The sequence below is a fragment of the Halomonas mongoliensis genome (assembly GCF_052496345.1).
In genome coordinates this window covers 3,415,891-3,470,028 of sequence record NZ_CP199288.1, presented here as the reverse complement: position 1 = coordinate 3,470,028, position 54,138 = coordinate 3,415,891, and the positions used below count along the sequence as shown (strand labels likewise).

Sequence of the window (54,138 nt, the reverse complement as noted above, 5' to 3'; positions counted from 1 at the left end):
CAGGTGCTCCAGCTCGTCGGCCAGCACCTCCACGAAGCCCTCGGTGGCGAACTTGGAGACGGCGTAGGCCCCCCAGTAGGCCCGCCCCTTGCGCCCCACGCCGGACGAAGTGAAGACCACCGAGGCATCCTCGGCGCTCTTGAGCAGCGGCAGCAGCGCCTGGGTCATCCAGATCGGCCCGTTGATATTGACCTGCATCACCTGGTCCCACAGCTCCGGATTGTACTGCTCGAAGGGGGTGATGCGCCCGAGCAGGCCGGCGTTGTGCAGGATGCCATCGAGGCGCCCGAACTCCTTGTCCAGGGTCTCGGCCATGTCGTGGTAGTCCTTGAGCACGGCCCCCTCGAAGTTGAGCGGGAAGATCGCCGGCTGGGGGCCACCGGCGGCCTCGATCTCGTCATAGACCTTCTCGAGCTTGGCGATGGTGCGTCCCAGCAGGATCACCGTGGCCCCGTGACGGGCAAAGGTCCGGGCCGCCGCCCGGCCGATCCCATCGCCCGCCCCCGTCACCAGGATGATGCGGTCCTTGAGCAGGTCGCCAGGGGCCTGATAGTCGATCTTGCAGCTCGTCATGGGGTCTCCTTGGTGATCAGTTGCCGGACTGGCGGAGGAAGTCGTTGGCCAGTCCCGCGGCAGTGCTCTCCGGGTAGTCATCGCGCACGCGCTCGAGCAGCTCGCGACTGGCCTCGGGCTCGCCCTGGCGCGCCTTGAGCAGCCCCAGCTTGTAGAGGGAGTCGGGCACCTTGTTGCTCTGGGGGAAGCCGTCGAGCACCGTGCGGAACTCGCGCTCGGCGTCATCCAGGCTCCCTTCGGCAGCATGCAGCTCACCCAGCCAGTAGTGGGCGTTGGCGGTCAGGGTGGTGTCAGGGTAGTCGACCACGAAGCGCTCGAAGGCACTGATCGCCTCGCTGAATTCGCGTGACTGAACCCGTGCAAAGGCCTGCTGGTAGGCCTGCTGGGCATCGGCACCGGCTCCGCTGGGCGACGGCGCCTGAGCCACCTGGCGAGCGGCCTGCTCGTCGACCTGGACGGGTGCATCGACACCCACGCCGGCGGGCGCCGAGGCGAGCCGGTCCTCGAGGTCCATGTACTGGTCCCGGGTCTGGCGGCGCAGCTGCTCGAGCTGGTGCCGGAGCTCCTCGACCTGGCCACGCAGCTGACGAATCTCCTCTTCGTGCTGCTGGACCTGGTTGAAGATCACCAGGCTGCCACCCGCCGCCTCGCGGGTCTCCGTCTGCTCATAGAAGGTGCGCGGCTGGGCGGTGAGATCCTCCACCACCGGCTGCGCCATTGCGGGGGCCCATACGGACAGCGGGAGCACCAGGGCTCCCGCGCCGCACAGTCCTTTCAGACCGTGTTTCATGCGTGTCTCCATCGACGCGGGTGCCGACCACTCAGTAGGCGAAGACGACCCGACGGTTCTGGGCGTGGGCTTCCTCGTTCTGGCCGCGGGCGGCCGGACGCTCCTCGCCATAGCTCACCACTTCCATCTGGGAGGGGGACACGCCCTGCACGGAGAGGAAGCGCTCCACGGAGCGGGCACGACGCTCGCCGAGTGCCATGTTGTATTCGCGAGTGCCGCGCTCGTCGGTGTGGCCCTGAAGGACGACGCGGGCACCACCATTCTCGCGCAGGTAGCGGGCGTGGGACGCCAGCACGGATTCGAACTCGCTGCGGATACGGTCGCTATCGAACTCGAAGTAGATGGTGCGCTGCTGCGGGATGCGGCCGTCGGCCTGCTGACCTGCGCCGCCGGTACCGATACCGGTACCGCCTACCTGGCTGCCAGAGACGCCGCTACCGGCCACGCCGCTGCCGGCGCCGCCGCGGGTGCCGTCCATGGACCCGTCCTGGGTCCCGCCACTGCTGGAACAACCTGCCACGAAGGCCAGGGAAAGAGCGACCGCCAGGGTCCTGGCATAGGGCTTGAGACCGCGCTTGCGTTGCATCGTGTTACTCCTTGCTGAATCGAAGAGCACCAACATCACTGTGGTCAGTTGAGAAAGGGCGACCATGCGGGTTCACGCACGTCCCCCGACGCGGAGGGCAGCCGGAAGGACGCGCGTCCATCGGCGGTGACTGCCCCCAGCACCCCGCTGTTTCCCTGCTGGGTGGCGAAGATTACCATGGTCCCGTTGGGGGCAACACTGGGAGATTCATCGAAACGCGAGTCGCTGAGCACCACCAGTCGCCCGCTGTCGAGATCCTGTCGCGCCACCTGGAAACCGTTGCTGGAACGGTGAATCAGGAAGATCGCTTCGCCATCCGGCGAGAAGCGCCCGCGGGCGTTGTAGTTGCCGGTGAAGGTGAGCCGCTTCTGCTCGCCGCTGGAGAAGTCGTGGCGGTAGAGCTGCGGCCCGCCGCTGCGATCCGAGGTAAAGAGCAGGCTGCGGCCGTCCGGCGCCCAGGCGGGCTCGGTATCGATGCTCGCGCTGTTGGTGATGCGCTGGAAGTCCCGGCTGGCGATATCCATCACGTAGATCTCCGGCCGCCCATCCTTGGAGAGCGACATGGCCAGCCGACGGCCGTCCGGCGACCAGGCCGGCGCGCCGTTGATCCCCTCGAAGGAGGTGGCGCGCACCCGCTGGCCTGACGCGAGATCCTGGATATAGATGGCCGGACGCTCGGTCTCGAAGGAGACATAGGCCAGCCGGCGACCGTCCGGCGACCAGGCCGGTGAGAGGATCGGTTCCGGCGAACTCAGTACCTGCTGGCTGTTGCGGCCGTCGGCGTCGGCGACGTAGAGAGTGAACTGCATGTTGTCGCCCACGCCCTGGGCCGTGACGTAGGCGATGCGGGTCTGGAAGGCGCCGCGGATGCCGGTGATCGCCTCGAAGATCTGGTCGCTGATGTAGTGGGCGGCGCCGCGCAGCTCGCCCCGATCAGCGGTGACCAGCTCGCCCAGCATACGCCGCTCGCCGCTGACGTCCATCAGCTCGTAGCGCAGGCGAAAACCGTCGCCCTCTCGGCTGGCGCTGCCCACCACCAGATAGCGCACGTCAAGTCCCCGCCAGTTGCCGTAGCGGACCTCGCTGCTGTCGCTGGGGCGGTCGAGCATCTGGCGCCTCGGTAGCGGCGCAAAGTAGCCGCTACGCTCCAGGTTGTCATGGATCACCTGGGCGACATCCTCGGGGAAGTCATCGCCGCCGGCGAAGGGCACCACCGCGATGGGCGTCGCGCGATCGCTGCCGCGGGTGATCTCGATGGTCAGGTTGGCCTGGGCCAGGCTGCTGGCGAGCAGCAGCACGGCGGCAAGCCAGGATGTCATCAGGGCTTTCATCAGCGTACGTCTCCCGGTGTGAAACGCAGATTGAATTGACGGTAGTCCCGTTGCAGGTTGGCTGGCAACTGTCGCAGTTCGGCGAAGGGTGCCGCCTGCTCCACCGCCTGGATCGCCGAGCGATCGAAGGCGCCGTCGCCGCTGCTGCGGGTAATCGAGGCGGTAAAGAGCTCGCCGGAGGGCCCCAGGCGCACCGCCACCTCGGCGCTGGCGCCGCCGGGGACGTTGGGGGGGATCACCCAGGCTTGCTCCACCGCCCGGCGCACCAGGTTGATGAAGCTGTTGGCGGCCTCCTGCCCCTGTCGCGCATTGGCGACAGCGTCGCTCTCTCCCTCGATGGCGCGATCCAGCCCCTGGCTGGCCGCCTCGGCGGCGCGGCGAGCGGCCTCCTCGGCCTCCCGCTGCCGGGCGGCTTCCTGCTCCCGGCGACGCTGCTCCTCCGCTTCGCGCTGGCGACGGGCCTCCTCCTCGGCCTGACGCTGGCGTTCGGCCTCCTCCTCGCGGCGGCGCTGCTCCTCCGCTTCGCGCTGGCGGCGGGCCTCCTCCTCGGCCTGACGCTGGCGCTCGGCTTCCGCTTCGGCCTGACGCTGGCGTTCGGCCTCCTCCTCGCGGCGGCGCTGCTCCTCCGCTTCGCGCTGGCGGCGGGCCTCCTCCTCGGCCTGACGCTGGCGCTCGGCCTCCGCTTCGGCCTGACGCTGGCGTTCGGCCTCCTCCTCGCGGCGGCGCTGCTCCTCCGCTTCGCGCTGGCGGCGGGCCTCCTCCTCAGCCTGACGCTGACGTTCGGCTTCCGCTTCGGCCTGGCGCTGACGTTCGGCTTCCACTTCGGCCTGGCGCTGACGTTCGGCTTCCGCTTCGGCCTGGCGGGCCTGCTCCTGCTCCTCGCGCTGGCGAGCCTGGCGCTCGGCCTCCTCGGCGCGCCTGGCCGCTTCCGCCTCGGCGGCGTCGGCAGCCTGGCGGGCCTCCTCGCGCGCCTGCTCCTCCGCCTGGCGCTGGGCCTCGCGCTCGGCCTCCCGGGCGGCGGCGTCGGCAGCGGCGGCCTCCTCGGCCTGACGCTGCTCCTCCGCTTCCCGCGCCAGGGCACGTGAGCGCGCCGCCTCGGCGCGCTGCGCCTGGTCGGTCACCGTCTCGGTGCTCACCAGAGTCGCCTGGACGATGGAGGATGAGGTCGGTTCCGGCTCGCGGCTGGGCAGGCTGATCACGCTGAACAGCACCACCACCAGGTGCAGCGCCACCGCCAGGACCGTCGGCAGGCCGTACCCTACCCGCTGGTCATCTCTGGCCATCACGACTCCTCAGCCTTCCCCGGAGGGCGGTTCGGAGATCAGCCCGACATTGGCCACGCCGGCCACCTGCAGGGTGCTCATCAGGGTGACCACCTGGCCGTAGGAGACGCTGCGATCCCCGCGCACCATTACCGGCGTGCCGGGGCGGCGCTCGAGCAGGATGATCACCCGGTCGGCCAGCTCATCGAGATCCACGGCGCTCTCCTCGCCACCGATGGAGAGGTAGTAGCCGCCGTCGCGATCCACCGAGACGATGATGGGGTCGCTCTCATCGGCGTTCTCGATAGGCTCGGAGGTCACCTGGGGCAGGTCGACCTGCACGCCCTGGGTCATCATGGGGGCGGTGATCATGAAGATCACCAGCAGCACCAGCATGACGTCGATGAAGGGCACGACGTTGATCTCGCCCATGGGCTTGCGCCCGCTGCGATTGAAAGGTCCATGCATGGCCAGACTCCCTCAGGCGGCGCCGGATTCGGCCCGGCCCTGCAGGTTGCGGTGCAGGATGGAGTGGAACTCCTCGGCGAAGTCCTCGTACTTGCCCAGCAGCCGCGCGGACTCGGAGGACAGGCGGTTGTAGAAGATCACCGCCGGGATGGCGGCGAAGAGCCCCATGGCGGTGGCGATCAGCGCCTCGGCGATCCAGGGGGCCACGGTAGCGAGCGTCGCCTGCTGGGTCATGGAGAGCGCCTGGAAGGAGCCCATGATGCCCCAGACGGTGCCGAACAGGCCGATATAGGGGCTGGCCGAGGCCACAGTGGCCAGGAACACCAGGTGCAGGCTGAGGCGCTCCTCCTCCCGGGACCAGGCCACTCGCATGCTGCGCTGGACGCCGTCGAGGATCGCCTGGGGGCTCCTGGTCTTGGGCAGCAGGCGGTTGAATTCGCGGAAGCCGGCACGGAAGACATGCTCGGCGCCCTGGGTCTCCTGCTCCGCCGGGGTCTCACGGTAGAGCTCGTTGAGGTCGACGCCGGACCAGAAGCGCTCCTCGAAGGCCTGGTGGGCCTGGCGGGCGCGGCGCATCACGAAGGTGCGCTGGAAGATCACGACCCAGGAGAGGATCGAGCCCACCGTGAGCAGCAGCATGACCAGCTGCACCACGGTACTGGCGCTCATGATCAGGTGGGGTATGGACATGGAGTCGTTCACGGGCATCCTCGTCAGTCTTGCGGTTGGGCAGAGGGTTGGGCCAAGGCCGCGGCCAGGGCCGGCGGCCAGGGTACGGGCTTGAGGCGCGTCGCATCGATGCAGGCGATGTCGACCCGCGCCTCGCACAAGGGTTCCCCGCGACGGCTCACGACCTGGGCAAACTGCAGCCGGACGCGGCCGTGGGACCGGATCTCGGCGCTCACTTCGAGCGCGTCGTCCAGCCGGGCGGGCTTGGCATAGCGGCATTCCAGCTTGTGCACCACCAGCTGGATGCCGGCCGCGAAGAGCTCGCGCTGGGTAATCCCCTGCGCGCGCAGCCATTCGCTGCGTGCCCGCTCCATGTACTTGAGGTAGTTGACGTAATAGACGATGCCGCCGGCATCGGTGTCCTCGATATAGACCCGCACCGGCAGCCGGAACTCGCTCACGGCCGGCTCTCCCCCGCCGCATCGGCGGCGTTCTCGGCGGGTGCCAGGCCGAAGTGCAGCCAGGCCTGACGGGTCACCACCCGCCCGCGGGCGGTGCGCATCATCAGCCCCTGCTGGATCAGGTAGGGCTCGATGACGTCCTCGATGGTGTCGCGCTCCTCGCCGATGGCGGCGGCCAGGGAGTCCACCCCCACCGGGCCACCGTCGAACTTCTCGATCATCGCCAGCAGCAGGCGTCGATCCATGTGGTCCAGGCCGTGGTGGTCGACGTGGAGCATATCCAGGGCCCGGTCGGCGATGGCAGCGTCGATTCGCCCGGTGCCGCGCACCTCGGCGAAGTCGCGCACGCGCCGCAGCAGGCGGTTGGCGATGCGCGGGGTGCCCCGGGAGCGGCGCGCCACCTCCAGGGCCCCATCGCGATCGGCCTCGACCCCCATCAGCCGCGCGGAGCGGGCAACGATCTCGGTGAGCTCCTCGATGGCATAGAACTCCAGGCGCTGGACGATGCCGAAGCGGTCGCGCAGCGGCGAGGTCAGAAGCCCCGCCCGGGTCGTAGCTCCCACCAGGGTGAAGGGCGGCAGGTCGAGCTTGATGGAGCGCGCCGCCGGCCCCTCGCCGATCACGATATCGAGCTGGAAGTCCTCCATGGCGGGATAGAGGATCTCCTCCACCACCGGCGAGAGACGATGGATCTCGTCGATGAAGAGCACATCGCCGGCCTCGAGGTTGGTCAGCATGGCGGCCAGGTCGCCGGCCCGCTCCAGTACCGGGCCGGAGGTGGACTTGAGCCCCACCCCCATCTCCGCCGCAATGATGTTGGCCAGGGTCGTCTTACCGAGCCCCGGCGGGCCGAACACCAGGGTGTGGTCGAGGCTCTCGTCGCGGCCGCGGGCGGCGCCGATGAAGATCTCCAGCTGCTCGCGGACCCGGGGCTGGCCGATGTAGTCGACCAGCCGCTTCGGCCGGATGGCGCGATCCACGGGCTCCTCGCCCGGGCGGGTATCGGCGCTGATCAGGCGGTCGTTCTCGATCATCGCCCTACCCCGCCATGCGGCGACTCAGCGCCGCCTTGATGATCGCCTCGGTGCTGCCCTCGCCCTCCAGGCCCACCAGCATCTTCGCCGCCTCGGCGGGCTTGTAGCCCAGGCTGACCAGGGCCGCCTCGGCGTCGGCCAGGGGGTCGTGGCCCGCATCCGCGGACTGGGCGCCGCCGGCCAGGTCCGCGAGGGCGTCGTCACCGGGCTCCCAGTGGGGGAAGCGGTCGCGCATCTCGATGATCAGCCGCTCGGCGGTCTTCTTGCCGATCCCGGGCAGGCGCGTCAGCGACTTGACGTCGTCGTCGAGCACGCAGCGCCGGAAGGCGGCCTCGTCCATGCCGGAAAGGATGCCCAGGGCGAGCTTGGGGCCCACGCCGTTGACCCGGATCAGCGCTCGGAACAGCGCCCGCTCCTGCTCCCGGGCGAAGCCGTAGAGCAGGTGGGCGTCATCGCGCACGATCAGGTGGGTGTGCAGGGAGACCGACTCGCCGGGGGCCGGTAGGGCCACCAGGGTGGTCATGGAGGCCTCGAGCTCGTAGCCCACCCCGGCCACATCCACCACCAGCCAGGGAGGCTGCTTCTCGAGCAGGGTGCCGCGCAGGCGTCCAATCATGGAAAATCCGTATCCTTCACTTGCAGGAAAGGCGGCCGGGAGGCCGCCGATGTGGCCACTATACTGGTCGCCCGTGCGGCTGGCCAGTCTCCGTAGAACGGCGTTCGAGAACTCGCGGTCCGTCGCCAGGCGGCGACGCCATCAGGGCCGAAAGTCGCGCCAGGCGCCGCCCCGGCGCGCCGGGCGGTGGCCGCCGTAGCTGCCGCTCTGGAGCAGGCCGCGCCGGGCATAGGCGTGGGTCAGGGCGATGGCCAGGGCGTCGGCGGCATCGGCCTGGGGCGTGCCGGAGAGGCCGAGGATCGCCGTCACCATATGCTGCACCTGAGCCTTGTCGGCGCTGCCGGTACCGGTCACCGCCTGCTTGATCTGACGAGGCCCATACTCGCTCACCGGCAGGCCGTGGTTGGCGGCACAGACGATGGCGGTGCCCCGGGCCTGGCCGAGCTTGAGCGCCGAGTCGGCGTTCTTCGACATGAACACCTGCTCGATGGCGAACTCCGCCGGCGCGTGCACGGCGATCAGCTCGCTCACCCCCGCATAGACCTGGGCCAGCTTCTGGGCGAGCTCCGCGGCCCGGATGCGAATGCAACCGCTGGCCACATAGCGGGGCCTGGCCTCGGTCACATCCAGCACCCCGTAGCCGGTGATCCTTGATCCGGGGTCGATGCCGAGAATCAGCATGACGGCCTCCTTGGGCCCGATGGGCGGCCATTATACGACACCGGCGCCCAAGGGCGCCGGTGGGATGCGGGAGGGCGGAGGGCTTACGCCTCGCCTTCCGGCTTGGCCTTCTGGCGCAGGCGAATGTTGAGCTCGCGCAGCTGGTCGGTGCTCACCTCGCCCGGGGCGTCGGTCATCAGGCAGCCGGCGCTCTGGGTCTTCGGGAAGGCGATCACCTCGCGGATGGTGCGGGCACCGGCCATCAGCATCACCAGGCGGTCGAGGCCGAAGGCCAGGCCGCCGTGGGGCGGAGCGCCATACTGCAGGGCGTCGAGCAGGAAGCCGAACTTCTCGCGGGCCTCCTCCTCGCCGATGCCGAGGATCTCGAAGACGGTGCTCTGCATGGTGCGGTCGTGGATACGGATGGAGCCGCCGCCCAGCTCGGTACCGTTGAGCACCATGTCATAGGCCCGGGAGAGCGCCTCGGCCGGGTTGGCCTTGAGCGCCTCGGGGCTGCAGGAGGGCGAGGTGAAGGGGTGGTGCAGCGGGCTCAGGCGACCGTCGTCGTCGGCCTCGAACATCGGGAAGTCCACCACCCAGAGCGGCGCCCAGGCCTGGGTGTAGAGATCGAGGTCCTCGCCCAGCCTGACGCGCAGCGCGCCGATCGCCTCGTTGACGATGCGCGCCTTGTCGGCACCGAAGAAGATGATGTCGCCATCCTCGGCGCCCACTCGCTCGAGGAGCTCCTCCACCACGTTCTCCATGAACTTGACGATGGGGGACTGCAGGCCCTCGATGCCCTTGGCACGCTCGTTGACCTTGATCCAGGCCAGTCCCTTGGCACCGTAGATGCCGACGAACTTGGTGTATTCGTCGATCTCCTTGCGGGAGAGCTTGGCCCCACCCGGCACGCGCAGCGCCGCCACGCGGCCATCCTCGGCGCTGGCCGGGCCGGAGAAGACCTTGAAGTCCACCTGCTGCATCAGGTCGTCGACGTCGGTGAGCTCCAGCGGGATGCGCAGGTCCGGCTTGTCGGAGCCGAAACGGTTCATCGCCTCGGCCCAGGTCATGCGCGGGAACTCGGGCAGCTCGACCTGGAGCACCTCCTGGAACAGCTGACGGATCATCGCCTCGGTGATCCCCATGATGTCGTCCTCGGAGACGAAGGAGGCCTCGAGGTCGATCTGGGTGAACTCCGGCTGGCGGTCGGCGCGCAGGTCCTCGTCGCGGAAGCACTTGGCGATCTGGTAGTAGCGGTCGAAGCCGGCCACCATCAGCAGCTGCTTGAAGAGCTGCGGCGACTGGGGCAGCGCGAAGAAGCTGCCGGCGTGGGTGCGACTCGGCACCAGGTAGTCACGGGCCCCTTCGGGGGTGGCGCGGGTCAGCACCGGGGTCTCGATGTCGAGGAAGCCCTGGCCTTCGAGGAAGGCGCGCACGCTGTGGGAGATCCGCGAGCGCAGGCGCAGCTTCTCGATCATCTCCGGTCGACGCAGGTCGATGTAGCGGTGCTTGAGACGCACCTCCTCGCCCACCTTGCCATGCTCGTCGAGCTGGAAGGGGGGCGTGGCGGCGGTGTTGAGCACCTCCACCTCCTTGGCCAGCACCTCTATCATGCCGGTGGGCATGTTGGGGTTCTGGGTCCCCTCCGGGCGCAGCCGCACGCGGCCCTGGATGCGCAGCACGTACTCGCTGCGAGCGCGGTCGGCAGTGGCGAAGGCCTCGGCGGTATCGGGGTCCACCACGACCTGGGCGATGCCGTCGCGATCGCGCATGTCGAGGAAGATCACGCCCCCGTGGTCACGGCGGCGATGTACCCAGCCGCACAGGGTGACCGTCTGATCCACCAGGGTCTCGTTGAGCTGGCCGCAATAATGGCTGCGCATGTCGTATCCTGTTCTGTAGCAAATGAGGGAATTCAGAGGCTGGGCGGCCCTCAGGCCGCCGCACCCTCCTTCTTCTTGGGAGCGCCGGACGCGGCAGCGCCGCTGCCGGCGGGGGCCGCGTCGCCGGCCAGGTTCTTCTTGCCGCCGGCCTTGAAGTCGGTCTCGTACCAGCCGCTGCCGGCGAGACGGAAACCGGCCGCGGAGACCAGCCGGGCGAGCTCGGGGGCCGCGCAGCTGGGGCAGTCGGTCAGCGGGGCGGCGCTGATCTTCTGGAGCTTCTCCAGGCGGTGGCCGCAGGCCTTGCACTCGTATTCGTAGATGGGCATGGTTTGATCACTCCGCAGATGACATTACCCGTATCAGACAAGCGCCGGCCATGGCCGGCAGACACGAATATGTGGCCGGCCCACGACGAATCCAAGCCTGCCAAAGCCCGACATTATAGCGTGCCCCTACCGGTTGCGGGCAAGGCGCCCTTCTTTCTTGAGGAATTGCCATGAAAGCCGTGCTTCTCGATGCCGCCAGCCTCGGCCCCGATATCGATCTCGCCCCGATCCGCCAGCAGGTGGCATCCCTGGAGGTCCATGCCCAGAGCAGCACCGACGAGGCCCGGGAGCGACTGGTCGGCGCCGGGGTGGCCATCGTCAACAAGGTGGTCCTCGATGCGCCGACCCTGGAGGCCCTCCCCGACCTGAAGCTGATCTGCGTGCTGGCCACCGGCACCAACAATATCGACATGGCCGCCGCCGAGCGGCTGGGCATCGCGGTGAAGAACGTCACCGCCTACGGCACCGCCAGCGTGGCCCAGCACACCCTGATGCTGATGCTTGCCCTGGCCAACCGCCTGCCCCTCTACCAGCGCGACGTGGCCGAGGGGCGCTGGGGGCAGAGCGCCTTCTTCTGCCTGATGGGGCATGGCACCCTGCAGCTGGAGGGCAAGCGGCTGGTGATCGTCGGCCAGGGGGTGCTGGGCAGCCAGGTGGCCCGGCTGGCCGAGGCCTTCGGCATGCAGGTGACCTTCGCCGCTCGCCCCGGCAAAGCGGATGATAGCCGCCCCTCCCTCTCCGCCCTCGCCCCCGAGGCCGATATCATCAGCCTGCACTGCCCGCTCAGCGAGGCGACCCGCCATCTGGTCGACGCCCGGCTGCTGGCGATGCTCAAGCCCGAGGCGCTGCTGGTCAACTGCGCCCGAGGCGGCATCATCGACGAGCTGGCGGCCCTCGAGGCGCTTCGCGAAGGGCGCCTGGGCGGCCTCGGCGTCGATGTCCTGCCGGTGGAGCCGCCCCGGGAGGGGCACCCGCTGATCGACGCCCTGGGCGAGCCGCTGAACCTGATCGTCACCCCCCATAACGCCTGGATCACCCCGGAGGCGCGCCAGAAGGTCGTGGCGCTAACCGCGGACAACCTGCGCGACTGGCAGGCCTGACCGAGGAGGCCCCATGGCCGCTGCGACTCCCATGCCGATGCTCCACAACCTGGGCTCCATCAACCTCGACCACGTCTACCGGGTGCCCCACCTGGTCACCCCCGGCGAGACCCTGGCCAGCCACGCCTATGCGGTGGGGCTCGGCGGCAAGGGGGCCAATCAGTCCCTGGCCCTGGCCCGGGCGGGCGGGCGGGTCTGCCACTGGGGGCGGCTGGGTCGCCGGGACGCCTGGGCCCGGGACACCCTGGCGGACGCCGGCGTCGACGTCAGCCATGTCAGCCTGGTGGATGCCCCCAGCGGCCACGCCATCATCCAGGTCGATGATGCCGGCGAGAACGCCATCATCCTCTACCCCGGCGCCAACCACGGCTTCGATGGCGCCACCCTCGAGGCTCTGGTCGACACCGCCGCCCCCGGCGACTGGCTGCTGCTGCAGAACGAGTGCAACGGCCTGGCGGCGCTTTTGGCCCTGGCCGCCGAGCGACGGATCCGCGTCGCCTTCAACCCCGCCCCCATGACGGACGCCGTGGGGGAGCTGCCGCTCTCGGCCTGTCGCCTGCTCTTCGTCAACCGCACCGAGGCCGCCGGGCTCGCCGGCCTCCCGGTCGACTCCCCCTCGGACGCCCTCCTCGACGCCCTGGCCACCCGCCTGCCCGACTGCGAGCTGGTACTGACCCTGGGCGCCGAGGGCGCCTGGTATCAGGCCGGTGGCGAGCGCCGCCACCAGCCGGCCCTCAAGGTATCCGCCGTGGACACCACCGGGGCCGGCGACACCTTTATCGGCTACTACCTGGCGGCGCTGCAGCGAGGGGCAGCGGTGCCGGACTGCCTGGCGCAGGCCACCGTCGCCGCCGCCCTGGCCGTGCAGCGCCCTGGCGCCGCCGCCGGCATTCCCACCGCCGACGAGGTGGCAGACTTCCTCGGCAAGGAGTCCCCATGACCCATCCCATCATCTTCGATACCGACCCGGGCGTGGACGACGCCCAGGCCATCGCCATCGCCCTGCGCCACCCCGAGCTCGAACTGCTAGGCCTCACCACCACCTTCGGCAACGTCGACGTGGAGGTGGCCACCCGCAACGCCCTGCTGCTGGCCCAGCTGGCCGGGCGCGACGACGTGCCGGTGGCCCAGGGGGCAGCGGCGCCCCTCGCGAAGACACGCCTCCCCCCGCCGGCCCATATCCACGGAGGCAACGGCCTGGGGGATATCCCGCTGCCCGCCGTTACCGGCCGCCCCGATCCGCGCTGCGCGGCGCAGTTTATCGTCGAGACGGTGAACGCTCGCCCCGGGGAGGTGACCCTGGTGGCCGTCGGCCCCCTGGGCAACCTGGCCGGCGCCCTGCAGCTCGACCCCGGCATCGTCGAGCGGGTAAAGCGGGTGGTGGTGATGGGGGGCTCGATCCGCGAAGGGGGCAACGTCACCCCGGTGGCCGAGGCCAACATGTTCAACGACCCCCAGGCGGCGAGCCGAGTGCTGACCGCCGGCTGGCCGCTGACCCTGGTCGGGCTCGACGCCACCCACCGCTGCGTGCTCACACCGGCTCATATGGCCCGCATCGAGACCGGCCAGGGCGAGCTCGGGCGGGTACTGGCCGGCAGCTACGCCTTCTACCGGGACTTCTACCAGACGTTTCTGGGCATCGACGGCTGCTGCCCCCACGACAGCTGCGCCCTGGCCTGGCTGCTCAGGCCCGATCTCTTCACCACCGCCCGGGGACACCTGAACGTGGTGACCGAGGGCGTGGCCGAGGGGCAGACCCTCTTCGCCCCCGAGGGGCGCGCCTACGCCCAGGAGCGCTGGTCGCACACGCCGTTGGCGGAGGCCTGCCTGGATGCCAACGGCGAAGCGGTGAGCGACTGGATCGCCGAGGTGCTCGGCTAGCCGGTGCGGAAGTCGTCGGGGATGTGGGTCTCGATCACCTCCAGCTCCACATGGGTCACCCTGGCCTTCTCGGGCCCCCTCCAGAGCCACTCGCTGACCGCCTTCACCGCGTCGGGGCCGCCGCACAGCAGCACCTCGACGCGCCCGTCGGCCAGGTTCCGGGCATGGCCGGTAACGCCATGCTGCAACGCCTTCTCCTGGGTGGCGCGCCGGTACCAGACTCCCTGCACCTTGCCGGTCACCACGGCCTTCACGCAGCACTGTTCCATCTCACACCTCCTTTCGAATCGCGTTTTCCGCTAATCTTCTCCATAGCGACGACGGGCCACAAGCCCTGACGACGCTCTGCTGCCCTACCGGGCAGTCGACAACGGCAATGCCAATAACCATGCCAACAACAATCCTCACAAGGGAGTCTACGCCATGCCACTCTTCGACCATCCCGAGTTCGACCACCACCGGCAGGTGCTCTTCGGCTGCGATCCCGAAAGCGGCCTCAAGGCGATCATCGCCATTCACGACACCACCCTGGGCCCCGCCCTGGGCGGACTGCGTATCTACCCCTATGCCAGCGAGGAGGAGGCCCTCACCGATGTGCTGCGGCTCTCCCGAGGCATGAGCTACAAGTCGGCCATGGCGAACCTGCCCCTGGGGGGCGGCAAGGCGGTGATCATCGCCGACCCGCGCACCGGCAAGACCCCGGCGCTGCTGCGCGCCATGGGCCGCCTGGTGGACTCCCTGGGCGGGCGCTATATCACCGCCGAGGACTCCGGCTCCAGCGAGGCGGACATGCAGGTGATCGCCGCGGAGACCGCCCATGTGGGCGGGCTGCGCCGGGCCTCGGGGGAGTCCGGCGACCCTTCTCCCTTTACCGCCTGGGGCGTGTTCTGCGCCCTGAAGAGCGCGGTGCGCCACGGCCTCGGTCGTCGCGACCTGGACGGGCTCAGGGTCGCCATCCAGGGCGTGGGCCATGTCGGCGCCCACCTGGCCCACCACCTCCACGCGGCGGGCGCCCGGCTGGTGCTGACCGACGTCAACCGGGAGGCGCTGGCCCACCTGGCCGAGGAGCTGGGCGCCGAGGCGGTGGCCCCAGAGGCGATCTTCGACGCCGACGTGGATCTCTTCGCTCCCTGCGCCCTGGGCGCGGCGCTGACCGAGAGCGTCGTGGACCGCCTGAAGGCGAAGGTAGTCTGCGGCGCCGCCAACAACCAGCTGGCCGCGCCTGGGGTCGCCGAGCGCCTGATGGCACGGGGGATTCTCTATACCCCGGACTATGTGGCCAACGCCGGCGGGGTGATCGAGATCGCCTGGCAGCGCCGGGAGGACTACGATCGGGCCGCGGTGATGGCCCATATCGAGGGGATCGGTGCCACCCTGGATGAGCTCTTCCCACGCGCCGCCCGGGAGGGGCTCAGCCCGGCGACCATCGCCGACGCCATGGCCCGGGAGCGCTTCGGCCGACGCTGACGCCACCGGACAGCACCCAGATGAAGGCAAGGCCGGCAGCTGCCGGCCTTCCTGATGCTACCCTGGACGTCAGGCGACGTCGCCGCGCTTGTCCAGCAGCTCACGCTTCACCACCACCGCGGTGTTGCGCGGGACCAGGGGGCGACCCCGCTCGATCAGGTGGCAGCGGGTAAAGGCGGCGCCGAACAGGAGGATAAGCGAACTGTAATACACCCAGAGGAGGATCATGACCACCGAGCCGGCGGCGCCGTAAGTGGAGGCGGTGGCGGTGTGGGAGAGATAGATGGCGATGGCCGAGCGCCCCACCGCGAAGAGCAGCGCAGTGACCACGGCGCCCACCAGCACGTCCCTCCAGCTCAGCACCACGTCGGGCAGCACCTTGAAGATGGTGGCGAAGAGCGCGGCGATCACCGCCAGGGAGACGAGAAACTCGGCCGTGGTGGTGAGCAGGCCCACATAGGGCACCAGCTCGTCGGCGGCCTGCAGCATGGCTCTCACCATGACGCCGAAGATCAGCGATACCAGCAGGATAAAGCCGATAGAGAGCACCACGGTGAGCGACAGCAGGCGGTTCTTGATGAAGACCAGGGCGCTGTTGGCGCTGGGCCGGGCGGTCACGCCCCAGATGGTGTTGAGCGAGAACTGCATCTGGGCAAATACCGTGGTGGCACCCACCATCAGGGCCCCGAAGCCCAGCAGGGTGGGCAGCAGGCCCGACTCCTCGATGCGCGAGCTGGCCACGGCCTGCTCGATGGCGGCCGCGGCATCGTGCCCCATGGTGTCCTGAAGCTGGGCGACGATCTGCCCCTGGGCGGCATCCTCGCCCATCACCAGGCCGATGACGGTCACCGCGATGATCATGGTGGGCGCCAGGGAGAAGAGCGTGTAGAAGGCCAGCGACCCGGCGTAGCTGAAGGCGTTGCGTTCGAGCCACAGGCGGATGGCACCGTGGATGACATTCCACCAGAAGAGCAGCGTGCCCCTGAGCCCGGCCGGCGAGAGTTTCTTCAGATCGATCATCGTGTTCCCCGCGTCCCTGTGATGCCCCAAGGATACGCGAATCGACCGTCTGATGCCGCCCCGCCCGCGCATTGCATGCCCCGGGCGGGCTGACCATAATGGGTCGCCAACGCACCCTCTGCTCAGGACACGCCATGCCCGCCTGCCCGGACACCGACCGCGACGCCTTCGATTTCGACTGCCTGGTGTTCATCGGTCGCTTCCAGCCGCCGCACCTGGGCCACCTGGCGGTGATCCACGAGGCGCTCAAGCGAGCGCGCCAGGTGATCGTGCTGGTGGGCTCCTCTTGGCAGGCTCGCTCCCTGCGCAACCCCTGGCGCTTCGACGAGCGACGCGCCATGCTGCGCAGCGCCTTCGACGACGACGAGAACGCCCGGCTTGCCGTGGTGCCGCTCCTCGACGCCCTCTACAACAACGACGTCTGGGTGCGCGACGTGCAGCGCAAGGTGCGTGATATCGCCAGCCCCCATACGGCGCGCCTGCCGCGCATCGGTCTGATCGGGGCGAGCCGCGGACAGTCGAGCTACTACCTTTCACTCTTTCCCCAGTGGGAGTCGGTGAGCGTGCCCCTGGTGGAGGGAATCTCGGCGAGCCAGATCCGTGAGCGGCTGTTCCGCTCCGCCTCCTCCGCCGAGGACTACCTGACCACCGGCGCCGCCCACGACCTGCCCCCCGGCGTGGTGGACTCGGTGCAGGAGTTCTGCGCCGGCGACCACTACCGCCAGCTGATCGAGGAGCAGCGGCTGCTGGACCAGTACCGCAGCGCCTGGGCCCAGGCGCCCTACCCGCCCATCTTCGTGACGGTCAATGCGGTGGTGGTGCAGTCAGGGCACGTGCTGCTGGTGCGCCGCACGGCGGCACCGGGCAAGGGGCTGCTGGCGCTGCCGGGCGGTTTCATCAACTCCCATGAGCGCCTGCTGGACGCCTGCCTGCGGGAGCTGCGCGAACGGGTGCGCCTGAAGGTGCCGGAGCCTGTGCTCAAGGGCTCCCTGCGCGGCCAGCGGCTCTTCGACGAACCTCACCGCAGCTGGCGTGGCCGCACCCTGGCGGAGGCCTTCTACTTCGCCCTGACCCCTGACCAGCAGCTGCCTCGCCTCAAGCCAGTCAAGGGCGGCGACCACGCTCGCTGGGTGGCCCTGGCGGACCTGGACCCGGAGGCGCTCTTCGAGGACCACTTCTTCATCATTCAGGACTTCCTGGGACTGCCCGCCGACTTCGGCGGTCAGTGAGCCCGCCCCCGGCGCCTACCCCTGAAGGAAGTCGCGGGGGAGCTTCTGCATCTGCCGCCAGAGCTTCTCGACGCCGGGCTTGTGCACCAGGGAGCAGCGGTAGAGACGGATCTCCAGGGGCACGTCCCACTCCTCGCCTCCGGCCCGCACCAGGCGGCCGTTCTTAAGCTCCTCGCGGATGCAGAAGTCGGGAATCCAGGCCATGCCGATGCCCTGCAGCACCATCCCCTTGAGCCCCTCGGCCATGGCGGTCTCGTAGACGGTGCGCAGCCGCAGGCGCAGGGCGTCGTTCTTGAGCAGCATGCGCACGCTGCTGCCCAGGAAGGCACCCTGGGTGTAGGCGAGGTAGGGAATCGATTCCTTGCCGTCCAGCGGGAAGCGTGGCTCTCCCGCCTCGTCCGGCAGACTCACCGGCAGCATCTTCACCTGGCCGATGGAGAAGGAGGGAAAGACCTCGGGGTCCAGCTGCATGCTGGCATAGGGGTCGTAGTAGGCGAGCATCAGGTCGCACTTGCCCTCCCGAAGCACGTGGATCGCCTCCCCCACGTTCATGGCCACCAGGCGGGTGGGCAGCTCGCCGATCCCCTGCTGCAGGCGGGAGATCCAGGGGGGAAAGAAGCTCAGCGCCAGGGAGTGGGCGGCGACGATGTCCAGCGCCTCGTTGGCGATGGCCAGGCCCCGCAGGTGCCCCAGGCTCTCGTTGAGCTGCTCCACCAGGTTGCGGGCGGTGACCAGAAAGAGCTGCCCTTCGGGCGTCAGGTCCACCGGCGTGGTGGAGCGGTCCACCAGGGTGGCGCCTACCGCCTGCTCCAGGGCCCGGATACGCCGGCTGAAGGCGGGCTGGGTTACATGGCGCTGCCGCGCCGAGGCGGAAAAGCTGCGGGTATTGGCCAGGGCGACGAAGTCTTCCAGCCATTTGGTCTCGAGGTTCACGGGGTCTCCCGATCCGCGGATGGCAGCAGGGCCGAGCTCTCGGCCATCGTGAAAGCGTAATGTATCACTGGATGGGAGACAGGAGATAGGCGGCCCGCGAAACCAGCTTGCGCCACAGCGGCCGCGAGGTGATCTCGTCGAGGTTGACGCGCCGGCAGTTGGCGAAGTCCTTCTCCAGCATCAGCCGCACCTGGGCGGCGAAGTGGCGATCCGGCAGGAAAGCGGTGATCTCGAAGTTGAGACGGAAGGAGCGGTTGTCGAGGTTGACGGTGCCGACACTGGCCGCCGAATCGTCGATCAGCATCACCTTCTGGTGCAGGAAGCCCGGCTGGTAGCGGTAGACCTTGACCCCGGCCCTGAGCATGTCGGGCAGGAAGGAGAAGGCCGACAGGAACACCAGCAGGTGATCAGGGTGCTCCGGGATCATGATGCGCACGTCCACCCCGCGCATGGCGGCCAGGCGCAGGGCGTCCTGGACGCCCTGGTCGGGCACGAAGTAGGGACTGGTCACCCAGAAGCGCTCCCGAGCGCTGTGGATGGCGTGCTGCACCAGGAGGCCGGCGGTGTCCTGGCGATCCGCCGGCCCCGAGGGCACGATCACGACCTTGTGACACTCGTGGCAGCTGACCTGAGGCGTCCAGGTTAGGGTGATCACCTCCCCGGTGGCCCAGTGCCAGTCCTCCCAGAAGGCCTCCTGCAGACCCAGCACGCTGGGGCCGGTGAGCTTCAGGTGGGTATCGCGCCAGGCCCCGTGGCGAGGATGCTGGCCCAGGTACTCCACGCCGACGTTGAAGCCACCGACCCACCCCTCGCGGCCATCCACCACCAGCACCTTGCGATGGTTGCGGAAGTTGAGCTGGAAGCGGTGACGAAACCCGCGCGAGGAGCGGAAGGCGCTCACCTCCACGCCGCTGCTGGCCAGGTCGCGCAGGTAGCCCTCGTTGAGCTTGTGGCTGCCCACCTCGTCATAGAGGAAGTAGACCCGCACCCCGCGATTGGCCACTCGCTGCAGCCGCTGCTTGAGCTCAATGCCCAGGGCATCATTGCGCACGATGAAGAACTGGATCAGCACATACTCCTCGGCGCGCTCGATGCCGTCGAAGAGGCTCTCGAAGGTGGCCTCGCCGTCCACCAGCAGCTCGGCCCGGTTGCCGCTGGTCATCGGCATCTGGGCCAGCTGCTCTACGGCGCGCACGTCCGGGTCGCGGGTCTCGGCCACGAAGGGCTCCAGGGGCTCGCGATAGCGAGCCAGCACCCGGCGCAGCACGCTGTCGCGCTCGCCGCGGGCCGACACATAGCCGTAGAAGCGCGGCTGCCCGAAGATCCAGTAGGCGGGCACCGCCACGTAGGGCAGCGTGATCAGGGAGAGGATCCAGGCGATGGCACCCTGGGAGGTCCGGCTGGAGAGCAGCGCGAGGACCGCCGACAGGATGCCCAGCAGGTGCACCATAAAGATCGCCAGTCCTAACAGCCAGGATGTCATGGGCTCTCCCTGAAAAAACAGTGTTCTACAGCATACCCAAACGGCAGCGGCCCCGCCAGATGGCGGGGCCGCGGTGGCACCTGAAGCGACAGGATCACGCCCGCTCGGCGATGATCTCCTTCCACTTGGCGGGGCCGGTCTGGTGTACCGAGGTGCCCTGGCTGTCCACGGCCACGGTCACCGGCATGTCCTCCACCTCGAACTCGTAGATGGCCTCCATGCCCAGGTCCTCGAAGCCCACCACGCGGGACTTCTTGATCGCCTGGGCCACCAGGTAGGCGGAGCCGCCCACGGCCATCAGGTAGACCGCCTTGTTGTCGCGGATCGCCTCGATGGCGGCCGGGCCGCGCTCGGCCTTGCCCACCATGCCCAGCAGGCCGGTCTCTTCCAGCATGGTGCGGGTGAACTTGTCCATGCGGGTGGCGGTGGTGGGACCGGCCGGGCCGACCACTTCATCGCCCACCGGGTCCACCGGACCCACGTAGTAGATGAAGCGACCCTTCATGTCGACGGGCAGCGGCTCGCCCTTGGCGATCATGTCCACCATGCGCTTGTGGGCGGCGTCGCGGCCGGTCAGCAGCTTGCCGTTGAGCAGCAGGGTGTCGCCGGGCTGCCAGGTCTGGACCTCTTCCGGGGTCACGCTGTCGAGGTTGACACGCTTGACGTTATCCCCCGCCTCGCGGGTGATCTCCGGCCAGTCCTCCAGCTTCGGCGCCGGCAGCGCGGCGGGACCGGAGCCGTCCAGGGTGAAGTGGGCGTGGCGGGTAGCGGCACAGTTGGGAATGATGGCCACCGGCTTGTTGGCCGCGTGGGTCGGGTAGTCCCTGACCTTGATGTCGAGCACCGTGGTCAGCCCGCCCAGGCCCTGGGCGCCGATACCGCTCTTGTTGACCTTGTCGAAGAGCTCCAGGCGCAGCTCCTCGGCGCGGTTGGAGGCGCCACGGGCCTGCAGCTCCTGGATATCGATGGGATCCAGCAGCGCCTCCTTGGCGATCTCCATGGCCTTCTCGGCGGTGCCGCCGATGCCGATGCCCAGCATGCCGGGCGGACACCAGCCGGCGCCCATCTTGGGCAGCTGCTCCATGACCCAGTCGACCACGTTGTCGGAGGGGTTGAGCATGGCGAACTTGGACTTCGCCTCGCTGCCGCCCCCCTTGGCGGCCACGTGGACCTCCACGGTGTCGCCGGGGACGATCTTGTGGTGGATGATCGCCGGAGTATTGTCGCCGGTGTTCTTGCGGGCGCCGTCCGGGTCGGCCAGCACCGAGGCGCGCAGCACATTGTCGGGCAGCGCGTAGGCGCGACGCACGCCCTCGTTGACCATGTCATCCAGGCTCATCTCGGCGTCCCAGCGCACGTTCATGCCCACGTGCAGGAAGACGGTCACGATGCCGGTGTCCTGGCAGATCGGACGATGGCCCATGGCGCACATGCGTGAGTTGATCAGGATCTGGGCAATGGCGTCCTTCGCCGCCGGGTTCTCCTCGCGCTCGTAGGCCTGAGCCATGGCGTCGATGAAGTCCTTCGGGTGGTAGTAGGAGATGTACTGCAGCGCATCGGCGACGCTCTGAATCAGATCGTCCTGACGAATCACGGTCATGGGCAAGGAACTCCTTGGCGTTATCGGCATGCCCGCTCTCGGATGGCAGCCTGGCTGCCCGGCGGGCTCGAGCGGGCTGGATTATACCCCACCCCGGGGTTGCCTGACATTCCTGCCACCAAAGCCTTGGTCAAAGGATTCTGCGCAGAAAAGATAACGGTATAAAAATGACTGCTGTGAAAAAGATTGCTGTGAATATGCCGGCCTCAGGGCGGCGCCTGGCAGCCGGGGCAGAGATAGAGCCGCCGGGAGGCGACCGAGACTCGTTCGATGACGCCGCCGCAGGCGTGGCAGTCCCGACCGTCGCGCTCGAAGACGGCAAAGCGCCAGTGGCGGCGGCTGGCGCCGCGCCGGCGATCCTGGGCGGCCCAGTCGGGCCGGTTGGTGACGCCGGCTTGGTCGTAGGCCTGACGGGTGACCGCCAGGATGCTGTGCGCCAGCCGCTCGAGGGCATCATCGCTCAGGCCCATGGGCTTGGCCCTGTGGTGGAGGCCGGCGAAGAAGAGGATCTCGGAGCGCAGGTAGTTGCCGATGCCGGCAAACAGCGCCTGGTCCAGCAGCAGCCCGCCCAGCCCACGGCGCCGGAAGCGTGGTTCCCGCAGGCGGGCCATGGCCTGCTCCACCGTCACCCCGTGGGTCAGCAGATCGGGACCGAGCCGCGCCAGGAAGGGATGCTCCCCGAGACGCTCCTCCTGCCAGAGGGAGACATCCGAGGCGCTGTAGAGGCTGGCCGCCCTCCCCTCGCCGACAAGGCGCACCCGCAGGGAGCGGCCGGTATCCGGCTCCCGCTCGGCGTCGTGGAGTTTCCAGACGCCGTAGAGCTGGTTGTGGGAGTAGAGCACCCGGCCGTCATCGAAGCGGGTCAGCAGCGCCTTGCCCCAGCTGTCCACCGCCGTGATCCGGCGCCCCACCAGGGAGCCGGCCTCCTGCGCCAGCTCGGGAAAGGCGAACCAGACCTCCTCCAGCCGCCGGCCGGCGATCTGCTGATGGATGCGGTCGGCGGCGCGACGAATCTCGGGCCCCTCAGGCATCAGACAGCACCCAGCGCCAGCTGGCGCTCCTTCAGCTCCTGCAGCCGGTCGCGCAGCCGCGCGGCCTCCTCGAACTCCAGGTTCTGGGCCGCCTCGAACATGGCATCCTCGACCCGGGTCAGCTCCTGGGCCAGCTGCTGGGGAGAGAGCTCAGCGGGGTCGTAGATCGCCTCCCGCTCCGCCACCTTGCGCTCGCCGCGGCGCCCCTTGCCCTTCCTGCCCGGCGCCTGGGCGGCCTCGAGGATATCGGCCACCGAGCGGGTCACGGTGGTCGGCGTGATGCCGTGCTCCTCGTTGAAGGCGACCTGCTTGGCCCGGCGCCGCTCGGTCTCCTCCATGGCGCGGCGCATGGAGTCGGTGACCCGGTCACCGTAGAGGATCGCCTTGCCGTGGGCGTTGCGTGCCGCCCGGCCGATGGTCTGGATCAGGGAGCGCTCGTTGCGCAGGAAGCCCTCCTTGTCCGCATCGAGGATCGCCACCAGGGAGACCTCGGGGATGTCGAGGCCCTCCCGCAGCAGGTTGATGCCCACCAGGACATCGAACTTGCCAAGGCGCAGGTCGCGGATGATCTCCACCCGCTCCACGGTGTCGATGTCGGAGTGCAGGTAGCGCACCCGCACGTCGTGCTCGTCCAGATACTCGGTGAGGTCCTCGGCCATGCGCTTGGTCAGCGTCGTCACCAGCACCCGCTCCCCCACGGCGGTGCGCAGGCGAATCTCCGAGAGCAGATCATCCACCTGGGTGCTGGCCGGACGCACCTCCAGCTCCGGGTCGAGCAGGCCGGTGGGACGCACCACCTGCTCCACCACCTGGCCGGCGTGCTCCGCCTCGTAGGGCCCCGGGGTGGCGGAGACGAAGATGGTCTGGGGGCTGATCGCCTCCCACTCCTCGAACTTCATGGGGCGATTATCCAGCGCCGAGGGGAGCCGGAAGCCGTACTCCACCAGGGTCTCCTTGCGGGAGCGGTCGCCCTTGTACATCCCCCCTACCTGGGGGACGCTGACGTGGCTCTCGTCGATGAAGAGCAGGGCGTCATCGGGGAGGTAGTCGAAGAAGGTGGGGGGCGGCTCGCCGGGGTTGCGCCCGGAGAGGTAGCGGGAGTAGTTCTCGATGCCGTTGCAGTAGCCCAGTTCGAGCATCATCTCGATATCGTAGAGGGTGCGCTGCTCCAGGCGCTGGGCCTCCACCAGGCGGTCGTGCTTGCGCAGCCACTCGAGGCGCTCGACCAGCTCCGCCTTGATGGCATCGATGGCGCCGAGGATGGTCTCCCGGGGCGTGACATAGTGGGACTTGGGGTAGACGGTCATGCGCGGCACCTCGCCCCTCACCTCGCCGGTGAGCGGGTCGAAGAGGCGGATGGAGTCGATCTCGTCGTCGAAGAGCTCGACCCGCACTGCCTCCTCCTCGGCGTCTGCCGGAAAGATGTCGATGACGTCGCCGCGCACCCGGTAGGTGCCGCGCTTGAAGTCCATGTCGTTGCGGGTGTACTGGAGCTCCGCCAGGCGCCGCAGGAACTTGCGCTGGTCGATCAGCTCCCCGCGGGTGAAGTGCAGACGCATCTTCAGGTACTGGTCGGGATCCCCCAGGCCGTAGATGGCCGACACCGAGACCACGATCAGGGCGTCGCGGCGCTCCAGCAGCGCCTTGGTGGCCGAGAGGCGCATCTGCTCGATATGGTCGTTGATGGAGGCATCCTTCTCGATGAAGGTGTCCGACGACGGCACATAGGCCTCGGGCTGATAGTAGTCGTAGTAGGAGACGAAGTACTCGATGGCGTTGTCGGGGAAGAACGCCTTGAACTCCCCATAGAGCTGGGCCGCCAGGGTCTTGTTGGGCGCCATGACGATGGTCGGGCGCTGCAGGCGCTCCACCACGTTGGCCATGGTGAAGGTCTTGCCGGAGCCGGTGACCCCGAGCAGGGTCTGGTGGGCCAGCCCCGCCTCGAGCCCGCGCACCAGGCCGTCGATGGCCGCGGGCTGGTCGCCGGCGGGCTGAAACTTCGAGGCGAGGCGAAAGGGTCTGCTCATGGGGTCTCCATTGAATGGTGGAAGGCTCAGGCCTCGACGCTGGTGCGGGTGGTGACCTCCACGGTGGAGCTGGTCATCAGCCGGTGGATGGGGCACTTGTGGCTGATCTCCTCCAGGCGTGCCAGCTGCTCGGGGTCCTCGATGCCGTGGAAGGTCATCTCCACGTCGAGGCGATAGACACCCTGGCGCTCCTCGCTGTCGTCGCGGTGTACCTTGACGCTGATGCCCTCGAGAGGCCACCCCTTGCGCTTGGCGTACATCATGGAGGTGATCGCCTTGCAGCCCCCCAGGGAGAGGTCGAAGTAGTCGTGGGGGTCAGGCGCCGTGCCCTCGCCGCCATAGGCCACCGGCACGTCGATGAACAGCTCGTCGAAGCCGTCCAGTTCGACCCGCTGGCGAAAGATATGGTTGCGTACGCTTACGACTTCAATGGTCTTCTTCATGGGGAACCTCCTGTTCACTTGACCTGGATGGGAAGCTTGAGGGCCTCGACGGCCTTGATCAGCGCATCGCGGCGGACACGGCCCTCCACCTCGGCGCCGTGGCGGCCGACCTCGGCGCTGTCGACCCCGTCGAGCATCATCAGCGCCGTGGTGATGCGGTTGATCTGATCGGCGTTCTCGACGCCCTTGAAGGTCAGCGACTGGTGCGCCATGGGCGGCTCTCCTCTGGCCCCGGGAATGTGCGAGCGAGTCTAGCATGGCGCCGCGGCGGCCACAGCGGTTGCAATGTCGCAGCGGAGCCCGCATAAGGGGACTATCCCTACCCCGACGACGAGGAGAGCACATGCAGGAGTGGATTACCGCCCTGGGCGGACGGCAGGAGGCCGATGACCGGGTCGCCTTCGACACCCCGGATCAGGCCCGACAGGCCCTGGATGGGACGGTGGTCACGCCGCTGGTGCATCTGGGCGCCCTGGACGTGATCGGCGTCGGTGCCGACAAGCTCCTGCAGGGGCAGGCCAGTGCCCAGATCGCCCACGCCGACGGCGACTTCGCCCCGCTGACCGTCTTCTGCACCCCCAAGGGGCGCATGCTGGCCAACGCCCAGCTGCTCAGGGTCGCCGAGGGGCACTACCGCCTGCTGATGCACCGCGGCCTGGTCGCCCCCCTGGCGGAGCATCTGGGCAAGTTCGCCGCCTTCTACCAGGCCAAGCTCACCCCACGAGACGACCTGGCGCTGATCGGGCTCATCGGCCGGGAGGCGCCGGCGATGGCCGAAGCGCGGCTGGACCTGGTGCCCCCGGCGGCCTGGCATCAGGCCGGCGATGCCGAACTGCAGCTGCTGACCCACCCGGGGCCCCGTCCGCGCCAGCTGATCTGCCTGCCGGCAGAGCGCGCCGAGGCCCTGTGGCAGACCCTGACCGAGCAGGCCGCGCCGGTGGGCAATGGGGTGTGGTGCCTGCAGGATATCCAGGCCGGTCTGGCCTGGCTGACGCCGGAGCACAGCGACGCCCTGCTGCCACAGATGATCAACTGGGAGGCGCTGGGCGGCATCAGCTTCAAGAAGGGGTGCTACACCGGCCAGGAAGTCGTGGCCAGGGCCCACTTCCGCGGCCAGGTGAAGCGGCGCCTGGTGCGCGCCCAGCTGGAGGGCGAAGAGCTCCCCGGCCCGGGCAGCCCGGTGGAGAGCGCCGAGGGCAAGGCGGTGGGCGAGGTGGTCGCCGCCGAACTCGATGCCTATGGCCAGGCGGAGGTGCTCGCCGTGCTGAGCACGAAGGAGGACCTGGGGCCCCTGAGCGTCGCCGGCCAGGCCTTCAAGCAGCTAAAGCTCCCCTATGCCGTGGAGCGCCTGGACCCAGAGGAGATGGTTGCCCGCGGCTGACCCTCGGCCGGGCTCGCTTACAGGCCGAAGAGGCGCCGGGCGGTGGCGGTGCTGGCCGCCGCCACCGCCTCCTCGCTCTGGCCCCGCAGTTCGGCGACGACCCGGCACACCTCCACGACCCGCGCCGGCTCGTTGCGCTCTCCCTGGCGCCCTGCCAGCGGCATGTCGGGGCTATCGGTCTCAAGCACGAAGCCATCGTCCGGCAGGGCTGCCACGGCGCGCCTCAAGCGCTTTGCCCGCGCATGGGTCACCGCACCCCCCAGCCCCACCACGAAGCCCAGATCGATGAAGCGCCGCGCCTGCTCCGGCGAGCCGGCGAAGGCGTGGATCAGGCCGCCGGCGGGCGGCGCCAGCTGACGCAACCGCTTGGCGACCCGGTCGTTGGCCCGCACGCAGTGGATCACCAGCGGGAGTGCATGCGTCTTGGCCAGCCTGAGCTGGGCGTCGAAGAGTTCCCACTGGGCCTCGAGGGTATCGGCGAAGCGGGCATCGATACCGCACTCGCCCACCGCCACGACCCTGGGTGAGGCGCCGCCGCAGTGAGCCGCCAGGGTCTGGTCAAGGGCGTCCAGGTCGCTGTCGACGTGGGAGTTCATGAAATAGGGGTGCAGCCCCAGGCAGACGCTGACGTCGTCGCACTTGCCCAGCGCCAGCACATCCGGCCAGCGCTGGCGCGTCGTGCCCGGCACCACGAAATGCCCGACGCCCACCGCCCTGGCCCGCTCGAACACCGCCTCGCGATCGGCGTCGAAATCGGGGAAGTCCAGGTGGCAGTGGGCGTCGATCAGCATAGGAGCGTCAGTGCTCCCGGGTGGGCTGGAAGCGGATCTCCGGCCAGCGCTCCTGGGTCATCTGCAGGTTGACCCGGGTCGGGGCGATATAGGTGAGGTAGCCGCCGCCGTCGATGGCCAGGTTGGCGCTCGCCTTACGCTTGAACTCCTCGAGCTTCTTGGCGTCATCGCAGTAGATCCAGCGGGCGGTGTTGACGTTCACCCCCTCGTAGATCGCCTCCACCTTGTACTCCTCCTTGAGGCGGTGGGCCACCACGTCGAACTGCAGGGTACCCACGGCGCCGAGGATCAGGTCGTTGTTGTCCAGGGGCATGAAGACCTGGGTGGCACCCTCCTCGGAGAGCTGCTGCAGGCCCTTCTGGAGCGCCTTCATCTTGAGCGGGTCCTTGAGGCGCACCCGCTTGAAGAGCTCCGGCGCGAAGTGCGGAATGCCGGTGAAGCGCATCTCCTCGCCCACCGTGAAGGTGTCGCCGATCTGGATGGTGCCGTGGTTGTGCAGGCCGATGATATCGCCGGGCCAGGCCTCCTCCACCTGGGAGCGGTCCGAGGCCATGAAGGTCAGCGCATCGGCGATCTTGACGTCCTTGCCGATGCGCACATGGCGCATCTTCATGTTCTTCTCGTACTTGCCCGAGCAGACCCGCAGGAAGGCGATGCGATCCCGGTGGTTGGGGTCCATGTTGGCCTGGATCTTGAACACGAAGCCGGTAAAGCGCGGGTCCTCGGCCTCCACGGTGCGCAGGTCGGTCTCCCGGGACTGGGGCGGCGGCGCATACTCCACGAAGCCGTCGAGCATCTCGCGCACCCCGAAGTTACCCATGGCGGTACCGAAGTAGACCGGGGTCAGCTCGCCGCGGCGGTAGGCCTCGAGGTCGAAGGCGTGGGAGGCGCCCCTGACCAGCTCCACCTCCATGCGCAGCTCCTCGGCCTGATCCTCGCCCAGCACGGCGTCCACCTCGGGGTTGTCGAGCCCCTCGATGCGCCTGTCATCGGGAATGCGGCTGCCCTGCCCCTGGGTGTAGAGGTGGATGACATCGTTATAGAGGTGGTAGACCCCCTTGAAGTGGCGCCCCATGCCGATGGGCCAGGTCATGGGCGCACACTGGATGTTGAGCACCGTCTCCACCTCGTCCATCACCTCGATGGGGTCGCGTATATCGCGGTCCATCTTGTTGATGAAGGTGAGGATGGGGGTGGTGCGCAGGCGACACACCTCCATCAGCTTGATGGTGCGATCCTCGACGCCCTTGGCGCCGTCGATCACCATCAGCGCCGAATCCACCGCGGTCAGGGTGCGGTAGGTGTCCTCGGAGAAGTCCTCGTGGCCGGGGGTATCGAGCAGGTTGACGATGCGCCCGCCGTAGGGGAACTGCATCACCGAGGTGGTCACCGAGATGCCGCGCTCCTGCTCCATCTTCATCCAGTCGGAGGTGGCGTGGCGATCGGCGCGCTTGCTCTTCACGGAGCCGGCCATCTGGATGGCGTTTCCGAACAGCAGCATCTTCTCGGTGATGGTGGTCTTGCCCGCATCCGGGTGACTGATAATGGCGAAAGTGCGTCGCAGCCCGACTTCGCGGGCCAGGGTGGGGTCTGACATCGATGATGGATTCGTCGTCGAGGCACCGCAGGGGTGCGTGAATGGTTGCCGGTTGGCGGTGGGCGCATTCTACGCCGCCAGCGCGATGAAATGTAGGCCGGCGCCGCAGCGGGTATGATAGATGGCCCGATGCGAGGAGCCGCCATGCCCACAGCCACCCAGCCACTGCCCCTTTCCACCCCCAGCCGCAACCTGGTCCGCCTGACCATCGTGCGGGGCATCACCTGGACCGGCTTTCTGGCCGGCATCATCATCGGCGTGGAGTTCCTCGGTTTCGCTCTCCAGGTGAGGGCGGTGATCGGCGTGGTCCTGGCCATGGCGTTGCTCAATCTGGCCACCTGGTGGCGGCTTGGGCACCACAGCGCCATCAGCCACGGCGAGTACCTGGCGCACCTGCTCGCCGATGTGCTGGCCCTGACCCTGCTCTTCTACTACACCGGCGGCTCCAGCAACCCCTTCATCACCTACTACCTGGTACCCGTGACCATCGCCGCCGCTACCCTGCCCTGGCGCTACGCCTGGATCATCGCCACCACGGCGCTGCTCGCCTACTCGCTGTTGATGGTCCACTATCACCCGGTCCCCCAGCTGGCCCACGGCCACCACGACCACGGTCAGGGAGTCAGCCTCCACGTGCTGGGAATGTGGCTCAACTTCGCCCTCTCCGCGGGCCTGGTCACCTTCTTCATCTACAAGATGGCCCATGCGCTGCGCAGCCGGGAGCAGGCCCTCTCGACCACCCGCGAGTCCGCTCTGCGCAATGAGCAGGTGCTGGCCGTGGCCACCCAGGCCGCCGGCACCGCCCATGAGCTCGGCACCCCCCTCTCCACCATGGCCGTGCTGCTCTCCGAGATGCGCGACGAGGCCCGGGACAACCCCATGCTGCAGAAGGATATCGAGCTGCTGCGCCAGCAGGTGGATACCTGCAAGGCCCGCCTGCGCGAGCTGGTGGAGAACGCCGACCGGCGCCGCATGGGGGAGCCCCAGGTGCGCGATGGCGAGGTCTGGCTGGCCGGCGTGGTGCAGCGCTGGCTGGTGCTGCGCCCCGATGTCAGCCACCGCCTGGAGGTGGCCGAGCGCCGCGGGCGCCCCTGGATCTCGGTGGACACCACCCTGGAACAGGCCCTGACCAACCTGCTCAACAACGCCGCCGACGCCAACCCCGATGACATCCTGATCAGTCTCGACTGGACACCCCAGGAGGTGATCATCGATATTCGCGATCATGGGCCGGGCGTGGCGCTCTCCATTGCCGACCAGCTGGGCGAGACCTTCGTCTCCACCAAGAGCAAGGGGCTCGGCATCGGGCTCTTCCTGACCCATGCCACCATCAACCGCCTCGGCGGCGGCGTGAGCCTGTACAATCACCCCGAGGGCGGCACCCTGACCGAGGTGGTGCTGCCGCGCAGCGAACCGGCCAGCTGAGCCGAACCCGACCATGAGGACACCATGCAAGAGCCAACCACAGCCGAACGACTGCTGATCATCGACGACGACGAGATGTTCTGCCACGTGCTGAACCGCGCCATGAGCCGGCGCGGCTTCGAGGTGCTGGTGGCCCATGACAGCGAGCAGGCGCTCTCCCTGGCGCGCCAGCACCGTCCGGAGCTGGCCACCCTGGACCTCAAGCTGGAGCATGACTCCGGCCTGAAGCTGCTGCCGGAGCTGATGGAGGCGGTACCCGAGTGCCGGGTGGTGGTACTGACCGGCTACTCCAGCATCGCCACCGCCGTGGAGGCGATCAAGCTGGGGGCAGTCAACTACCTCTGCAAGCCCGCCGATGCCGACGAGGTGCTGGCCGCCTTCGAGAAGGAGACCGGCGACCCCGAAGCGGAAGTGGCAGAGCAGCCCCCCTCCATCAACCGCCTGGCCTGGGAGCATATCCAGAAGGTGCTCCAGGAGAACGACGGCAATATCTCCGCCACCGCCCGGGCGCTGGGGATGCACCGACGCACCCTGCAGCGCAAGCTGCAGAAGCGGCCGGTGCGCCGATAGACCCTTACTGCGCCGTCCACCCCAGGTCGATGTTCCAGCTCGAGCCCGTGACGGCACCGGCGGCATCGGAGGCCAGGTAGGCGACCAGCTCGGCCACCTCGGCGGGCTCGATCAGCCGCTTCACGGCGGCGTTCTTGAGCATGATCTGCTCGATCACCTGCTGCTCCTCCATGCCGTGCAGCTTCGCCTGGTCGGCGATCTGGTTGTCGACCAGGGGGGTCTTCACATAGGCGGGACAGATGGCGTTGGCGGTGATGCCCTGGGCGCCGCCCTCCAGGGCCGCGGTCTTGGTCAGGCCGATCATGCCGTGCTTGGCGCTGATATAGGCCGACTTGCCAGGCGAGGCGACCTGGGCATGCACCGAGGCGATATTGATCACCCGACCCCAGCCGTTCTCGCGCATGGAGGGCCAGGCCGCCTGGGTCAGCAGGAAGGGAGCGGTCAGCATCAGGTCGATGATCTGGCGCCACTTCGCCTCGGGGAATTCCTCGATGGGGGCGACGTGCTGGATCCCGGCGTTGTTGACCAGGATATCCACCCGGCCGAAGCGGCGCATGGCCTCCGCCACCGCCGCTTTGCAGGCCTCCCCGTCGGTGAGGTCGGCCTGGAAGAAGACGGCGCCGGCGCGCTCGGCCACCTCGGCGCCGTCCGGATTGAAGTCCACGGCCAGCACCTGGTGACCAAGCTCGCAGAAGTGACGCACCACGGCTTCACCGATGCCGCTGGTGGTGCCGGTGACCAGGGCGACGCGGGGAGTGGTGGGGGCAGTTCCTGACATCAGCAGCTCCTTGTCTTTTCGTTGTCATGCCCAGCGCGCAGGGCGGGAAAGATACAGCGTCCCCAGCATACGGCCGCCCGCCCTCAGGCGCCACCGTCGGCGGGCGGGCGCTCGGCCATGACCCGCTCCATCAGCTGCTGAGCGAGCCGGCTGGCCGCCTGCCGGCTGGTCACGTCCGAGAGGTCATCGAGCAGCACCAGGCGGCGGCACCAGGCCTCCTCGCCCAGGGCCACGGTCTCCAGCGGGTACTCCCCCGAGGGCAACGCCAGCCAGTGATGGCTGCCCACCTCGGGCATCTCGACGCTGTCGGCCGCGGGCACCATCACCAGCCACAGCGACACCGGGGTGACCAGGGCCCCCACCAGCTGCTCGCCGAGCTCGGGGTCGGTGTGGCGCTGGAAACAGAGGGCATCGGCGGCAAGCCGCGGATTGAAGCCCGGCTGCCGCTTGGCGTCGCGCAGATAGCGGTGGGTCCAGCCCTCCGCGAGCCGGCCCAGTCGAGCATACTGTTCAGGGGTCAGGGCATGCATGGCGGCTCCTTCATGACGCGTTGGCGCGTGCAGTATAGCGCCGCGCCCACCCTCCTCGCAGCCGGATGCTATGCTGGGCTCCGATGCCATCGACGCCTGGAGCCCTCATGACCGACACCGAACGCCTGGCCCTCGCCGTGGAGATCGCCCGGGAGGCCGGCGAGATGATCCGCGATGCCCGTGCCGCCCAGACCTTCGGCCACCGCTACAAGCAGGGCCATGAGCTGGTGACCGATGTGGACCTCGCCGTGGACACTCATATCACCGCGCGCCTGGAGGCCGCCTTCCCCGATGAGGCAAGGCTCAGCGAAGAGCTGGCACCGGAGCGCAGCGCCCTTGAGCGCGATGCCCCGCTCTGGGTGGTGGACCCCATCGACGGCACCGTCAACTTTGCTCACGGCTTTCACCACGTGGCCGTCTCCATCGCCTGGGCCCAGTCGGGTCGCGTCACCCTGGGCGTGGTGCACGCCCCCTTTCTGGGAGAGACCTTCACCGCCCTGGCCGGCCAGGGGGCCCACTGCAACGGCCAGCCTATCCGGGCCAGCCGCACCCGCAGCCTGGAGCGCTGCCTGGTGGGCACCGGTTTCCCCTATCGCCGCGATAGCCGCCCTCCGCTGATGCGCCGCCTCGCCGCCGTACTGGAGCACTGCCAGGACGTGCGGCGCAACGGCTCCGCGGCCCTGGACCTCTGCGATGTGGCCTGTGGTCGCCTGGACGCCTACTACGAGAGCGTCTCCCCCTGGGACTTCGCCGCCGGCTGGCTGATCGCCCGGGAGGCCGGCGCCCGCACCGGCCACCTCTACCCCTGCCCGGAGGGCTTTCCCGAGGATCTTTACGGCGAGAACCTGCTGGTGACGAGCCCGGGCATCCACCGGGAGCTGGGGGCGCTGCTCCGCCGGGCCGACGCCGGCGAGCTCGAGATCCCGCCGGCCCGATAGTGCGACCCAATGGCGCGGCTTGACGAGCGCTATTGGCCCCGCCGGGGCCGATCCGTCACAATGCCAGGCGTTCACTTTCAATGTCCTCCCAGGAGTCCACATGTTCGTCGTCATCTTCGGCCGCCCCGGCTGCCCCTTCTGCGTTTTCGCCCAGGAACTGGCCGGCCGCCTCGAATCCGCCGGCGCCATCGAGGGCTTTCGCTACGTGGACATGCATGCCGAGGGGCTGACCAAGGCCGACCTGGAGAAGACCATCGGCAAGCCGGTGCACACCGTCCCCCAGATCTTCATCGACCAGGCCCATATCGGCGGCTACAGCGAGTTCGACCAGCATGTGCGCGAGCACGGCCTGCTGGAGGCGGTCAGCGTACGCTGAGCCTACCCCGCCGTGCATACCGGCCCCGAGCCGGCCGGATGGCGCCAGGCGGGGCCCATGCTAGGCTAGAGGCGTCCATCTCATGGAGACGCCCATGCCGACCCCCTACGCCCCCCCGGCAGAGAGCGAGCACTGGCACCAGACCGGTGACCAGCACCGCCGCCTGATCGACAGCGTTCGCCCGCTGCCGACCCTGACCACCGCCGTGGCCCACCCCTGCGACGAGGCTTCCCTGGGCGGCGCCCTGGCCGCCTGGCGCGAGGGGATCATCACCCCGACCCTGGTCGGCCCCCGAGCCCGCATCACCGCCGCGGCGGAGGCGCTCGGCGAGAGCCTCGACGGGCTCACCCTGGTCGACACCTCCCACAGCCACGCGTCCGCCGAGACGGCGGTACGCCTGGCCGCCGAGGGCGAGGTGCAGGCCCTGATGAAGGGCTCCCTGCATACCGACGAGCTGATGTCCGCCGCCGTGGATCGGCGCACCGGCGTGCGCACCGAGCGGCTGATGAGCCACGTCTATGCCCTGGACGTGCCCAGCTACCCCCGCCCGCTGCTGATCTCCGATGCCGCCCTGCACATCGCGCCGGGCCTGGACGCCAAGCGCGACATCATCCAGAACGCCATCGACCTGGCCCGGGCCCTGGGCATCGACCCGCCCAGGGTGGCCCTGCTTTCTGCGGTGGAAACCGTACGTGCCACCCTGCCCTCCACCATCGAGGCGGCCGCCCTGTGCAAGATGAGCGAGCGCGGCCAGATCCGGGGCGGTATCCTGGACGGCCCCCTGGCCATCGATAACGCCGTCTCCGCGCTGGCCAGCCGCCAGAAGGGGCTGGTCTCGGACGTCGCCGGGCGGGCCGACGTGCTGATCGCCCCCAATCTCGAGTCCGCCAACATGGTGGCCAAACTGCTGATCTATCTGGCCCGCGCCCAGGCCGCCGGCCTGGTGGTGGGGGCCCGGGTGCCGATCATGCTGACCAGCCGTGCCGATGACGTCGAGACGCGGCTCGCCTCGGCCGCCCTGGCCGCGCGGCTGGTCCATTTCCAGCGGGAGGGAGGCGACGATGCCCGATGATCAGCTGGTGCTCAACGCCGGCTCCGCCACCGTCAAGTTCGGCCTCTACGACGGCCAGGGTCGGCTCAGGCTGCGCGGCCTGGTGGAACGGATCAGCGAGGCGCCGCGGCTGCGGCTGCTCCAGGGCGAAGCGCCCACGGAGCGCTTCCGGCCATTGGCCGGAGGGCCCGCGGACGCCGCCGAGGCCCTGCTCGCCTGGCTCGAGGCCGAGGGGCTGCTCGCGGGGCTCGGCGCCATCGGCCACCGGGTCGTGCACGGCGGGACCCACCACGCCGCCCCGGTGCTGCTGGATGACGCCCTGCTCGACGACCTCGAGGCGCTGGCGACCCTGGCGCCCCTGCACCAGCCTCCCGCCCTGGCGACCATTCGCCGCCTGCGCGCCCAGCAGCCCAGGCTGCTACAGGTCGCCTGCTTCGACACCGCCTTTCACCGCCATCAGCCCCGGGTGCACCAGCTCTTTGCCCTGCCTCGCCGCCTGGCCGACGAGGGCATCCTGCGCTACGGCTTCCACGGCCTCTCCTATGCCCATGTGGCGCGCCGTCTGCCGGAGGTGGTCGGGGCCGAGCGCGCCGCCGGCCGCGTGGTCATCGCCCACCTCGGCCAGGGCTGCAGCCTCTGCGCCCTGCGCGGCGGCCAGAGCCTCGCCTCCTCCATGGGCTTTACGGCTCTGGACGGCATGATGATGGGCAGCCGCTGCGGGCGACTCGACCCCGGGGTGGTGCTCCACCTGCTGCGCCAGCCCGGCATGACGGCCGAGCAGGTGGAGCGCCTGCTCTATCACGACAGCGGGCTCTACGGGGTCTCGGGGATCTCGGCCGACATGCGCGACCTGCTGGCGAGCGACCACCCCCAGGCCGCCGAGGCGGTCGAGCTCTTCGTGGAGCGGCTGCTGCAGGAGATCGGTGCCCTGACCGCCACCCTGGGCGGACTCGATGCCCTGGTCTTCACCGCCGGCATCGGCGAGCACAGCGCCGAAATCCGCGAGCGCTGCGTGGCCCGGCTGGGGTGGCTGGGGGCGGCCCTGGACCCGGCCGCCAATGCGCACCACGCCCCGCGCATCGACGCCGGCACGGGCCCGGCCCTGGCGGTGATTCCCACCGACGAGGAGGGGGAGATCGCCGCGGCCACCCGCCAGCTGCTGGAAGCGTCATCCCGGCGTTGAATGGCTAGAGGCGCCGACTGCCTATACTTCCCGCCAGCATCCACGACAAGGAAACCACTGCGATGCAGAGGGAAGAGTTCGTTCAGCAGCTGTGGCTGGACTATGTCCACCAGCACCCCGAGGTGGGCGCCCTGCGCCTCTGGCCCCTGGACGCTCCGGTGGAGTATCTGGCGCTGGTCACGCTGAATCACGGCCCCTGGCGCATGGACGCCCTGCTGCCCAGCCTGCTCCACCTGGGCTACCGCCCCCGCCACCGCCACGCCATGGCCGATCGCGGCCTGCTGGCGACGCTGCTCTCGCCCCCGGATGACGGCCCCTGGCTGGTGCTCGGCGAGCTGCAGCTCGGCACCCTCTCCCGGGAGCCGCGCCAGCGCCTGGAGTCCCTGGTGGCCCTGGCGCCGGAGGCGGACCGCCGCGGCCAGAACCTGCTCTGTCGCGGCCGGCCCTGGCCGATGCCCGACTGGGACACCTTCCAGTCGCTCAGCGCGGCGCACCCCCTGGCGGGGCTGCTCGCGGTGAACGGGCCGCGCCTGCATCACGCCGGCTTCGACTGCCAGCGCCTGGGGGAGAGCCTGAGCCACTATGACCGGCGCCTCACCGAGAGCGGCTTCGTCGGCAGCAGCGACCGTCAGCACGGGCTCTTCCCGGTGTCGGGGCTGCTCGACTACCGCTTCTATCCCGCCTGCTCCCAGCGCCTGCCCTTCGCCGACGGCGACGAGCATCGCTTCGAGAGCGGCGGCCTCGCCCTGGTGCAGAAGGCCGTCAGCGCCAACCAGGAGCGCGCCGTGGAGCTGCTGCTGCCGCACCATACCCGCTGCGAGATCACTTGATCGGGATATCCACAGATTCTGTGGATAACGCTGTGCAGAGCCCGGCCGCCAGGCGCCGTAACCCCCATGGGAGCGGGCTTTGCGCCCGCTGGTCATGAAATCGACACCCGGCATTCGCCCCCTCACAGCGACACCGTCTCCTCATAACGGCACCGGCCCGGACGCAGGCGTCCGGGCCGGTGAGCTCTCGGGAGCAACCGAGAATCAGTCGAAGGTCATCTCCGGCACATGGTCGGGCACGACCAGCTTGCCGGCGGTCTTCTCGACGATCTCCTCCACGGAGACCCCAGGGGCGCGCTCCTTGAGGTGGAAGGCGCCGTCCTTAATCTCCAGATAGGCCAGGTCGGTCAGCACCCGATTGATGCAGCCGGCGCCGGTCAGCGGCAGGCTGCACTTCTCGAGCAGCTTGGACTCGCCGTGCTTGGAGGCGTGGGTCATGGTGCAGATGATGTTCTCGGCACCGGCCACCAGGTCCATGGCGCCGCCCATGCCCTTGATCAGCTTGCCGGGCACCATCCAGGAGGCGATGTTGCCCTCCTGATCTACCTCGAAGGCGCCGAGCACGGTCAGGTCCACGTGGCCGCCACGGATCATGGCGAAGGACTCGGCGGAGTCGAAGATCGCCGCGCCGGGGCGAGCGGTCACCGTCTGCTTGCCGGCGTTGATCATGTCCGCGTCGACCTCCTCCTCGGTGGGGAAGCGCCCCATGCCGAGCAGGCCGTTCTCGGACTGCAGCATCACGTCGATGCCCTCGGGCACGTAGTTGGCTACCAGGGTGGGGATACCGATGCCCAGGTTGACGTAGTAGCCGTCCTCGAGTTCGCGCGCCACGCGCATTGCCATCTGTTCGCGGGTGAGTGCCATCTTGTTGCCTCGTTGTTCGCTGGAAAGGCTTCGCTTGAGAAGCTCGGAAAGGAGCCGGCGGACCGGCGGTCATCGGGCGTTGCCGTGCCGGGCTCAGGCCTCGCGGACGGTACGTTTCTCGATGCGCTTCTCGAAGCTGCCCTGGATGATGCGATCGACGTAGATGCCAGGGGTGTGGATCTGGTCCGGCTTCAGCTCGCCCGGTTCGACGATCTCCTCCACCTCGACGACGGTGATCTTGCCGCAGGTGGCCGCCAGGGGGTTGAAGTTCTGGGCGGTGTCGCGGTAGACGACGTTGCCGTAGCGATCGGCCTTCCAGCCCTTGACGATGGCGAAGTCGGCGTGGAACGCCTCCTCGAGGATATAGTGGCGGCCGTTGAACTCGCGCACCTCCTTGCCCTCGCCGATCGGCGTGCCGTAGCCGGTGGCGGTGTAGAAGGCGGGGATACCCGCGCCGCCGGCGCGCATCTTCTCGGCCAGGGTGCCCTGGGGGGTGAGGATGACGTCGATCTCGTTGTTGAGCATCTGCTGCTCGAACATGGCATTCTCGCCCACGTAAGAGGCGTAGATGCGGCTGATCTGCTTGTCTTCCAGCAGGATGCCCAGGCCGAAACCGTCGACGCCGCAGTTGTTGGAGATGACGGTAAGGTCGTTGACCCCGCGGCGCTTGATCTCGGCGATCAGGTTCTCGGGAATGCCGCAGAGGCCGAAGCCGCCGGCGACAACGGTCATGCCGCTCTCGATGCCTGCCATCGCCTCTTCGTAGGAGTTAACGCGCTTGTCGAATCCGGCCATAGGTGGCGCCTCATGTTGTTGTGCGTGGGTGTGGTCGTGGAGACACGATGCCACCCAGTGTTGTGCCTGGCGATATATTTGTTAAGTTTGTTTTTTTTATCGATTGATGAGCCCGCCTCATAACTTTGACCTTGGTAGCATGCCGTGACCGTCAAGCAGCTTCGCGCCTTCCTCGCCGTGGCCCAGACCCTGAGCTTCACCCAGGCCTGTGAACGGCTGCACCTCTCCCAGCCGGCGCTCAGCCTGGCCATCAAGGGGCTGGAGGAGAGCCTCGGCGGGCGCCTGCTGATCCGCACCACCCGCAGCGTACGCCTCACCCCCGAGGGCGACTCCTTCCTGCCCCTGGCCAAGCGTCTGCTGGCGGAGTGGGACAACGCCGAGGAGCTGATGCGCCAGCGCTTCACCCTGCAGCTCGGCCGCCTGACGGTGGCCACCATGCCCTCCTTTGCCAGCAACCTGCTGCCGCCGGCGCTGATGGCCTTTCGCAGCCGCCACCCGCGCATCAACGTCACGGTGCATGACGTGATCAACGAGCAGGTGATCGACATGGTCCGCGACCGCCAGGTGGAGCTGGGCATCGCCTTCGAACCGGAGGCGGCCGGCAGCCTCACCTTCGTCCCGCTCTTCATCGACCGCTTCGTGGCCGTGGTGCCACCGCGCTCCCTGCTGGCCCGTCATCGGCGGCTCGACTGGCAGACCCTGCTGACCCACGACTTCATCGCCCTGCAGCGCCCCTCCATGGTGCGTCGCCTGCTGGAGCAGCAGCTCGGCGAGCGCGGCATTCGCCTGCCCGCCGCCTTCGAGAGCCACCAGCTGGCCACGGTAGGCCGCATGGTGGCCAGCGGCCTGGGCGTCAGCGCCGTGCCCTCCCTGTGCGCCCGCCAGATGGAGGAGCTCGGCGCCCGCTGCCTGCCGCTTACCGCACCGTCCATCGAGCGCGCCGTGGGCATGGTGACCCACGGCGAGCTCTCCGCGGCGGCCCTCGCCCTGCAGCAGGTGCTCATGGCCACCCTGGGCAACGCACCCCCTGCCGGCGAGTGATCACGGCTGGGCAGTCGCCCGGCGATCCTTTAGGATTGCCGCATCCGACTCGCCACCGACGGAGCCACGCATGCCGACCCTCAAGGGGCTCGTCAGTCTCCTGCTGCTTACCCTCAACACCCTGGTCTGGGGCGTGCCCCTGATTCTCCTGACCCTGGTCAAGCTGATCACGCCCGGCCGCCCGCTGCGCCGCCTGGTGCTGCGCGGGCTCAACGCCGTGGCCCTCAACTGGATCGGCTTCAACCTCTGGTGGATGCGTCACTGGCTGAAGCCGCAGCTGGACCTCGAGGTTCCCGAGGGGCTCTCCCGGGAGCAGTGGTGGCTGGTGGTCTCCAACCACCGCAGCTGGACCGATATCTTCGTGCTCTTCTTCGCCCTGCATCGCCGCATACCCATGCCGCGTTTCTTTCTCAAGCGCCAGCTGATCTGGATCCCCATCGTGGGACTGGCCTGGTGGGCGCTGGAGTACCCCTTCATGCGCCGCATGAGCGCCGAGCAGCGCACGCGCCACCCCCATCTGGCCAAGCGTGACCAGGAGGCCACCGAGCGCATGTGCCACCGCGCCCGGGAGGCCCCCATCGCCATCTTCAACTTCCTCGAGGGCACCCGCTTTACGCCCGCCAAGCGCGATGCCCAGGGCTCCCCCTATCGCCACCTGCTGCGCCCCAAGGCCGGCGGCATCGCCCAGGTGCTCAACCTGCTGGGAGACCGCCTCGAGGGCATCATCGATGTGACCCTGAGCTATGACCAGCCCGACCCCACCTTCTGGGGCTTCCTCTGCGGCCAGGAGGGGCGCATCGTACTGAGGGCGCGCACCCTCCCCGTGCCCGACTGGATGCTGGAGGGGGACTACCAGGACGACCCGGACGACAAGGAGCGCTTCCACTCATGGCTCAATGCCCTGTGGCAGGAAAAGGACGACTCGCTCTCACGCTGATGCTGGCAGCGCTGCTGCTGGGCGGCTGCGCCTCGCAGCCTGACAGCGGGGATCGGCCGGTGACCCGTGACGCCGCCGCCGCGGCCGATACCGGCAGCTGGGTGGTGGTGCAGCGCGGCGATACCCTCGGCGAGATCGCCCGGCGCGGCGGGGTCCCCCTGGAGCGACTCCAGCGTTTCAACCCCGACGCCGACTCCCGGCGCCTGGCGGTGGGACAGCGCCTGCTGATGCCTACCCATCAAGAGCGGGCGCCCTCCGGTGGCCCCTACCGCTACCAGGTGCGGCCCGGCGACACCTACTCCAGCATCGCCCGACGCTTCGGTACCCGCGCCTCTCGGATCCAGGCCGCCAATCCCGGCGTGGAGCCCAGGTCCCTGCGGGTGGGCCAGCTGATCCAAGTGCCCGTCTCGACCGCCAGCGGCGGCGGGCGCGCCGCGCCCTCCTCCAGCGCCTCGAGGAGCTCCCAGGCCGCAAGCCCTCCCGCCCGGGCCAGCCTGCCGGACCCCGGCGACCTGCCCCGCTCGGCCCGCAGCTGGCCTTGGCCCCTCGAGGACTACCGGGTGGTGCGCGCCTTCGGCAGCGACAGCCGCGGCACCCTGCAGCCGATGCTGCTGGCCACCGGCCGCGGGGCCCAGGCTCGGGCGGTAGCCGACGGCGACGTGCGCTTCGCCGACAGCATGCGCCAGCTCGGCCAGGTGGTGATCATTCACCACGCCGACAACCTGCAGAGCGTCTATGCCCAGTGCGAGCGCCTGCTGGTCAAGGACGGCGAGCGCGTCACGCGCGGCACGCCGGTCTGCGAGGTGGCCTTCAGCAACGCCAGCGAACGCCACGACCTGCTCTTCGACCTGCGCCACGGCGGCAAGCCCATCGACCCGCGCCGGGTGCTGCGCTAGCCTGTCACCCAATCGTCACCCCGGCGTCGCCGGGGTGTCACCCGCCTTCCCCATCCTCGGTGCCTAACAGGGCCCATGAGGGGCCCGCCACGCAGCGGGGAAGCACATGCGTATCTGCCTGGTCAGCGAGACCTGGGCGCCGGAGATCAACGGCGTCGCCCACACCCTCGGCCACCTCAGCCGCGAGGCCAACGCCCGGGGCCATCGCCTGCAGCTGGTACGCCCGACGCCGGCCATACCCGCGCCACGCAGCGCGGACGTGGAGGCCGAGCTCAGGGTGCGCGGCGTCGCCGTGCCCGGCTATCCCCAGGTGCGCCTGGGCCTGCCGGCTTCCAGGCGCCTGACGCGCTTCTGGCAGGCGCAGCGTCCGGAGGTGATCTATCTGGCCACCCAGGGCCCTCTGGGCTGGTCGGCCCAGGCCGTGGCGCGGCGCCTGGCGATTCCCTGTGTGGCCGGCTGGCACACCAACTTCGACCACTACTGCCACGACTACGGCCTTCCCTGGCTCAGCGGCCCGGTCCGTCGTCGCCTGCGCACCTTTCACAATCGCAGCCAGGCCACCCTGGTGCCGACGCGCCAGCAGGCCGAGGAGCTCACGGCCGATGGCTTCCAGGCGGTGCGCGTCATGGCACGGGGCATCGACGGGGAGCGCTTTTCGCCGGCCCACCGCGATCCCGAACTCCGCCGGGCCTGGGGCGCCGGCGAGCACACCCCCGTGGTGCTGCACGTGGGGCGCCTGGCCCCGGAGAAGAACCTGGCGCTGCTGCGGGAGAGCTGCGTGGCCATCGGCGAGGCCCGACCCGATGCGCGCATCGTGATCGTCGGCGACGGTCCTGGGCGCAAGGCCCTGGCCGCCTCCCTGCCCCAGGCCCATTTCACCGGCTTCATTCCCGCCGACGAGCTGGCCCGCCACTACGCCAGCGCCGACCTCTTCCTGTTTCCGTCGCTCTCGGAGACCTGGGGCAATGTCCTGCTGGAAGCCATGGCCAGCGGCCTGGCATCCGTTGCCTTTCGCCATGCCGCCGGCGCCGAACTGATCGAGCATGACCACAACGGCCTGGCCCTGGCCATCGACGACGGCCGCGGCTTTCTGGGCGCCGCCGTCACCCTCTGTCAGCAGCCGGCCCGGCGGGCCCGCCTGGGTCGACATGCCCGGGAGCGGGCGCTGGCCTACGGCTGGCCGGCCATCGCCGACACCTTCCTTGCCACCCTCGACCACGCCCGGGAGATTCGCCATGGCACCTCGCGCCCCCGCCCTGCTTGATCGTCTCGACCTGCTGGAGTGGCGACTCTGCCAGCGCATCGGCCGCCTCAACCTCTATCGCCCCTGGCTCGGGCTGCTGCGCCTGGCCAGCCGCCTCGGCGACTGGCCGGCCTGGGTCGCCCTGATCCTGCTGCAGCCCCTGCTCGACGCCGCTCATGGTGGGCAGCGCCTGCTCCAGTACACCCTGACCGCCCTGGCCGCCATCGCCGTCTATCGCCTGGTGAAGACCCGGCTCTGCCGGGAGCGGCCCTATATCACCTTCGTGGGCAATGTCCGCTCCCACGAGCCGGCCCGGGACCGCTACAGCTTTCCCAGCGGCCACACCATGCATGCGGTGATGTTCCTGGCGCTGACCGCGAACCATCTGCCCTGGCTCGCCCCCTGGCTGGTGCCGCTGGTGCTGCTGATCGCCCTCTCCCGAGTCGGCCTCGGCCTGCACTACCTGAGCGACGTGGTGGCCGGTGCCCTGCTCGGGCTGCTGTTCGCCGGCGTGAGCCTGACCCTGGTTGGGTGACACCGGATGCACGGCTCGTCGCAGCCGCACCGCCGTGGCATCCTTGGCCGATGCCGACCGAGACCCTGCTGACCAACCCGCCCCTGTGGCTCACGACTCCCCTGCTGGGGGAGCCTGCCGCCACGGCGCTTCTTCACACCCTCGATGCCGAGCTTGAATGGCAGCGCCCCACACTGCGCCTCTACGGCCGCGAGCACGTCATACCCCGCGCCCAGGTCTGGATGGGCGACCCCGAGGCGCACTACCGCTATTCGGGCCGGGACTTCTGCCCCGAGCCCTGGCACCCGGCCGTCGCCGAGCTGCGGGACCTTGTGATCGCCAACCTGGCAGACCAGGGCGTGCAGGCCGGCTTCAACAGCGTGCTGCTCAACCGCTACGCCGGCGGTGAGGAGCGCATGGGCTGGCACAGCGATGACGAGCCGGAGCTCGGTCGCGACCCGCTGATCGCCGCCGTCACGCTGGGGGCCGAGCGCCCGCTGCGCTTTCGCTGGAAGCCTGGCGCGGCCCCTGCCGGTGATGCGGGAGCCGCCGCGCCCTTCAATGCCTGGCTGCCCCACGACAGCCTGCTGGTGATGGGCCCCGGCGTGCAGCGCCAGCTGCAGCACGCCCTGCTGCCGCGGCGGATTCCCGGGCTGCGCATCAGCCTGACCTTTCGCCGGATCCAGTCATGACGACGGTTTTCTGCTGAACTTCAGGCCTGAGCTGCAGGCCGGCTTCTTTGGTGCCATCTGATCATGGCGACAAATGATAACGGTATAAAATTTCTGAAAAAAAAGGGCGGCCACCCCAAGGTGGCCGCCCCGCTTTGCCGTATCGGCTCGAGCTACCCTCAGCCCTTGTTGTGGTCCAGATCCTCGCCCGGCAGGACCTCCTTGCCGTCGAAGTAGTCCCGGGTCAGCTTGAACACCACCGGCGAGAGCAGCGCCAGGGCGATCAGGTTGGGAATCGCCATCATGGCGTTGAAGGTGTCGGCCATCAGCCAGATGAAGCCCAGGTTGGCCATGGCGCCCAGGGGGATCGCCAGCACGAACAGCACCCGGTAGAGCATGATGGAGCGGGTACCGAACAGGAACTGGAAGCACTTCTCGCCGTAGAAGGACCAGCCCAGGATGGTAGTGAAGGCGAACACCGCCAGCGCCACCGAGACGATCTGGTTGCCGAAGCCCGGCAGGGCCGCGTCGAAGGAGAGCGCGGTAAGCGAGGCCCCCGCCTCACCCTCGATCCACACCGTGGAGGTCAGGATCACCAGGGCGGTGATGGTGCAGATGATGATGGTGTCGATGAAGGTGCCGAGCATGGCGATCAGGCCCTGACGCACCGGGTTCTTGGTCTTGGCCGCCGCGTGGGCGATGGGCGCACTGCCCAGGCCCGCCTCGTTGGAGAAGATGCCGCGGGCTACGCCGAAGCGAATCGCCGCCATCACCGCTGCCCCGGCGAAACCGCCGGCCGCCGCATGGGGGTTGAAGGCATAGTAGAAGATCATGCTGAAGGCCTCGCCGATCTGGCCGGCGTTGACGATCAGCACCAGCACCCCGGCGACCACATAGAGGATGCCCATGATCGGCACCAGCTTGCCGGCCACCTTGGCGATCCGCTTGATGCCGCCCAGGATTACCGCCCCGGCCAGTACCATGATCACGGTGCCGGTGATCCAGTGCGGCAGCCCGAAGGTGCTGTCCAGGGCATCCGCCACGGAATTGGACTGCACGGTATTGCCGATGCCGAAGGCCGCCACGGCGCCGAAGAAGGCGAAGGCGCCCCCCAGCCACAGCCACTTCTTGCCCAGGCCGTTCTTGATGTAGAACATCGGGCCACCGACGTGATAGCCGGTGCTGTCGGTCTCACGGTAGCGAACGGCGAGCACCGCCTCGGCAAACTTGGTGGCCATCCCCACCAGGGCGGTGATCCACATCCAGAACACCGCCCCGGGACCGCCCAGGGCGATCGCCGTGGCCACGCCGGCGATATTGCCGGTGCCGATGGTGGCGGAGAGCGCCGTCATCAGGGCATTGAAGGGCGAGATCTCCCCCTCGTCCTCCTTCTTCTTCTCTCCCGGCACCGGCTTGGCATCCCGCCCCTGCCACATCAGCCGGAAGCCCATGCCCAGCTTGCGAATGGGCATCAGCTTCAGGCCGACCTGCAGGTAGAAGCCGACCCCCAGCAGCAGGATCAGCATCAAGGGCCCCCACACCACGCTGTTGATGGCACCGAATAGATTGTTCAAGGTTTCCACGTGAATCTCCCTTTGCGCTTGTTGTTTTGCACCGTCGTCTGGCCCCATGACACCCGGCGATCCTTCCATGTCGGGTGCCATCATGCGCAGAATCGACAAGACTAACCCGGCTAACATAGCGGAATCTTTTGCTTCATCCCAGCCTGCCGCCAATCAACGCTGGAGCGGCGCCGCAGGCGATGAAACCATGTTTCCTATCAGAAACTGGCCCCACCCGGGCTGGGCGCCGCTCACTCAGCCAGCATAGACCGCCACCGCCCTGGTGTCGTCAGGGCGTGCCGCCTGCCACCGGACCTGGCTCCCAAGGCAGGGAAAGCCGTGTGCCAGGCCCGGGATACCGCCCTTTGCTGGACGTATCCGCCCGCTCGGGCCACCCTTGGGACGGGTCTTTGCCTCAGCATTGCGCTGGATGGACTCGCCAAACGCCGCCAATGGCGTTAGCATTCGCGAATCCCGAAAACTATTTCGTATAGGAAATTCCGATGAGCTCAATTCCCGCCAACCTTCGCTACGCCGACAGCCACGAATGGGTGCTGGATAACGGTGACGGCACCGTGACCGTCGGCATCACCGATCACGCCCAGGAAGCGCTGGGCGATATCGTCTTCGTCGAGCTTCCCGAGGTAGGTCGCGCCCTCACCCTCAAGGAGGAGTTTGGCGTGGTCGAGTCGGTCAAGGCCGCCTCCGACCTCTATGCGCCGGTGGCCGGCGAGGTGGTCGAGGTCAATGAGGCCCTCGAGGACGCCCCCGAGACCGTCAACGAGTCCCCTTACGCGGACGGCTGGATCATGAAGGTCCGCCTGGAGGAGAGCGGCCAGCTCGACGACCTGCTGGATGCCGACGGCTACGGCGCCGTGGCCCAGGCCGACGACTGAGTCCGCTCCGTCTCACCTGCGCCCCGGCCGCCCTGGCCGGGGCATGACGTTGATCCCGAGTTCTTCTCCCGCTTTCGCCTTACGTGACAGGGTGCCCCCATGCCGATCGATTCCCGCCGCCTGGCCGACCTGGCCGCCCACGATGACTTCCTACAGCGCCATAATGGCCCCCGCCAGGATGACGTGGCCGCCATGCTGGCCACCCTCGACGTGGAGAGCCTGCCGGCGCTGATCGAGCGCACGGTGCCCGCGGACATCCGCCTGGGCCGCGAGCTCGAGCTCGACCCGCCCAGAAGCGAGGCGGAAGCGCTGGATTACCTCAAGCGTCTGGCCCGCCAGAACCGTGTGTTCAAGAGCTATATCGGCCAGGGCTACCACGGCACCCACCTGCCCGCCGTCATCCAGCGCAACGTGCTGGAGAACCCGGGCTGGTACACCGCCTACACCCCCTACCAGCCGGAGATCTCCCAGGGTCGCCTGGAGGGGCTGCTCAACTACCAGCAGATGGTGATGGACCTGACCGGCATGGAGCTGGCCAACGCCTCCCTGCTCGACGAGGCCACCGCCGCCGCCGAGGCCATGGCCCTCTGCCATCGCGGTAACAAGAAGGCCAAGAGCGAGGTCTTCTTCATTGCCGACGACGTGCTGCCCCAGACCCTCGACGTGGTCCGCACCCGGGCCGCCTACTTCGGCTTCGAGCTGGTGGTCGCCCCGGCCGAACAGCTCGCCGACACCGACGCCTTCGGCGCCCTGCTGCAGTACCCCGGCGAGAGCGGCCAGGTCCGCGACCTGGCGCCGCTGCTTACCGCCGCCCGGGAGCGGGGCATCATGACCTGCGTGGCCGCCGACATCATGAGCCTGGTGCTGCTCAAGGAGCCGGGGGCGCTTGGCGCCGACATCGTCATCGGCACCACCCAGCGCTTCGGCGTGCCCATGGGCTACGGCGGCCCCCACGCCGCCTTCTTCGCCACCACCGACAAGCTCAAGCGCTCGATTCCCGGTCGCATCATCGGCGTCTCCCGGGACAGCCGCGGCGGCCAGGCCCTGCGCATGGCGATGCAGACCCGCGAGCAGCACATCCGCCGCGAGAAGGCCACCTCCAACATCTGTACCGCCCAGGCCCTGCTCGCCAATATCGCCGGCTTCTACGCCGTCTATCATGGCGCCGAGGGGCTCACCACCATCGCCGGCCGCATTCACCGCCTGACCACCCTGCTGGCCCTGGGCCTCAAGGAGAAGGGCGTTTCGCTGGCCCACGACACCTGGTTCGACACTCTGCGCCTGACCGGGGTGGATGCCGGCAAGCTCCACGGCCGCGCGCTCACCCACGAGATCAACCTGCGCTACTTCGACAACGGCGACGTGGGCGTGACCCTGGACGAGACCACCACCGCCCACGACCTGGACGTGCTCTTCGATGTCCTGCTGGGCGAGGAGCATGGCCTCTCGATCAGCGCCCTGGATGCCCGCGCAGTGGACGAGGGGGCGAGCGGGATTCCGGCGGCGTGCCGCAGGGAGAGCGATTTTCTGACCCACCCCACCTTCCAGCGCTACCGCAGCGAGACCGAGATGCTGCGCTACCTCAAGCGCCTGGAGAATAAAGACCTCTCCCTGGCCCACGCCATGATTCCGCTGGGCTCCTGCACCATGAAGCTCAACGCCACCAGCGAGATGATCCCCATCACCTGGCCGGAGTTCGCCAACATTCACCCCTTCGTCCCCCGGGACCAGGTGGCCGGCTACAAGCAGATGATCGATGAGCTCGCCGCCTTCCTGGTGGAGGTGACCGGCTACGACCACATCTCCATGCAGCCCAACTCCGGCGCCCAGGGCGAATACGCCGGCCTGGTGGCGATCCGCCGCTACCAGGCGGCCATCGGCGAGGGCCACCGCGACGTCTGCCTGATCCCGAGCTCCGCCCACGGCACCAACCCGGCCTCGGCGGCCATGGTCGGCCTCAAGGTGGTGGTGGTGGAGTGCGACCGCCACGGCAACATCGATATCGAGGACCTGCGCGCCAAGGCCGAGCAGCACAGCGAGGCGCTCTCCTCGATCATGATCACCTACCCCTCCACCCACGGCGTCTTCGAGGCCGGGGTGCGCGAGGTGTGCGAGATCGTTCACGCCCACGGCGGCCAGGTCTATGTGGACGGCGCCAACATGAACGCCCAGGTGGGCCTGTCGCGCCCCGGCGATTTCGGCGGCGACGTCAGCCACCTCAACCTGCACAAGACCTTCTGCATCCCCCACGGCGGCGGCGGCCCCGGCATGGGCCCCATCGGCGTCAAGGCCCACCTGGCGCCCTTCGTGACCAACCACGTGGTCACCCCCATCGAGGGGGTCAATGCCGACTGCGGCGCGGTATCGGCGGCGGCCTTCGGCTCCGCCTCGATCCTGCCGATCTCCTGGGCCTACATCAAGATGATGGGTGCACGGGGCCTGCGCGAGGCCACCGAGCTCGCCATTCTCAACGCCAACTACATCGCCAAGCGCCTCGGCGAGCACTATCCGGTGCTCTACAAGGGCGAGAACGGCACCGTGGCCCACGAGTGCATCATCGATATCCGCCCGCTCAAGGCGGCCTCGGGCATCAGCGAGGAGGATATCGCCAAGCGCCTGATGGACTATGGCTTCCACGCCCCCACCATGTCCTTCCCGGTGCCCGGCACCCTGATGATCGAGCCTACCGAGTCGGAATCCCGCTACGAGATCGACCGCTTCTGCGACGCCATGATCGCCATCCGCGAGGAGATCCGCCGGGTCGAAGCCGGCGACTGGCCGGTGGACGACAACCCCCTGGTGAACGCGCCGCACACCCAGGCCGACCTGATGGACGAGAGCTGGGAGCGCCCCTACTCACGAGAGCTGGGCGCCTTCCCCTCCCAGGCGGTCAAGGCGGCCAAGTACTGGCCGGCGGTTAACCGGGTCGACAACGTCTTCGGCGACCGGCAGCTGGTCTGCTCCTGCCCAAGCATCGACGAGTATCGCGACTGAGGCTCATCTCTCCTCGGAGATACAGGCCCCCAAGCAGCAGGCCCCGCCAAACGGCGGGGCCTGCTGCTTTGCGGTGTACGCTGCGGGGTACGCTGTTTGCAGAGCACCCCGTGGAACGCCCTCAGGGTCCTGCGGGCACCTCCCCGAAGCCGGAGAGGGCCTGGCGACGCTGCTCCCGGAAGTCCTCCAGGAGGCGCACATAGCGCCGCGGCATCTCGCTGCCGGCTCGGGTCACCAGGTGCAGCGTCTCGTGCACCGCCACCGGCAGGTCCAGCGCCTTGACCTGCCGCTGCCAGGGGGAGGTCTCCAGCACCAGGCGCGACACCACCGTGAAACCCAGCCCCCGGGCCACGGCGTCCAGCACCAGCCCCACCTCGTTGGTGAAGCCCTGGCGTCGGAAGTGGCTCATGGAGCGGAACTCCTGGGGAAAGTTGCTGCGCAGGAGGGCGCTGGCGTGATTCAGGCCGTCGAAGTAGTTGATAAAGCCGATGCCCATCAGATCGGCCAGCCCGCTGCCGACAAAATCCGCCGGCACCACCAGGCAGAGGGGCTCCCGATGCCAGGGCTCGACGCGCAGGTCGGACTGGCGCAGTGGCTCGGTGACGATACCTAGGTCGTGACGCCCGGCCAGCACGTCCTGGGCGATGTCGTGGTTGAAGGCGAAGCTGTAGCTGACCGAGAGCCCGGGGTGCATCTGCTGCTGACCGAGCAGGAAGGGGTAGAGCATCAGGCCCACGCTGCCGGGAGAGGCCAGGCGGCATTCGCCGGAAAAGAGCGAGTCGGCGTCCAGGGAGTGGCGAAACTGCTCGTGGTCGACGAAGAGCTTAAGGGCGTAGTCGTAGGCCCGCCGACCCGCTTCGGTCAGGGTGAAGCGGCGTCCGTGACGCTCCAGCAGCGGCTTGCCCAGATACTGTTCGAGCTTGCGAACGTGCTGGCTGACGCCGGGCTGGGTCATCTCCAGGCGCCGCGCCGTCTGGGTGAAACTGCCGGTCTCGACCAGGGTAATGAAGGTGCGGAAATAGAGGGCGTTGAACATGACGGGCCAGCTGGCGAAAAGGGCCCTCATTGTAGCACCGGCGCCCGGCAGCCGTGATAGCATCGGGGCAGACCAAACCGCGACAAGGACGCCCCATGCCCGACACCATCTCCAGCATCATCTCCCCGGAAGGCAGCCTCGAGATCCTCTCCCAGCACGAGGTAAGCCGGCTGCACGACACCTCCAAGGCCGGCCTGCATGATCTGCTGCGCCGCTGCGCCCTGGCCGTGCTCAACTGCGGCTCACCCACCGACGACAGCGTGGCACTGATGGAGGCCTACCGGGACTTCGATATCGAGGTGATTCCCCAGGACCGCGGCATCCGCCTGAAGCTGACCAACGCCCCGGCCGAGGCCTTCGTGGACGGGCGGATGATTCGCGGCATCCGCGAGCATCTCTCCTCGGTGCTGCGCGACATCGTCTACGTCTACAACGAGATCCAGGGCCACCAACGCTTCGACCTGACCACCGCCGAGGGCACCACCAACGCCGTGTTCCATATCCTGCGCAAGGCCGGCACCCTCAAGCCGGGCCGCGACCCCAGCCTGGTGGTCTGCTGGGGCGGCCACTCCATCTCCCGGGAGGAGTATGAATACAGCAAGGACGTGGGCTACCACCTGGGGCTGCGCGAGATGGACATCTGCACCGGCTGCGGCCCCGGCGCCATGAAGGGCCCCATGAAGGGTGCCAACGTGGCCCATGCCAAGCAGCGCCGACGCCAGGGCCGCTATCTAGGTATCTCGGAGCCCGGCATCATCGCCGCCGAGGCGCCCAACCCCATCGTCAACGAGCTGGTGGTGATGCCCGATATCGAGAAGCGCCTGGAGGCCTTCGTGCGCCTGGGCCACGGCATCATCGTCTTCCCCGGCGGGGTGGGCACCGCCGAGGAGATTCTCTACCTGCTGGGCATCCTGCTGCACCCGGAGAACGCCGACATGGAGCTCCCGGTGATCTTCACCGGCCCGGCGAACAGCGCCGACTACTTCCGGCGCATCGACGAGTTCCTGGTCTACACCCTAGGCGAGGAGGTCCGCGCGCTCTACCGTGTCATCATCGACAACCCCACCGAGGTGGCCCGGGCCATGCGCAAGGGCATCGACGCCGTGACCGACTACCGCCGCACCCGCCAGGACGCCTTCTACTATAACTGGCGGCTGACCATCGACCGCCCCTTCCAGGAGACCTTCGAGCCGACCCACCAGGCCATGGCCGGGCTCGCCCTGCGCCGGGACCTGCCCACCCACGAGCTCGCCGCCAACCTGAGACGCGCCTTCTCGGGGATCGTGGCCGGCAACGTCAAGGAGCAGGGCATCCGGGCGATCCGCGCCCACGGCCCCTTCCGGCTGCATGCCGACGCCGAACTGATGACCCGCCTGGATGCGCTCCTCGACTCCTTCGTGGCCCAGGGCCGCATGAAGCTCGAAGGCGAGTATGAGCCCTGCTATACCCTGGGCTGAAAGAGCGCGGGGTGAAGAGTGAAACGCCCCGCCGAGCTCGAGACTCGGCGGGGCGTTTTCTGACGGAGAGCCGGCGCGCTCTCCCCGACTAGTCGCTGGGTGCTCTGAACCATAGCAGCAGCGCGTGAAGCAGCAGCCCCAGGGTGGCGCCGTGGGCGATCAGCAGCTCCCAGCCGATGAAGTCGGTGAAGAGCGCATGGTAGAGCCCCATGCCGGCCAGGCCGACCGCCAGGCAGAGGCCCAGGCGCTTGAGCAGATCGGGCAGACGCGCCCGCGCCTCGGCCTCGAGCATGCGCCACTGGACCACGGCCACGGCGGCCACCACCGCCAGGGCGATCAGGACCAGGTTCAGGCGATTGTCATGGCCGCCCACCAGATAGCGGGGGATGGTGGAAAGCATCAGCAGGATCAGCCCCAGCATCAGGCTGAGCCGCTCGGGAGATGGCTGGGCCCCCATGCTCAGGCGACCTTGAGCTGCTGGGTATCGATCCACGCCTCGACCCAGGGCAGCGCCGCGTCATCGGCCATGAAGGTCTCCATGGCGTCGATCTCCAGCCGCTCACCCAGGCGAGTGGCGCCCTGCCCCTCCAGCAGCTCATCGAGCTGGCGGCCGGCGCCGCAGAAGGTCTCGCCATAGGAGCTGTCGCCCAGGGCGATCAGGCCATAGCGCAGCGAGGAGAGCCCCGGGCTCTGGTCGGCGATGGCCCGGGCAAAGTTGGCAAAGGTGCCGGGGTAGTCGCCGCTGCCGGTGGTGGAGACGCAGAACAGCGCCAGATCGGTATCCGGGGCGGTCAGGTCATCGAGGCTGGGGTTCTCGAGGATGGCGACCTCGTAGCCGGCCCCCTCGAACAGCGGCTTGACCTGCTCGGCGACGTCCAGTGCGCCACCGTACATGGTACCAACGAAGATCTTGAGCATGGGCATGTGACGGTTTTACCTGAGGAATTTCATCGGATATTACCATAGCTCCCGGCCCGCGCGCACCCGGGTGCCCTACCGTCACGGCCAGAATCAAGCCCCCTCCCCCTTCCGGCGGCGAGACACTTCGTCGCACCCTGGCGCCTTTGGCAACGGGGGTACCCGAGTATAATGGTCGGAAAAATATCCCCTCTGACGGAGTCCCCCCATGCAGCAGACCTTCGAGGCCTGGATCACCCCGATCATGATCGGCGGCCTGATCCTCTTCATGGCCTTCATCATCTGGGACCTGGCCAAGAAGTCCAACGCGGGTCGCTTCGGCACCATCATGCTCTTCGTGGTGCTGGGTGCCGGCATGCTCGGCTATGTACTCAAGGTAGTGATCACCTGGATGCTGGAGAACGGCGGCAGCGTTTAACCACCGGCTCATACAGCACGACAGCGCCACCCCAGGGGGTGGCGCTGTCGTCTCTGGTCGCGTGGTCAGGTGTCGATCAGCGCGATTCGCCGCGGTAGCCCTCGACCTGGCTCTTCAGCTTCTGGCCCGGCCGGAAGGTCACCACCCGGCGGGCCGAGATCGGGATCTCCTCTCCCGTCTTCGGGTTGCGCCCCGGCCGTTCGCGCTTGTCGCGCAGGTCGAAGTTGCCGAAGCCGGAGAGCTTGACCTGTTCGTTCTCGCGCAGGCAGGCACGGATCTCCTCGAAGAAGGCCTCCACCATGGCCTTGGCCTCACGCTTGGAAAGGCCCAGCTCAGCGTGCAGATGCTCGGCAAGCTCCGCCTTGGTCAATGCACCCATGTTCACGTCCTCGTGTAGGGTCCGCCTCACGGCCGCTGCCATCCGTGCCCGCCAACCGGCGGGGCTAGCCCCGCAGCTCGGCACCCAGATGCTGACGGGACTCGGTCACGATGGCATCAACCAACTCGTTGATTTCCTCATCATTCAGCGTGCGTGAAGGATGCTGCCAGGTCAAGCCCAGCGCCACGCTCTTGCGCCCTTCCGGCACCCCCTGACCCTGGTAGACGTCGAACAGCCGGCACTCGGTCAGCCACTCGCCGGCCTGGCCACGCAGGGTATCGAGCAGCGCCTGGACCGGCAGCGTCTCGTCCACCAGGAAGGCCAGATCGCGACGCACCTCCGGGAACCGCGACAGCGGCATGAAGGAGGGCACGCGACCGTGGGTCAGGGCGTCCAGGCGCACCTCGAAGAGCAGCGCCTCCACCTTGAGCCCCAGCTCGGCGCGCACCGCGGGGTGCAGGGCGCCGATCCAGCCGGCCTCCTCGCCCCGGTGCAGGATCCGCGCGCACTGCCCCGGGTGCAGGGCCGGATGCTCGGCGGGCTCGAAGCGCCACGCCTCGGGCTCGCCACCCATGGCCAGCAGGCTCTCCAGGTCCCCCTTGAGGTCGAAGAAGTCGACACGGTCGCGCCCCGCGGCCCAGCCCTCGGGCTCCCGGCTACCGCAAACCAGGGCCCCGAGCATGGGAAGCTGCTGCAGCTCGTCGAGCTCGCCGCGGAATACCAGGCCGGTCTCGAAGAGGCGCACCCGCGTCTGCTGGCGGTTCAGGTTGTGGGTCAGCGCCCGCACCAGGCCCGGGAAGAGGCTCGCCCGCATCACCGAGAGATCCGCAGAGATGGGGTTGGCCAGCACCGGCGAGACCGCTTCGGGCAGCAGCGCCTTCTGCAGCTCGGGGGCGACAAAGCTGTAGGTCACCGCCTCCTGATAGCCCCGGGCCACCATCTGACGGCGCAGGCGCGCCAGGGGCGTACGCGCCTCGTGGTCGGGGCGCAGGGCCAGCCGGGCCTTGGGGCGGCGCACCGGCAGCCGGTTATAGCCGTGTATGCGCGCCACCTCCTCGATCAGATCCTCCTCGATGGCGATATCGAAACGCCAGCTCGGCGCCCGCGCCGTCCAGCCCAGGGCGTCGGCGGTCACCGCCATGCCCAGGCGCTCGAGGATCTCGGTGACCTCGTCGGCGGGCAGGGCCTTGTCGA

Annotated in this window: 57 protein-coding genes (2 of these 57 cut by a window edge); 23 read left to right on the top strand and 34 right to left on the bottom strand. The window is 68.7% G+C overall.

The features are described from left to right. The 13 genes from ACRYRV_RS16270 to ACRYRV_RS16210 form a co-directional block, all read right to left on the bottom strand. On the bottom strand, window positions 1-573 hold the 5' portion of the coding sequence (locus ACRYRV_RS16270; RefSeq protein WP_309636357.1) for a YciK family oxidoreductase. The gene continues 192 nt to the left of window position 1, outside the view; the window shows 573 of its 765 coding nt (coding positions 1-573); it begins with the start codon at window positions 571-573; its stop codon lies off the left edge, out of view. A 16-nt stretch (window positions 574-589) separates the two neighbouring features. Continuing rightward, a complete protein-coding gene (ybgF, locus tag ACRYRV_RS16265; protein WP_309636358.1) occupies window positions 590-1,363 on the bottom strand; it encodes a tol-pal system protein YbgF in 774 nt (257 codons plus the stop codon). Between the two features lie 31 nt (window positions 1,364-1,394). Further along, a complete protein-coding gene (gene pal, locus ACRYRV_RS16260) occupies window positions 1,395-1,949 on the bottom strand; it encodes a peptidoglycan-associated lipoprotein Pal (protein ID WP_309636359.1) in 555 nt (184 codons plus the stop codon). A gap of 44 nt (window positions 1,950-1,993) precedes the next feature. Continuing rightward, window positions 1,994-3,280: a Tol-Pal system beta propeller repeat protein TolB gene (tolB, locus tag ACRYRV_RS16255; protein WP_444984461.1), complete on the bottom strand. Its 1,287-nt coding sequence runs from the start codon at window positions 3,278-3,280 to the stop codon at window positions 1,994-1,996. After that, on the bottom strand, window positions 3,280-4,563 hold the full coding sequence (gene tolA, locus ACRYRV_RS16250; protein WP_444984462.1) for a cell envelope integrity protein TolA: 1,284 nt from the start codon (window positions 4,561-4,563) through the stop codon (window positions 3,280-3,282). Before tolA ends, tolB begins: the two co-directional genes overlap by 1 nt. A gap of 9 nt (window positions 4,564-4,572) precedes the next feature. Next, window positions 4,573-5,010 carry a protein TolR gene (tolR, locus tag ACRYRV_RS16245; RefSeq protein WP_110068683.1) on the bottom strand — a complete coding sequence of 146 codons (438 nt, stop codon included), beginning with the start codon at window positions 5,008-5,010 and terminating at the stop codon, window positions 4,573-4,575. 12 nt (window positions 5,011-5,022) lie between these two features. After that, a complete protein-coding gene (tolQ, locus tag ACRYRV_RS16240; protein ID WP_309636362.1) occupies window positions 5,023-5,700 on the bottom strand; it encodes a protein TolQ in 678 nt (225 codons plus the stop codon). Window positions 5,701-5,723: 23 nt separating this feature from the next. Next, window positions 5,724-6,140, bottom strand: a complete 417-nt coding sequence (gene ybgC, locus ACRYRV_RS16235; RefSeq protein ID WP_309636363.1) for a tol-pal system-associated acyl-CoA thioesterase — start codon at window positions 6,138-6,140, stop codon at window positions 5,724-5,726. Further along, the gene (gene ruvB / locus ACRYRV_RS16230) at window positions 6,137-7,174 is read right to left on the bottom strand and encodes a Holliday junction branch migration DNA helicase RuvB (RefSeq protein ID WP_253442739.1); all 1,038 of its coding nucleotides are present in this window, start codon (window positions 7,172-7,174) and stop codon (window positions 6,137-6,139) included. The genes ybgC and ruvB overlap by 4 nt, the downstream gene beginning before the upstream one ends. Before the next feature lie 4 nt (window positions 7,175-7,178). Then, window positions 7,179-7,790 (bottom strand): Holliday junction branch migration protein RuvA, encoded by a 612-nt coding sequence (gene ruvA / locus ACRYRV_RS16225; RefSeq protein ID WP_444984463.1) that lies wholly within the window; start codon window positions 7,788-7,790, stop codon window positions 7,179-7,181. A gap of 141 nt (window positions 7,791-7,931) precedes the next feature. Continuing rightward, the gene (gene ruvC / locus ACRYRV_RS16220; RefSeq protein ID WP_309636366.1) at window positions 7,932-8,471 is read right to left on the bottom strand and encodes a crossover junction endodeoxyribonuclease RuvC; all 540 of its coding nucleotides are present in this window, start codon (window positions 8,469-8,471) and stop codon (window positions 7,932-7,934) included. Window positions 8,472-8,554: 83 nt separating this feature from the next. After that, window positions 8,555-10,333 (bottom strand): aspartate--tRNA ligase, encoded by a 1,779-nt coding sequence (gene aspS / locus ACRYRV_RS16215; protein ID WP_253442744.1) that lies wholly within the window; start codon window positions 10,331-10,333, stop codon window positions 8,555-8,557. 50 nt (window positions 10,334-10,383) lie between these two features. Further along, the gene (locus ACRYRV_RS16210) at window positions 10,384-10,659 is read right to left on the bottom strand and encodes an FmdB family zinc ribbon protein (RefSeq protein ID WP_253442746.1); all 276 of its coding nucleotides are present in this window, start codon (window positions 10,657-10,659) and stop codon (window positions 10,384-10,386) included. A gap of 170 nt (window positions 10,660-10,829) precedes the next feature. Between ACRYRV_RS16210 and ACRYRV_RS16205 the strand changes: the two genes are divergently transcribed. From ACRYRV_RS16205 to ACRYRV_RS16195, 3 genes are read left to right on the top strand one after another with little or no spacing between them, the layout of a single operon-like run. Further along, window positions 10,830-11,759: a D-2-hydroxyacid dehydrogenase gene (locus ACRYRV_RS16205; RefSeq protein ID WP_253442748.1), complete on the top strand. Its 930-nt coding sequence runs from the start codon at window positions 10,830-10,832 to the stop codon at window positions 11,757-11,759. 13 nt (window positions 11,760-11,772) lie between these two features. Beyond that, on the top strand, window positions 11,773-12,699 hold the full coding sequence (locus ACRYRV_RS16200) for a ribokinase (RefSeq protein ID WP_444984464.1): 927 nt from the start codon (window positions 11,773-11,775) through the stop codon (window positions 12,697-12,699). Then, window positions 12,696-13,640: a nucleoside hydrolase gene (locus ACRYRV_RS16195; protein ID WP_253442751.1), complete on the top strand. Its 945-nt coding sequence runs from the start codon at window positions 12,696-12,698 to the stop codon at window positions 13,638-13,640. The genes ACRYRV_RS16200 and ACRYRV_RS16195 overlap by 4 nt, the downstream gene beginning before the upstream one ends. On the opposite strand, the gene ACRYRV_RS16190 is transcribed toward ACRYRV_RS16195, so the two are convergent. Beyond that, window positions 13,637-13,909: an acylphosphatase gene (locus tag ACRYRV_RS16190; protein ID WP_309636367.1), complete on the bottom strand. Its 273-nt coding sequence runs from the start codon at window positions 13,907-13,909 to the stop codon at window positions 13,637-13,639. The two genes, ACRYRV_RS16195 and ACRYRV_RS16190, sit on opposite strands and share 4 nt — an antisense overlap. 154 nt (window positions 13,910-14,063) lie before the next feature. Between ACRYRV_RS16190 and ACRYRV_RS16185 the strand changes: the two genes are divergently transcribed. Continuing rightward, a complete protein-coding gene (locus ACRYRV_RS16185) occupies window positions 14,064-15,107 on the top strand; it encodes a Glu/Leu/Phe/Val family dehydrogenase (protein ID WP_309636368.1) in 1,044 nt (347 codons plus the stop codon). A gap of 69 nt (window positions 15,108-15,176) precedes the next feature. On the opposite strand, the gene ACRYRV_RS16180 is transcribed toward ACRYRV_RS16185, so the two are convergent. Continuing rightward, a complete protein-coding gene (locus tag ACRYRV_RS16180; protein ID WP_309636369.1) occupies window positions 15,177-16,127 on the bottom strand; it encodes a YihY/virulence factor BrkB family protein in 951 nt (316 codons plus the stop codon). A 134-nt stretch (window positions 16,128-16,261) separates the two neighbouring features. Here ACRYRV_RS16180 and ACRYRV_RS16175 point away from each other — a divergent pair, with 134 nt between their 5' ends. Beyond that, a complete protein-coding gene (locus ACRYRV_RS16175) occupies window positions 16,262-17,356 on the top strand; it encodes a bifunctional nicotinamide-nucleotide adenylyltransferase/Nudix hydroxylase (RefSeq protein WP_309636370.1) in 1,095 nt (364 codons plus the stop codon). Between the two features lie 15 nt (window positions 17,357-17,371). Here the strand turns inward: ACRYRV_RS16175 and ACRYRV_RS16170 are convergent, their stop codons facing one another. From ACRYRV_RS16170 to ACRYRV_RS16140, 7 genes are all read right to left on the bottom strand, one after another. Continuing rightward, a complete protein-coding gene (locus ACRYRV_RS16170) occupies window positions 17,372-18,289 on the bottom strand; it encodes a LysR substrate-binding domain-containing protein (RefSeq protein WP_253442762.1) in 918 nt (305 codons plus the stop codon). Between the two features lie 64 nt (window positions 18,290-18,353). Further along, window positions 18,354-19,772, bottom strand: a complete 1,419-nt coding sequence (gene cls, locus ACRYRV_RS16165) for a cardiolipin synthase (RefSeq protein ID WP_444984465.1) — start codon at window positions 19,770-19,772, stop codon at window positions 18,354-18,356. A gap of 94 nt (window positions 19,773-19,866) precedes the next feature. After that, the gene (locus ACRYRV_RS16160) at window positions 19,867-21,372 is read right to left on the bottom strand and encodes a fumarate hydratase (RefSeq protein WP_253442768.1); all 1,506 of its coding nucleotides are present in this window, start codon (window positions 21,370-21,372) and stop codon (window positions 19,867-19,869) included. Between the two features lie 206 nt (window positions 21,373-21,578). Further along, window positions 21,579-22,403: an endonuclease VIII gene (gene nei, locus ACRYRV_RS16155; RefSeq protein WP_444984466.1), complete on the bottom strand. Its 825-nt coding sequence runs from the start codon at window positions 22,401-22,403 to the stop codon at window positions 21,579-21,581. Next, window positions 22,403-24,430 carry an excinuclease ABC subunit UvrB gene (gene uvrB / locus ACRYRV_RS16150; RefSeq protein ID WP_444984467.1) on the bottom strand — a complete coding sequence of 676 codons (2,028 nt, stop codon included), beginning with the start codon at window positions 24,428-24,430 and terminating at the stop codon, window positions 22,403-22,405. The genes nei and uvrB overlap by 1 nt, the downstream gene beginning before the upstream one ends. A 26-nt stretch (window positions 24,431-24,456) precedes the next feature. Further along, window positions 24,457-24,873: an OsmC family protein gene (locus tag ACRYRV_RS16145; protein WP_253442773.1), complete on the bottom strand. Its 417-nt coding sequence runs from the start codon at window positions 24,871-24,873 to the stop codon at window positions 24,457-24,459. A 14-nt stretch (window positions 24,874-24,887) separates the two neighbouring features. Continuing rightward, on the bottom strand, window positions 24,888-25,085 hold the full coding sequence (locus ACRYRV_RS16140) for a hypothetical protein (RefSeq protein WP_253442775.1): 198 nt from the start codon (window positions 25,083-25,085) through the stop codon (window positions 24,888-24,890). Between the two features lie 131 nt (window positions 25,086-25,216). On the opposite strand from ACRYRV_RS16140, the gene ygfZ reads away from it, so the two are divergent. Beyond that, on the top strand, window positions 25,217-26,254 hold the full coding sequence (gene ygfZ, locus ACRYRV_RS16135; protein ID WP_444984468.1) for a CAF17-like 4Fe-4S cluster assembly/insertion protein YgfZ: 1,038 nt from the start codon (window positions 25,217-25,219) through the stop codon (window positions 26,252-26,254). A 17-nt stretch (window positions 26,255-26,271) separates the two neighbouring features. Here ygfZ and ACRYRV_RS16130 read toward each other — a convergent pair whose 3' ends face one another. Both ACRYRV_RS16130 and prfC read right to left on the bottom strand, forming a co-directional pair. Then, entirely contained in the window at window positions 26,272-27,045 is a 774-nt protein-coding gene (locus ACRYRV_RS16130; RefSeq protein ID WP_444984469.1) for a TatD family hydrolase, read from the bottom strand. A 7-nt stretch (window positions 27,046-27,052) separates the two neighbouring features. Beyond that, complete coding sequence (prfC, locus tag ACRYRV_RS16125; protein WP_444984470.1) at window positions 27,053-28,642, bottom strand: peptide chain release factor 3; 1,590 nt, start codon at window positions 28,640-28,642, stop codon at window positions 27,053-27,055. Window positions 28,643-28,786: 144 nt separating this feature from the next. Here prfC and ACRYRV_RS16120 point away from each other — a divergent pair, with 144 nt between their 5' ends. Then, window positions 28,787-30,067: an ATP-binding protein gene (locus ACRYRV_RS16120; protein ID WP_253442780.1), complete on the top strand. Its 1,281-nt coding sequence runs from the start codon at window positions 28,787-28,789 to the stop codon at window positions 30,065-30,067. Between the two features lie 24 nt (window positions 30,068-30,091). Further along, window positions 30,092-30,637, top strand: coding sequence for a response regulator transcription factor (locus ACRYRV_RS16115; protein WP_309636379.1), 546 nt, complete (start codon window positions 30,092-30,094; stop codon window positions 30,635-30,637). A gap of 4 nt (window positions 30,638-30,641) precedes the next feature. Here ACRYRV_RS16115 and ACRYRV_RS16110 read toward each other — a convergent pair whose 3' ends face one another. Both ACRYRV_RS16110 and hybE read right to left on the bottom strand, forming a co-directional pair. Next, window positions 30,642-31,415 (bottom strand): 3-hydroxybutyrate dehydrogenase, encoded by a 774-nt coding sequence (locus ACRYRV_RS16110; protein WP_444984471.1) that lies wholly within the window; start codon window positions 31,413-31,415, stop codon window positions 30,642-30,644. Window positions 31,416-31,498: 83 nt separating this feature from the next. Continuing rightward, window positions 31,499-31,945, bottom strand: coding sequence for a [NiFe]-hydrogenase assembly chaperone HybE (gene hybE, locus ACRYRV_RS16105; protein ID WP_444984472.1), 447 nt, complete (start codon window positions 31,943-31,945; stop codon window positions 31,499-31,501). Window positions 31,946-32,052: 107 nt separating this feature from the next. On the opposite strand from hybE, the gene ACRYRV_RS16100 reads away from it, so the two are divergent. From ACRYRV_RS16100 to ACRYRV_RS16080, 5 genes are all read left to right on the top strand, one after another. After that, window positions 32,053-32,883, top strand: coding sequence for an inositol monophosphatase family protein (locus ACRYRV_RS16100; protein WP_309636381.1), 831 nt, complete (start codon window positions 32,053-32,055; stop codon window positions 32,881-32,883). A 100-nt stretch (window positions 32,884-32,983) separates the two neighbouring features. Beyond that, a complete protein-coding gene (locus ACRYRV_RS16095) occupies window positions 32,984-33,259 on the top strand; it encodes a GrxA family glutaredoxin (RefSeq protein WP_444984473.1) in 276 nt (91 codons plus the stop codon). Between the two features lie 94 nt (window positions 33,260-33,353). Beyond that, window positions 33,354-34,331 (top strand): bifunctional enoyl-CoA hydratase/phosphate acetyltransferase, encoded by a 978-nt coding sequence (locus tag ACRYRV_RS16090; RefSeq protein ID WP_444984474.1) that lies wholly within the window; start codon window positions 33,354-33,356, stop codon window positions 34,329-34,331. Then, window positions 34,321-35,493 (top strand): acetate/propionate family kinase, encoded by a 1,173-nt coding sequence (locus tag ACRYRV_RS16085; protein ID WP_444984475.1) that lies wholly within the window; start codon window positions 34,321-34,323, stop codon window positions 35,491-35,493. Before ACRYRV_RS16090 ends, ACRYRV_RS16085 begins: the two co-directional genes overlap by 11 nt. A 62-nt stretch (window positions 35,494-35,555) precedes the next feature. Further along, entirely contained in the window at window positions 35,556-36,323 is a 768-nt protein-coding gene (locus tag ACRYRV_RS16080) for a DUF1338 domain-containing protein (protein ID WP_309636385.1), read from the top strand. A gap of 204 nt (window positions 36,324-36,527) precedes the next feature. On the opposite strand, the gene ACRYRV_RS16075 is transcribed toward ACRYRV_RS16080, so the two are convergent. Next, window positions 36,528-37,187 (bottom strand): CoA transferase subunit B, encoded by a 660-nt coding sequence (locus ACRYRV_RS16075; protein ID WP_253442821.1) that lies wholly within the window; start codon window positions 37,185-37,187, stop codon window positions 36,528-36,530. A gap of 93 nt (window positions 37,188-37,280) precedes the next feature. Then, window positions 37,281-37,982 carry a CoA transferase subunit A gene (locus ACRYRV_RS16070; protein ID WP_253442824.1) on the bottom strand — a complete coding sequence of 234 codons (702 nt, stop codon included), beginning with the start codon at window positions 37,980-37,982 and terminating at the stop codon, window positions 37,281-37,283. 144 nt (window positions 37,983-38,126) lie between these two features. Between ACRYRV_RS16070 and ACRYRV_RS16065 the strand changes: the two genes are divergently transcribed. From ACRYRV_RS16065 to ACRYRV_RS16040, 6 genes are all read left to right on the top strand, one after another. Next, the gene (locus ACRYRV_RS16065; protein WP_253442827.1) at window positions 38,127-39,023 is read left to right on the top strand and encodes a LysR family transcriptional regulator; all 897 of its coding nucleotides are present in this window, start codon (window positions 38,127-38,129) and stop codon (window positions 39,021-39,023) included. 70 nt (window positions 39,024-39,093) lie between these two features. After that, window positions 39,094-39,960, top strand: coding sequence for an acyltransferase (locus tag ACRYRV_RS16060; RefSeq protein WP_253442830.1), 867 nt, complete (start codon window positions 39,094-39,096; stop codon window positions 39,958-39,960). Then, the gene (locus ACRYRV_RS16055) at window positions 39,912-40,856 is read left to right on the top strand and encodes a M23 family metallopeptidase (protein WP_309636386.1); all 945 of its coding nucleotides are present in this window, start codon (window positions 39,912-39,914) and stop codon (window positions 40,854-40,856) included. Before ACRYRV_RS16060 ends, ACRYRV_RS16055 begins: the two co-directional genes overlap by 49 nt. 106 nt (window positions 40,857-40,962) lie before the next feature. After that, window positions 40,963-42,120: a glycosyltransferase family 4 protein gene (locus ACRYRV_RS16050; RefSeq protein ID WP_444984476.1), complete on the top strand. Its 1,158-nt coding sequence runs from the start codon at window positions 40,963-40,965 to the stop codon at window positions 42,118-42,120. After that, window positions 42,092-42,634: a phosphatase PAP2 family protein gene (locus tag ACRYRV_RS16045; RefSeq protein WP_444984477.1), complete on the top strand. Its 543-nt coding sequence runs from the start codon at window positions 42,092-42,094 to the stop codon at window positions 42,632-42,634. Before ACRYRV_RS16050 ends, ACRYRV_RS16045 begins: the two co-directional genes overlap by 29 nt. A gap of 50 nt (window positions 42,635-42,684) precedes the next feature. Continuing rightward, the gene (locus tag ACRYRV_RS16040) at window positions 42,685-43,305 is read left to right on the top strand and encodes an alpha-ketoglutarate-dependent dioxygenase AlkB family protein (protein WP_444984479.1); all 621 of its coding nucleotides are present in this window, start codon (window positions 42,685-42,687) and stop codon (window positions 43,303-43,305) included. A gap of 158 nt (window positions 43,306-43,463) precedes the next feature. Here the strand turns inward: ACRYRV_RS16040 and ACRYRV_RS16035 are convergent, their stop codons facing one another. Next, complete coding sequence (locus tag ACRYRV_RS16035) at window positions 43,464-44,867, bottom strand: alanine/glycine:cation symporter family protein (RefSeq protein WP_309636389.1); 1,404 nt, start codon at window positions 44,865-44,867, stop codon at window positions 43,464-43,466. A gap of 482 nt (window positions 44,868-45,349) precedes the next feature. Between ACRYRV_RS16035 and gcvH the strand changes: the two genes are divergently transcribed. Both gcvH and gcvP read left to right on the top strand, forming a co-directional pair. Continuing rightward, entirely contained in the window at window positions 45,350-45,742 is a 393-nt protein-coding gene (gene gcvH, locus ACRYRV_RS16030) for a glycine cleavage system protein GcvH (RefSeq protein ID WP_253442847.1), read from the top strand. 99 nt (window positions 45,743-45,841) lie between these two features. After that, entirely contained in the window at window positions 45,842-48,736 is a 2,895-nt protein-coding gene (gene gcvP, locus ACRYRV_RS16025; RefSeq protein WP_444984480.1) for an aminomethyl-transferring glycine dehydrogenase, read from the top strand. A 121-nt stretch (window positions 48,737-48,857) separates the two neighbouring features. On the opposite strand, the gene ACRYRV_RS16020 is transcribed toward gcvP, so the two are convergent. Then, on the bottom strand, window positions 48,858-49,772 hold the full coding sequence (locus ACRYRV_RS16020; protein ID WP_253452118.1) for a LysR family transcriptional regulator: 915 nt from the start codon (window positions 49,770-49,772) through the stop codon (window positions 48,858-48,860). Between the two features lie 95 nt (window positions 49,773-49,867). Here ACRYRV_RS16020 and ppnN point away from each other — a divergent pair, with 95 nt between their 5' ends. Continuing rightward, window positions 49,868-51,229 carry a nucleotide 5'-monophosphate nucleosidase PpnN gene (gene ppnN, locus ACRYRV_RS16015; protein ID WP_444984481.1) on the top strand — a complete coding sequence of 454 codons (1,362 nt, stop codon included), beginning with the start codon at window positions 49,868-49,870 and terminating at the stop codon, window positions 51,227-51,229. 88 nt (window positions 51,230-51,317) lie between these two features. On the opposite strand, the gene ACRYRV_RS16010 is transcribed toward ppnN, so the two are convergent. Both ACRYRV_RS16010 and ACRYRV_RS16005 read right to left on the bottom strand, forming a co-directional pair. Beyond that, window positions 51,318-51,686 (bottom strand): hypothetical protein, encoded by a 369-nt coding sequence (locus ACRYRV_RS16010; RefSeq protein WP_253442859.1) that lies wholly within the window; start codon window positions 51,684-51,686, stop codon window positions 51,318-51,320. Window positions 51,687-51,688: 2 nt separating this feature from the next. Beyond that, the gene (locus ACRYRV_RS16005; RefSeq protein WP_253442862.1) at window positions 51,689-52,153 is read right to left on the bottom strand and encodes a flavodoxin domain-containing protein; all 465 of its coding nucleotides are present in this window, start codon (window positions 52,151-52,153) and stop codon (window positions 51,689-51,691) included. A gap of 202 nt (window positions 52,154-52,355) precedes the next feature. Between ACRYRV_RS16005 and ACRYRV_RS16000 the strand changes: the two genes are divergently transcribed. Further along, complete coding sequence (locus ACRYRV_RS16000; RefSeq protein ID WP_253442865.1) at window positions 52,356-52,565, top strand: DUF2788 domain-containing protein; 210 nt, start codon at window positions 52,356-52,358, stop codon at window positions 52,563-52,565. A gap of 76 nt (window positions 52,566-52,641) precedes the next feature. On the opposite strand, the gene ihfA is transcribed toward ACRYRV_RS16000, so the two are convergent. Together ihfA and pheT are read right to left on the bottom strand one after the other, a co-directional pair. Continuing rightward, window positions 52,642-52,944 carry an integration host factor subunit alpha gene (gene ihfA, locus ACRYRV_RS15995; protein WP_253442868.1) on the bottom strand — a complete coding sequence of 101 codons (303 nt, stop codon included), beginning with the start codon at window positions 52,942-52,944 and terminating at the stop codon, window positions 52,642-52,644. Between the two features lie 64 nt (window positions 52,945-53,008). Next, window positions 53,009-54,138, bottom strand: the end of a protein-coding gene (pheT, locus tag ACRYRV_RS15990; protein WP_444984482.1) for a phenylalanine--tRNA ligase subunit beta. 1,252 nt of this gene lie beyond the right edge of the window; the window shows 1,130 of its 2,382 coding nt (coding positions 1,253-2,382); its start codon lies off the right edge, out of view; its stop codon occupies window positions 53,009-53,011.

Bases quoted from the DNA above. Each gene is read 5' to 3' on its own strand.
- ybgF (WP_309636358.1), bottom strand. From the start codon at position 1,363: ATGAAACACGGTCTGAAAGGACTGTGCGGCGCGGGAGCCCTGGTGCTC.
- pal (WP_309636359.1), bottom strand. From the start codon at position 1,949: ATGCAACGCAAGCGCGGTCTCAAGCCCTATGCCAGGACCCTGGCGGTC.
- tolB (WP_444984461.1), bottom strand. From the start codon at position 3,280: ATGAAAGCCCTGATGACATCCTGGCTTGCCGCCGTGCTGCTGCTCGCC.
- tolA (WP_444984462.1), bottom strand. From the start codon at position 4,563: ATGGCCAGAGATGACCAGCGGGTAGGGTACGGCCTGCCGACGGTCCTG.
- tolR (WP_110068683.1), bottom strand. From the start codon at position 5,010: ATGCATGGACCTTTCAATCGCAGCGGGCGCAAGCCCATGGGCGAGATC.
- tolQ (WP_309636362.1), bottom strand. From the start codon at position 5,700: ATGTCCATACCCCACCTGATCATGAGCGCCAGTACCGTGGTGCAGCTG.
- ruvB (WP_253442739.1), bottom strand. From the start codon at position 7,174: ATGATCGAGAACGACCGCCTGATCAGCGCCGATACCCGCCCGGGCGAG.
- ruvA (WP_444984463.1), bottom strand. From the start codon at position 7,790: ATGATTGGACGCCTGCGCGGCACCCTGCTCGAGAAGCAGCCTCCCTGG.
- ruvC (WP_309636366.1), bottom strand. From the start codon at position 8,471: ATGCTGATTCTCGGCATCGACCCCGGATCAAGGATCACCGGCTACGGG.
- aspS (WP_253442744.1), bottom strand. From the start codon at position 10,333: ATGCGCAGCCATTATTGCGGCCAGCTCAACGAGACCCTGGTGGATCAG.
- ACRYRV_RS16210 (WP_253442746.1), bottom strand. From the start codon at position 10,659: ATGCCCATCTACGAATACGAGTGCAAGGCCTGCGGCCACCGCCTGGAG.
- ACRYRV_RS16205 (WP_253442748.1), top strand. From the start codon at position 10,830: ATGAAAGCCGTGCTTCTCGATGCCGCCAGCCTCGGCCCCGATATCGAT.
- ACRYRV_RS16200 (WP_444984464.1), top strand. From the start codon at position 11,773: ATGGCCGCTGCGACTCCCATGCCGATGCTCCACAACCTGGGCTCCATC.
- ACRYRV_RS16195 (WP_253442751.1), top strand. From the start codon at position 12,696: ATGACCCATCCCATCATCTTCGATACCGACCCGGGCGTGGACGACGCC.
- ACRYRV_RS16190 (WP_309636367.1), bottom strand. From the start codon at position 13,909: ATGGAACAGTGCTGCGTGAAGGCCGTGGTGACCGGCAAGGTGCAGGGA.
- ACRYRV_RS16185 (WP_309636368.1), top strand. From the start codon at position 14,064: ATGCCACTCTTCGACCATCCCGAGTTCGACCACCACCGGCAGGTGCTC.
- ACRYRV_RS16180 (WP_309636369.1), bottom strand. From the start codon at position 16,127: ATGATCGATCTGAAGAAACTCTCGCCGGCCGGGCTCAGGGGCACGCTG.
- ACRYRV_RS16175 (WP_309636370.1), top strand. From the start codon at position 16,262: ATGCCCGCCTGCCCGGACACCGACCGCGACGCCTTCGATTTCGACTGC.
- cls (WP_444984465.1), bottom strand. From the start codon at position 19,772: ATGACATCCTGGCTGTTAGGACTGGCGATCTTTATGGTGCACCTGCTG.
- ACRYRV_RS16160 (WP_253442768.1), bottom strand. From the start codon at position 21,372: ATGACCGTGATTCGTCAGGACGATCTGATTCAGAGCGTCGCCGATGCG.
- nei (WP_444984466.1), bottom strand. From the start codon at position 22,403: ATGCCTGAGGGGCCCGAGATTCGTCGCGCCGCCGACCGCATCCATCAG.
- uvrB (WP_444984467.1), bottom strand. From the start codon at position 24,430: ATGAGCAGACCCTTTCGCCTCGCCTCGAAGTTTCAGCCCGCCGGCGAC.
- ACRYRV_RS16145 (WP_253442773.1), bottom strand. From the start codon at position 24,873: ATGAAGAAGACCATTGAAGTCGTAAGCGTACGCAACCATATCTTTCGC.
- ACRYRV_RS16140 (WP_253442775.1), bottom strand. From the start codon at position 25,085: ATGGCGCACCAGTCGCTGACCTTCAAGGGCGTCGAGAACGCCGATCAG.
- ygfZ (WP_444984468.1), top strand. From the start codon at position 25,217: ATGCAGGAGTGGATTACCGCCCTGGGCGGACGGCAGGAGGCCGATGAC.
- ACRYRV_RS16130 (WP_444984469.1), bottom strand. From the start codon at position 27,045: ATGCTGATCGACGCCCACTGCCACCTGGACTTCCCCGATTTCGACGCC.
- prfC (WP_444984470.1), bottom strand. From the start codon at position 28,642: ATGTCAGACCCCACCCTGGCCCGCGAAGTCGGGCTGCGACGCACTTTC.
- ACRYRV_RS16120 (WP_253442780.1), top strand. From the start codon at position 28,787: ATGCCCACAGCCACCCAGCCACTGCCCCTTTCCACCCCCAGCCGCAAC.
- ACRYRV_RS16115 (WP_309636379.1), top strand. From the start codon at position 30,092: ATGCAAGAGCCAACCACAGCCGAACGACTGCTGATCATCGACGACGAC.
- ACRYRV_RS16110 (WP_444984471.1), bottom strand. From the start codon at position 31,415: ATGTCAGGAACTGCCCCCACCACTCCCCGCGTCGCCCTGGTCACCGGC.
- hybE (WP_444984472.1), bottom strand. From the start codon at position 31,945: ATGCATGCCCTGACCCCTGAACAGTATGCTCGACTGGGCCGGCTCGCG.
- ACRYRV_RS16100 (WP_309636381.1), top strand. From the start codon at position 32,053: ATGACCGACACCGAACGCCTGGCCCTCGCCGTGGAGATCGCCCGGGAG.
- ACRYRV_RS16095 (WP_444984473.1), top strand. From the start codon at position 32,984: ATGTTCGTCGTCATCTTCGGCCGCCCCGGCTGCCCCTTCTGCGTTTTC.
- ACRYRV_RS16090 (WP_444984474.1), top strand. From the start codon at position 33,354: ATGCCGACCCCCTACGCCCCCCCGGCAGAGAGCGAGCACTGGCACCAG.
- ACRYRV_RS16085 (WP_444984475.1), top strand. From the start codon at position 34,321: ATGCCCGATGATCAGCTGGTGCTCAACGCCGGCTCCGCCACCGTCAAG.
- ACRYRV_RS16080 (WP_309636385.1), top strand. From the start codon at position 35,556: ATGCAGAGGGAAGAGTTCGTTCAGCAGCTGTGGCTGGACTATGTCCAC.
- ACRYRV_RS16075 (WP_253442821.1), bottom strand. From the start codon at position 37,187: ATGGCACTCACCCGCGAACAGATGGCAATGCGCGTGGCGCGCGAACTC.
- ACRYRV_RS16070 (WP_253442824.1), bottom strand. From the start codon at position 37,982: ATGGCCGGATTCGACAAGCGCGTTAACTCCTACGAAGAGGCGATGGCA.
- ACRYRV_RS16060 (WP_253442830.1), top strand. From the start codon at position 39,094: ATGCCGACCCTCAAGGGGCTCGTCAGTCTCCTGCTGCTTACCCTCAAC.
- ACRYRV_RS16055 (WP_309636386.1), top strand. From the start codon at position 39,912: ATGGCTCAATGCCCTGTGGCAGGAAAAGGACGACTCGCTCTCACGCTG.
- ACRYRV_RS16050 (WP_444984476.1), top strand. From the start codon at position 40,963: ATGCGTATCTGCCTGGTCAGCGAGACCTGGGCGCCGGAGATCAACGGC.
- ACRYRV_RS16045 (WP_444984477.1), top strand. From the start codon at position 42,092: ATGGCACCTCGCGCCCCCGCCCTGCTTGATCGTCTCGACCTGCTGGAG.
- ACRYRV_RS16040 (WP_444984479.1), top strand. From the start codon at position 42,685: ATGCCGACCGAGACCCTGCTGACCAACCCGCCCCTGTGGCTCACGACT.
- gcvH (WP_253442847.1), top strand. From the start codon at position 45,350: ATGAGCTCAATTCCCGCCAACCTTCGCTACGCCGACAGCCACGAATGG.
- gcvP (WP_444984480.1), top strand. From the start codon at position 45,842: ATGCCGATCGATTCCCGCCGCCTGGCCGACCTGGCCGCCCACGATGAC.
- ACRYRV_RS16020 (WP_253452118.1), bottom strand. From the start codon at position 49,772: ATGTTCAACGCCCTCTATTTCCGCACCTTCATTACCCTGGTCGAGACC.
- ppnN (WP_444984481.1), top strand. From the start codon at position 49,868: ATGCCCGACACCATCTCCAGCATCATCTCCCCGGAAGGCAGCCTCGAG.
- ACRYRV_RS16010 (WP_253442859.1), bottom strand. From the start codon at position 51,686: ATGGGGGCCCAGCCATCTCCCGAGCGGCTCAGCCTGATGCTGGGGCTG.
- ACRYRV_RS16005 (WP_253442862.1), bottom strand. From the start codon at position 52,153: ATGCCCATGCTCAAGATCTTCGTTGGTACCATGTACGGTGGCGCACTG.
- ACRYRV_RS16000 (WP_253442865.1), top strand. From the start codon at position 52,356: ATGCAGCAGACCTTCGAGGCCTGGATCACCCCGATCATGATCGGCGGC.
- ihfA (WP_253442868.1), bottom strand. From the start codon at position 52,944: ATGGGTGCATTGACCAAGGCGGAGCTTGCCGAGCATCTGCACGCTGAG.